The organism is Proteiniphilum sp. UBA5463, from assembly GCF_002427225.1.
In the GTDB taxonomy this organism is placed as follows: Bacteria; Bacteroidota; Bacteroidia; order Bacteroidales; family Dysgonomonadaceae; genus Proteiniphilum; species Proteiniphilum propionicum.
Genome location: NZ_DIQL01000001.1, coordinates 35,745 through 93,415, shown reverse-complemented (window position 1 = coordinate 93,415; position 57,671 = coordinate 35,745). Strand labels below are relative to the sequence as shown.

Genomic DNA, 57,671 nt, shown 5'->3' with positions numbered 1-57,671 from the left:
ATTCGGTTTGCCAGGAAGACGGGCATGTTGTTTTGAAGGTGTTTGATAAGGGCAGAAAGTACAAAATTTATGTACTGTCGCCACGTGATGAAAACCAGATAGTAAAAGGAGTCTATGGACCATATTATGCAAAATCGGATTTGCAGAATTAATAATTATACAGATGCTTCGTTTTAGAAAATAATATTCTGTGGCTCTTAGTATTTTCTTTCATAATGTCGGTGATAATGTCTAAAAAAATAAATTTAAATGATGAGAGCACCAAATGTTTATAGACTGGCCTGTTGCTGTATCCATAAAAATAATCAGAAGCGAAAGTCAAATGGAATTTATAATACACAAATAAAGGTTTTGACAGATTAGAATCACTAATTAAACAATAAATACAAATAACTATGGCAATTAACAGAAGAGAATTTTTAAGAACATCTCTAGCGGGAAGTGCTGTAATACTTGGCAGCAAGCTAAATGGAATGAATAAAACGGTGTCGGACCTGGATATGGTAAACATTACCGACGAAAATAATCCTCCTGCAAAAGGAAAATCAGTCCTGGGGCTCCGCTGCAAACATATTCCTACAGTCCGTATTGGGGTAGTAGGGCTGGGCCGGGGAGGCGCTGCAGTCAATCGGCTTAGCCTGATTGAGGGTACGGAAATAGTGGCTTTGTGCGACCTGAATCCGGAGCGAATCAAGAGCAGTCAGAAATCGCTGAAAAACAATAAGCGAAAGGAAGCTGCCATTTATACGGGAGATGAGGATTGGAAAAAAATGTGCGAACGTGACGACATTGATTTAATCTACAACGCAACGCCATGTAACAGAGATAAATATCCCGACTTCTCATCCATGTTGCCGTCGAAGTCGTCTAAATCCTCGCCACATCCGCCATCTCGTGGTGTAAAACCTCCTTTTGGTGGAAGCCATCCAATCGATGGCAATGTTTTATCACACATGAAATGTTTTAAATCACGGCCGATTTAATTCGCCCCAAACATTATTTATGGGTACTGCTTGTAAATTTTCACCTCCGAATCCGCCTAACACAAGCTCTCCCGTATACAGTAAGATCCTTTTTTATTAAATTATGTTGCTGGTTGACACTCTTTGGGGTTTCGCACCTCCAACCGCTTAGCACCCCCCCGCGGTGTTTTTCATGGTTTTGTTTAAAAAACCTATGTAAAACTTACCGGGAAAGTTGCAATTCTAAAATACCAGATAGCAATCTTTAATCCGATCTGTCATCGCCTGTTTGAATGAACAGAATAATAATTCACATTTTTTTCATACATTTGTAAAATCAAAGCAATCAATTTGCAACTTTTTTGCAAACGGTCACTAACAGATATTACAAATCTGACAAAATGAGCCTTATCTGAAATGAAGGGTTTTTTCTATAAAGTATAAAAGTGCTTTGAAGAACAAAACAATAGATATAAACTCACGCACGCTTCGCCTTCTGCAGGAAGGAGATGAAAAGGCCTTTGAACATATTTTTCATTTCTACTACAATCAGGTTTATACATTTGTACTAAACACGCTTTTCAATAAAACTTTTGCAGAAGACATTACACAAACTGTCTTCATAACGCTCTGGGAGAAAAGAGAAACAATTGATCCCGATACCAATATTGCACCTCTTCTTTATACCATTGCCAAAAATCATGTTTACAGACAAACGGAACAATTGCTGCGAAAATACAAATATGAACAAACTCAACAGGAAATTATGCCGGAAGAGAGTAATCCGGAAGAAGATGTAAATAATCTTTTTCTGGAGAAAATTCTTTCAGAATTGATTGAAAAACTTCCCACAGCACGACGTAAAATTTTCTTATTAAGCCGAAAAGAGAATCTGTCAAACAAAGATATTGCTTCCCGTTTAAATATTTCAGAAAAAACAGTTGAAACACAAATAAGACGCTCTCTTATTTTTTTAAATGAAAAACTGAAACACTACCTCAATTTGCTGATATTTTAATCTGTCGGTTGCTATAATTCCGGAAACCTTATGCGTCATTTTTAATATTATATTGTTAAATATAATTAATATTCTTGTTAAAACCGAAATCTTTGTAAGGGTTTTACCTTCCTCACGTATATAACAATAAATATGTCAGAAGAAATTACAAATTTGGTTGGGAAATTTCTCTCCAATACCCTATCGGAAGAAGAAATAGGTAAGTTGCTCCGTGCTTATCAACAAAAGCAGATAAGCGAAAAGCAATTTGGAGATTATTATGCAAGCAAATGGGAAGATGCCGGCCAGCATCCGTCCCGGCTCGCCGCAGAAAACAGGGAAAAAGCATGGGAACAGTTTAAGATGTATATGCGTCGAAATATCCAAACCCTTCCGAAACACAAAAGCAGATGGATTGCAATGGCGAGCATAGCAGCCGTAGCTATACTGTTTTTTATACTGGGCCTCTCGCTCCAACGGATCCGTAATCATTCACAACAAGAACTTGTGGTAATGGTTGAAAACGGACAAAAGGCAAGCGTTCAGCTTCCCGACGGTTCCCGGGTGCGCCTCAATTCGGCCAGCGAACTGCGTTATTCTCAGGATTTCGGAGAAAAAAACCGAATGGTAAAACTGGAAGGAGAAGCCTATTTTGAGGTACAAAGCAACCCAAACAACCCGTTCATCGTGTTAACACGTGACCATCTGCAGGTAAAGGCTGTGGGGACAAAGTTCAACATTAAGGCATATTCCAATGATGATCAAATAACCGGAACACTCATTGAAGGCAGAATTGAAGTAAGCAACTCATTGTTATCCGAAGTGCTGGCTCCTAACGAACGGATTTCATTCAATACTAAAGATGGAATGTTCAGTAAGTCCCGTATAGACAATGTAAATGAAGCCATTTTTTGGATGACCGATCAATTCGTGTTCGACAAAGAAACATTAGGAGACATTGCCAAAATACTGGAAAGAATGTACAACGTAACTATCTCTTTTACATCACCCGAAATAACAGAGATACAATATAGCGGAAAAATCAAGAACAACAGTATGGAGAATGTACTGAATCTTATCACTGTTGTTTCCCCGCTACAGTACACAATGTCCGGATCGCACATTACATTCAGTAAAAAACAGAATTAATAACTCACAAAAAATAGACGTGTATGAAATAAAACAGAAAACAACTCACCTGATTACAATAGAAAAGCCGGAGCAATGTAAGGGCATCACTCCGGTTAAAGAATGCAATATTCCGCTAACAGGATAATAACACAACAGCAACTTGCTGATGGCCGCATTCATATGGGGGACAAAATTACTCAATCATAGTGAACTTCGTGCCTTTTTATCCTTAATTATATCCTAAAACAAGCTAAAATCTAAAAAAATTTATTCAATGAACGTACAAATCAAACGAATTGGCGTGAGCTGTTTGCTCCTGCTGCTACTAAGTATCGGGCAAAGTATGGCGCAATTGAGTATTTCTGCGACAAATACGGAAATAAAAAACATACTTCGACAAATTGAGGAAAAAAGCAGTTACACTTTTTTCTATAGCGATAATTTTCTGGATTTAAACCAAAAGGCGACCATCCAAACTAAGGACGAGACAATTGAAAACATACTAAACAGGTTGTTCCGGAATACGAACATCGACTATCTGATCAACAACACACAAATAGCGCTATCCGAAAAGCGCGCGAAAGAAAATCCCGTCAACACCGCCCAACAACAAAGAGGGAAGACCATATCGGGAACAATTCGCGATAACGCCGGCGATCCGGTTATAGGGGCAACCATCGTGGAAAAAGGGAATCCTTCACACGGAACAGTTACCGATACAGACGGTAACTTTAGCCTTCCCAATACGCCTGAAAATGCTATACTCCAAATTACATATGTAGGCATGAAGCCGCAAGAAATAGCTATCAAAGGAAGGACAACAATACATGTCGCTATGGAAACGGACTCAGAACTGTTGGAGGAGTTGGTGGTTATCGGATACGGAACAATGAAGAAAAAATTGGTGACGGGTGCTACAGTTCAGGTAAAAGGTGAAAATATCGCACGATTAAACACACCCAACGTATTGGGGGCTTTACAAAGCCAGGCACCGGGGGTTAACATTACACAGGTCAGCGGATTTATCGGGGACGGTTTTAAGGTAAACATCCGCGGTATCGGTACCAATAATTATTCAACTCCTTTGTATGTAATTGATGGGGTTGTAGGCGGCAGCCTCGACGGACTAAGTCCTAACGATATCGAAAGTATTGACGTATTAAAAGATGCGGCAACCGCGGCAATTTATGGTTCAAGGGCTGCTAATGGCGTTATTCTTGTGAAGACTAAAAGTGGGCAAGCAGGAAAACATGAAATTACGTATGACGGTTATTACGGGATACAAAATCTCTATAAAATACCCACTGTCCTAAATGCCCAAGAGTTTATGAGCATTCAAAATGAAGCCCGGATCATGGATGGCCTGCCAATATATAATTGGAATAATTTAATTCCGACCAGAGATCTGGCCTCTATTCGTGACGGTTCATGGAAAGGAACGAACTGGACAAAAGAGATCCTTAATAAAAACGCCATTATTCAATCCCACAGTATCGGCATCAACAGCGGAACGGAGCGATCTGTTTCATCCTTGGGCCTTACATTCCTTCAACAAGAAGCTACAATGGGCGTACCTTACAATATTCCCATTTTAAATCGGTTCAATGCGCGAATCAACACGGAATCAATTATCCTTAAAAAAGGAGACCTTGATATATTAAAAGTGGGTGAAACGCTTAATTATCGTTTTAATCGTTCTCAAGGACAGGTCGCTCGGGATGATATATACTGGAACACGATTCACAATACATTAGTGATGAGCCCATTGATGCATGCATACAATAGTAAGGGCGAATACTATACCTTTAATGACCAGGTAGCCGATGGTTATAATTGGGATACAGCAAACAATGCGAATAAAAACCCGATTGCATACATGGATTATATGATGAATCAAAACCTCAGTAAATCTCATTTCTTGCAAACCAGCGCCTACTTGGATCTGCAACCTATCAAGGATTTAACGTTCCGGTCACAGTTCGGTTATATGCTAAGTGCATCCAGCTATAGATCATATATTCCTTCTTTTGGAAAATTAACGGCAACTCTAGAGCAGGTGCAAGACCGCGTAACCCAATCCATGGGGCAATCTCAATATTGGACATTGGACAACACGATCAATTATGTTATGACATTTGGAGAACATAATCTGGATGCGCTCTTGGGACAAGGTATGACACGCCAGATGCTAAGCGAATCAATGAGCGGCTCAAACCAGGGGTCTATCTTTTACGATTTCGACCATGCCTGGCTAAGTAATGTGCCTGGTTTAAATACAGTACAATCTCTTACCGGTACCCCTACCCTGTCAAGTGGCTCCTTATCTGCATTTGGACGATTGAATTATAACTATAACGAAACATATATGGCTTCGTTTATTTTACGAGCCGACGGCTCTTCAAATTTCGCTCCAGGGCATAGATGGGGATATTTCCCTTCCGTTTCAGCAGGTTGGGTAATAAGCAACGAAAAATTCTGGAATGAAAACATAAAAGGTGTAGATTTCCTGAAGTTACGCGTATCTTATGGTTCAAACGGTAATGACCGCGTTGCATCTTTTCAATATGTTGGATTGATAACTTCTAACAATAATAATGGCGGTTATCCTTTTGGCAATTCAATGGGAGATGCAGCCACGGGTTCATATGCTTATCGTGGGGTAAATCCAGATCTGAAATGGGAAACACAAACTATGATTAATTTGGGAGCTGATGCCAGTTTTTTCAACAACTGTATGAGATTGGAACTTGATTGGTATAATCGTATTACCAAAGACTGGTTAGTAGATCCCCCTCAGCCGGCAGATTTTGGAGTTTCCCCTGCTTTTATTAATGGCGGTGATGTTCAGAACACCGGGTTTGAAATAACCTTAGGCTGGAACGAGCAGGTAAGTAAGGATTTCTACTTCGATACAAACCTCTCGTTGAGTTATAATAAAAACAAGGTTCTAAAAATTGCAAATGCGGAGAAGATTCTTCGGGGGCCTATCAGCGTATTGTGGGAAGGATCAGACGAAAGCTATCGTTCTGAGGTAGGGAAACCATTCGGATATTTTTATGGATATAAAAGTAGCGGCATTTTTCAAAATCAGCAACAGATTGATGATTATAAAGGAGCCAAACTTCTGGGAGATAATACACAACCGGGCGATGTTATCTGGCAGGATATCGATGGAAACGGAACCATTAATGCCGATGACCGCACAGAAATAGGAAATCCGCATCCCGACTTCACACTGGGTTTTTCTTTTAACATAGACTATAAGGGAATTGAACTGAACGTGAACACTTACGGTGCATTCGGTCATCAGATATTGAAATCTTATCGTGATTATGTAGCCTCTCCAATGGCCAATTATACAACGGATATTTTCCAACGTTGGCATGGAGAAGGGACATCTAACAAATATCCGCGTGTATCAAGTTCGGTAAACTCAAACTGGAATAGGATATCCGATATTTACATAGAGAACGGCGATTATTTCAAAATAAAAAATGTATCCCTGGGATATGACTTCAAAAGAGCATTTAAAAGACTCCCTCTTAGTCAGTTAAAGATATATGTGACTGCACAAAACCTGTTTACATTCACAGGTTATACAGGAATGGATCCTGAAATTGGGTATGGAGCAGGAAATACCTATGCACAAGGAATTGATTTAGGATTTTATCCGAGTTCGAGGGTATATATGATTGGTATGAATATCAAATTTTAAAATAGAAAAACAATGAAAAAATATATCGCATTTATCCTATTATTGACCATTGGTTCCTACATAAGCTGCAGTGATTTTTTAGACAGTGAAAGCTTGACAACCAAATCAACCGATAATTTCCCGTTTACTGAAACGGAAGCTAACGAATTGATTACAGGCATATATGCCAATATGTTATTCCAGGATCCGGAAACATCCTCTTATTTCTATCTGGCGCAATTGGCGAGTGACGATTGCTTGGGCGGGAACCTGGAAGCATCGAATAACTGTGCGACCAACTTTCTGATGTACACAAACCTGAATATGCTACAACCCTTATATGCCCGGTGTTATAGGCAAATCAACCGTGCAAATGTAGCCATTGAAACATTAGATAATGTAGCAAAGTGGTCGAGTGAAACCGAACGAAACCGCTGCTTTGGTGAAGCCTATTTCCTACGCGCTTTCGCATTTAATGAACTGGTACAGGTTTTCGGCGGCGTTCCTTTACGTACAGACAGCAGAAACCCGGATAAACTACCGCGTGCATCTGTCGATGAAGTATATCAACAAATAGCTTCCGACCTGAAAAATGCCATTGAATTGATGCCGGACCGCATTTATCTGGATGGTTCGCCGATGGTGGGGCATGCTACCAAATACGCGGCAGAAGCCTTAATGGCACGTGTATTCCTTTTTTATACCGGGCGCTATGATAAAACCGAGCTTCCCGACGGAATTACCAAAGCACAGGTCATTGAATGGATAGATGATTGCGTGAACAATTCCGGTCATGATCTGGTTTCAGATCAACGCAACCTTTGGGCTTATACAAACAAAGCCTCCCAGGATAATGACCGTGAAGAATATAAATATCAATATGTGCTGAATAATAATCTGGATTGGGCCGGCTTAAGCCCCATCGAAACCCTGTTTGCCAACAAGCATAAATTAAAAGGCAACAATTGGACATATACATGGTTTAGCAATACAGTGTCGCAATTTTATTCTCCCTCGGCCGATAATTCAAAAGCAGAAGATGGAGAAGGTTACCCGTTTGGCAGAGGTTGGGGAGCCGGTCCAGTTTCGCCAGCTATGGTAAATGACTGGATAGAATGGTCGGAACAACAGTCCTATTTGAACGGAGCGACAGAAGATCCTCGCCTGACTGGTTCCATCTGGTCGTATCGTGCACTTGATCCGAATAATACAGGAAGCGTATTATTCGACCGGAGATTAACTCCGGATGAGCCTGATTACACGGTTTCGTATCGGTACTATGAACAGACCGGTTATCATCAGAAGAAATATATTAATGTTATGTCATATCAAAACATTAACGCCAATGATCCAGGAAAAAATCCGGTTTACGGAATCCGATCATTCGCTCTTCAGCTCTATCCTCAAATAACCGCTGATGTTATAAGCCAATCGCTGAACAACATCGCTGACTTAATCCATATTCGTTTTGCGGACGTATTGTTGATGCAATCAGAATTAAAAGAAGATGCCACCGGACTTAATCGCGTACGCGCCCGGTCGAATTTGGCGCCAATTGCTTATTCACTGGCAGCGATCAAAAACGAACGTCGTTGGGAATTTGCTTTCGAATCCATACGATGGTGGGATTTGTTGAGATGGTCAGGACCATCTTTGGAGGAAGCAGGAGAAGCGCTAAACAAACAAAAAGGATTTACCTTGCTTAATGCAGGCGTAGAAGTTCCAATGGTAAATTTTGACTACAAGGCTCGTTTAAAACAGACGCAAGGTTGGTGGCCTATTCCACAGACTGAAGTAGATTTATCGGGTGGTTTGTTTGAACAGAATCCCGGTTGGGAGTCCAGCGCTTTGTTTTCCAGTTGGAATAGATTACAATAACTTAAAAAATGATCAAGTATGAAAACAATAATAAGAATTTTTCTGCTGGGTATTTTATTCACTTATGGATGCGACCCGATTGAAGACATGGCACTGCGTGAACAGTTTGAAAATGCTGGAGCTCCTATAAGTCAAGCCGAATTGGATGCTGCTTTATCTGTTACACAACCTATTCCTAACACAGATGACAAAGTGGAAGGCGATCAGTATGTCGTATTGAAAAACAGTCGCCCCGATGTTGGCGGTGTATGGCACTTGGGATGGAGTACCGGTGAAAAAATTGTAGCATCCGATGACATTACCGTTATTTATGATGCTAACGGCGAATATGAAATCTATTATACCGGCATTTCCGCCAATCAGGTTGTTACGTCTAAAAAATTCAACATCAGCGTAACCAACTGTTTCGATGAATATGATCGTTTGTTATCAGGCGCAAAAGACAAAGCAGACAAAACCGCAAAAAAGACCTGGACATTTTTACAAGTAACAGGAGCCCTTTATAATGGAATGTATGGTAACTGGAAATATTATGATCCGGTTCCCGGACAGAACTCCTGGGGGACCGTAAATACCGCAACCATACCGGAACAAACCATGGTATTTGAATTTAATGCCCATAAAATGACTACTTATTTGGGATCCGGAGCGGTATCAAAGGAGGGAACCTGGGCCTATACGCATAACAAGCCCGAAGGAGTAACAGGTGAATTGATAACCACTGCTCCTGTTATAGGCACCAATATTAGCTGGAGTGTCTGGAAAGGGGCCTCCACTCCATATTGGATAACGTATATTAGCGAAGACCTATTGGTGTTATGTTTCCCACAGACTTACAGTAAGCCTGCAGATGCAGCGGACTGGGATTTTTATGGGACCTATTTTTACCTTGTACCAAAAGAGGAATAAGTAGGTTTATCAATTGCCGGTAACAGGTATTGTTCTTGTTATAGGCACATTTTTGTGATTTATTGTTTTTCTAATAGATAATTCACATTTATATTCACTTATAATAAATGCTATTGGTTATTACTGTGAATAATAGATAACTTATGAGTTATATCATATTGATTCCAAACAGAATGTTAGTAAAAAATATAACAAAAACCCTTTATGTTGTGTTTGCGCTTTTGTTGTTTACAACTTGTGAGAAAGACGATTATGAAGCGGGATTAAAAGCTCCCGATAAGGACAGCAATATGCCTGAATTAGTAGAAGGACGTATCGCACTGGCTTACGTGACATCCTGGAGTACGGTGATCCCCGATCCCCAATACCTGACAAATATCAATTACGCCTTCGCCGAACCCTATATGGAGGGCGGAGTCTATAAAGGAATCTATGTACTGGGCGACGAAAACCGTTTCCGGCAGATCGTAAATCTGAAGAAGGCTAATCCGAATCTGTCCATTTCCATATCATTAGAAAATTCACAAGGGGAAGGTTTTTCACAACTTGCCAAATCGGATGAATACCGCAAAGCTTTTGCCAATGATTGTAAAGCTTTCCTGCAAAAATGGGGCATCGATGGTATTGATATGGACTGGGAGTTTCCCGGCCTCTCATGGAGCGGTGATCCGAATGCTTATGATGCGACAGTAGATGTAGCGAACCATGTACTGTTGATGAGGCAACTGCGTGAAACCTTAGGGACCCAGTACCTGCTCACCTATGCCGGCTATTGTATGGATAAGCAACCGATTACGGGAGGATGGCGCTATATCGACATTGCAGCCGTTGCCCCTTACGTCGATTTTGTGAATATTATGACTTATGATTTGGATGCGGCCCCCCATCATCAATCCGCACTGTATGATCCGTCGGCGGCTTCTGACTGTTCCCGTGCCGTTCAGGCCTATCTGGATGCCGGCATGCCGGCCAATAAACTGGTGTTAGGCGTACCTTTCTACGGGCGCCACTCATGGACGGAAGCGATCAACTACAAAAAAATCATCGATCTCGACGCCCGATCCTATAAGATCGACAATTGGGACAATGCGGCTTCCGTTCCGTACGTCACCTACAACGGGGTTTACTATTGCGGATACGACAATGAGAAAAGTATCGGAATGAAAGGCGAGTGGGTTCTGGGTAAAGGGATGAAAGGCCTGATGTTCTGGGATTATGACGGTGACGACAATCAGGGAACTTTGCGAAAAGCCGTATGGAAGTCTGTAATGAAGAGCAAAAAATCATAACTATAATTTATTGAATATGTCAGTCAAAATACAAAATTTTAAATTACATCTGCTTTTTATATTGTTTTTGTCTATCGCGATCGGAGTTCAGGGACAAACGAAACAGGAAGGAATAGATAAAAATTTCTTTCCTTTCTCGGTATGGTACAGTGGCGGCAAAGCCAGAGCTCCAATGCTGTCTGAGATAACAACAAAGTCGGAGCAGGAATGGAGAACCGATCTCCGGCAGATAAAGGATCTCGGATTCAACACTGTTCGTACATGGGTTGAATGGGCAGCCTGTGAACCGGAACCCGGTAAATACAATTTCGCCAATTTGCACCTTCTCATGCGACTCGCCAATGAAGTGGGATTAAAAGTATTCATTCAGATATATGTGGATTCCGCTCCGGACTGGGTAGCACAAAATTATCCTTATGCGCTGTTCGAAGCGCAAAGCGGAGATAAGGTACACCCCCAATCGGCACCAGGAGCCTGTACAGATAACAAAGCCGTGGAAGATGCGGTACTCAATTTTTATTCTGAAACAGCTAAAGTAGCAACTTCATATCCCAATTTTTTTGGATGGGATCTCTGGAGTGAACCGCATATAATCAACTGGGCATCTCTCAATTATATTCCAAATGTTCAGTTCTGTTTTTGTGACGGGACACAGGCAAGATTCAGGAAGTGGCTTGAGAAAAAATACAGCTCCCTCGAAAATTTAAACAGAGCGTGGTACCGTAATTTCACAGACTGGCCGCAAGTAGAAGCTCCAAGGTTCAGTACCATTTTAAGTTATACCGACTTCATCGACTGGAAAACTTTTATATATGAAAAACTGGTTCAGGATATGCAGGCGCGTTATGACGCAATAAGGAAAGTTGACAAGACTCACCTGATTACTGCTCATGCCGTAGGTGCATCGCTCTTTCAGTCTCCCCATGTTGGCGCGGGAGCAACGGACGACTTTCTTATGGCCGGTCCGTTGGATTATTATGGGGTATCACTCTATCCCAAACACAATCATCCTCAAAATGCATGGTCGGTGACAACGCTACGTACCGTGATGGACTTCACCAGGAGTGCAAACCGTGAAAAAGGTGGTTGGTACGTTGGAGAACTGCAGGCAGGATTAGGTACTATTGCGCTTCAGGTGAGTGACCCGGTGACCTCCGGCGACCATCGCATATGGGCCTGGTCGGCTATCGCCAAAGGGGCTAAAGGAGTAAATATCTACGCCTATTACCCAATGTCGTCAGGATATGAAGCAGGAGGGTATGGCTTGATTAATCTGGATGGAACCTTAACCGAAAGAGCAATAAAGGCAGGGGAAATAGCAGAGGTGGTGAACCGAAATCAGCAACTCTTCCTGGGTGCTACTCCTGCAAAGGCTGAAATTGGCATTGTATATAATCCGCTGACCCAGATGGTAGGAGGAATGCAGCGCAACGATTTTCCGGCAGCATTGAGCCAATCACTGATTGGTTATTTCCAGACATTTGCCAATCACAATATCCCTGTAGATTTTATCCACAGAAAACATATAGAAAACCGGGATCTTTCGCAATATAAATTGATCATAATCCCCTATCCTATCATGTTCACCCGAGAGGCGGCATCCGGATTGCGTGCTTTCGTGGAAAATGGAGGATATGTATTGGCGGAAGCCCGTATCGGCTGGAACGATGATCGTGGTTATGCTTCGGAAATTATTCCTGGTCTAGGGATGCATGACATTTTCGGTGTAAGGGAAAATGAAATCAGAATGCGTGACAATATTGAGTTGACAATTTCAGATGAAAATCACCCGGCACTGCAAGGACTTGAAGAAGGAAGTAAACTCAAAGGCTCTTTATATTTGCAGTCGTTAAGTATTCTTCAAAACAAAAATGTAAATATTTTAGCTATAGACGAGAAGGGACAACCGGTTGTTGTAAGTACTCAATTTGGGAAGGGCGAATCGATGCTCGTAGGATCTTATTTAGGGATGGCCAATTTTAAGGAGGTGAGCCCTGAAAATGACAGGTTCTTTGTCAATTTACTGAAATGGGCTAAAATTAAAAGACCTTTTACAACATCTCTTGACGGTAGAACTTCTAATCAGGTGGAAGTCCGGCTGCAGGATACAAAGGACGGTCCCCTTCTTTTTATCATCAACCATAGTGCCGGTAGTGAAGAAATTGATATAGTTCTGTATATGGACTCTGACGGTGTATATACCCTGCGGGATGTAATCAATGAAACGCAAAAAGAGGTGCGAAGCTCCGGTAATACGCTGAACATCAACACCCGTATTGACAGCAAAGATGTCCATGTGATTGGAATAACTGCAAGCAATCAAATTTCAAACAAAAAGAGATAACTCATGGCTGTTATAGGGATAGATCTGGGAGGTACCAAAATTACAAGCGCCCTATTTGATGAAAATGGTAGGATACTCTGCCAGGTATTGTGCCTTCTCGAAGAACGAAAAGAGAGCGAGGTAGGCCGGCTGGTTTTGCATACCATCGATGAATTAATTGAACGACCGGAGGGACGCAGGGATGCTGTCGAAGCATTGGGTATCTGTGTCCCAGGTATAGCGGACAGTAAGACGGGACTCATATGGGCACCCAACATAAACGGTTGGGAAAACTATCCGCTTCAAAAAGAGATAGAGGAGCATTTTAATGATGATAAGGTCACAATTAATATTGCCAGCGACAGGACCTGTTACATTCTGGGAGAGAAATGGAAGGGTGCAGCAAAAAATGCCACCAATGCAATATACATCTCAATAGGTACGGGTATTGGAGTGGGAATTCTGGTTGATGGAAACATTCTACACGGACATGGAGATATTGTTGGTTCTGCCGGATGGTTTGCAATTGAGACTCCCTATAGAGAGGAATTTGAGAGATATGGTTGTTTCGAAAGTTATGCATCTGGAGATGGCATTGTACGCCAGGTAAAAAGGCTACTGGAAGATGGGACTCTGTTTAGAGAGAGTGAATTATATAAAAGAAAAATTGGGAGCCTGTCAACAAAAGATATTTTTGAAGCAGTGAATAACGAAGATCCCCTCGCATTGTTTGTTATTGAAAAAGCAATTGAAATGTGGGGTATGGCTTCCGCCAACTTAGTCAGCTTGTTAAACCCCGAAATAATCATATGGGGTGGAGGTGTTTTCGGACCAGCCATAAAATTCATAGAACGCATTTATGAGGAAGCTGCCAGATGGGCACAACCCATTGCTATGAAGCAAGTAAGATTCGAGAAATCAATTTTACAAGGTGATGCAGGACTATATGGCGCCGGTTACCTGGCACTTGCATCCATTAACAATAGCCTCAAGATGGGATAAAATAAGCAAAGCCTGCTTTATCTATGTCATGGCAAACGAAAATCTAACTTTAGTGAAAATCAATAATTTTAATTTCGTGAAATACAATAAAACATACGTATATGTAGCCGCCTGTATAGGCATGGCTTTTTTCGGGATTGCATTTATTGTCATGGGGTCCGTTCTGCCCACATTGACTGCTGAATATTCTCTTGATGAAGTAGGATCATCTTCCCTAGTTTCTCTACTGCCAGTAGGAGTACTTGCAGGTTCACTCTTGTTTGGGGTTATTGTAGATAGATTTGGATATAAATTATTGCTTATCGTAAGCACACTGTTTACATTATCTGGAATCGAAGGATTGTCGTTTTTCGAAAACCTGAATCTTTTGCGTATATGTATATTTCTTATCGGTTTAGGTGGAGGTATGCTTAACGGCTCCACAAACGCGCTTGTTTCAGATATCTCAAATGACAAAGAGCGTGGTTCAATGCTAAGTATCCTTGGCGTTTGTTATGGCATAGGGGCGTTGGGGATGCCTCTTTTACTGGGAATGTTCTCCAGAACATATTCTTATCAAATAATATTGCAAGGTACGGGATTGTGTATGATGGCTGCCGTTCTATATTTTATTTTGATTAATTTTCCAGAACCAAAAATCAGACAGGGATTTCCAGTGAAAGAAGCTGTTAAATTGATAAAAGAACCTTTGATCCTTTTTTTAAGTTTTTTCCTCTTTTTCCAAAGTGGTGCTGAGGGGCTTATCAATAACTGGACTACCAGCTATCTTGATGGCAGAGTTGCATTGAATGGTAAAGATGTGGTTCTGAGCCTGACATTCTTTGTTTCAGGAATGGCTGTCTCCCGTTTATTTCTCGGTTATTTATTGCGTATAATAAAAAATGAATATGTTCTTCCGGGAGGAATAATAACTGCCATCATCGGAATAATCATGCTCAATTACGCATGTAATTTACGATTAGCCTCAATCAGCCTTTTTATTACAGGGTTTGGCCTTGCAGCGGGATTCCCGGTTATTATAAGTTACATAGGAACGGCATACAAACATATAAGCGGGACAGCAATCGGATTTGCAATGGTAATTGCGTTGATCGGAAATACCCTGATGAATTATGCCATGGGGTTTATTTCAAAAACATTTGGCATTTCCTCTTTTACACTCGTTATAATTATTTTACTACTAATACAGTCAATTATACTTTTCACTAATTCAAAAATAATTAAAAATATCAATTAAAATTACAATTATGACACTTTCACTTGAATGGTTGGCAAATGCAAGAGGCATTATGCGAAAAATCGAAGAAACACAGCTCGAGAACATTAAAAATGCTGCAACTGCAATGGCAGATAGTATAGAAAAAAACAGATGGGTGCATACATTCGGCTGTGGACATGCCACGATACCCGTAGAGGAAATGTATCCGCGCATCGGTGGCTTTGTAGGATTTCATCCAATGGTAGAGCTACCAATGACTTTCTTCACCGGTATAACCGGACAGATGGGAATCCATCAGTTCTTGTTTCTTGAAAGAGCGGAAGGTTATGGTGACGCGATCATGAAAGCATATAACTTCAGTAATGAAGATTGTATATGGATTTTTTCACACACGGGGATTAACAATGTAAACATAGATGTGGCGCTTCATGCGAAGAAACTGGGACTGAAAGTAATTGTTTATGGATCTGCTGTAGAAGCCAAGGGCAAAGTAACCCGTCACAAAAGCGGAAAAACACTTTTCGAAATCGCCGATATTGTTGTTGATTCGTGCGTTCCGGTGGTAGATGCCTCGGTTGTTCTAAAAAATCACCAAGACAAAATAGGACCGGTATCTACTCTCGCTTTTGTCACATTAGTGTGGATGACCGTGACTAATGTTGCAGAAATTTTGGCAGACAGAGGTGTAAAATTATTCATCCATCCGTCACACAATGTTCCAGGCGACACCACGGCTCAGGAACGGTTAGATGCATGTCTTTCCGAATATAAGCGCCGAGTTTCATCGGTCTAGAGAACAATAACAAAGGAACTTTTTATCTGAAAGGCGATTTATGTAGATAATATTCAATCATTGAGCAGAATTTCAAGAAAGATTTAAATTATCCAGGTCAACGATCTGATAAATACCTTTTGTATGCCAATTTACAAAAACATTGTCCTATGTTGGTCACTTAGACTGATTTTGAAAAAGATCAGAATGACAACTACCAGGCATTGATAACCTGTCCAGCCCTTCATCATCCCAGATATCATTGATAAAGCATTTGAAAACAGGCAAGTTGCATGACCTTTGCCAGATAGAAATTACTTTTATGTAAAGAAACGAAACTGCTGACCGGTTAAAATTTAAGTAAAAAGATTGTGCTACTGATATAATGTTTCGTCGTTATGTTGTAAATTTGCTTTTCTAAACGATATGGACAGAAGAGATTTTTTAAAAAGATTATCAGGGGGGATTTTATTAGCAACTTTACCTTGTCATTATTCCTGTAAAATACTTACACGCTCTTTGCGTTTTGGTATTGTTTCCGATATCCACTATGCAGATCGGGAACCTTGGGGTACAAGATTTTATAAAGAATCTATCGCCAAGCTTCAACATGCGATTGACCTTTTTAATAAAGAAGATTTAGATTTTATTATTGAATTGGGTGATTTAAAAGACCAGAATATTCCAGGCAATAAAGAAGAAACGATAGGATTCCTGAAAAAAATTGAATCTGTTTTTAAATCATACAAGGGTCCGTCCTATCATGTTTTGGGCAATCATGATATGGATTGCATTTCAAAAGAAGATTTCCTGCAATACACATCTAATCCAGGAAATGCAGATAAAAAAACATATTATTCTTTCGATGTTCGAAATATTAGATTCATTGTACTCGATGCCAATTTCAATGAAGACGGGACTCCCTATGACAGTGGAAATTTTGACTGGACACAAGCTTATTTGCCGAAAGAACAGTTAGAATGGCTCAGCCTTGAACTTAAAAAGGATGACAAGTACGTTGTTGTTTTTATTCATCAGCTTTTGGATAGTTTTTCCGACATCTACGAATCGGTGTGCGTAAAAAATGCAAATGAAGTGATTGCTCTTTTGGAAAGTCGAAAAAATGTGTTGGCAGTATTTCAGGGCCATCATCATGAAGGGCATTACAGTTTCCGAAAAAATATTCACTATTGCACAATAAAAGGTATGATTGAAGGAGAGTTGCCCGACAACAATAGTTTCGCAATAGTTGAAATTCATCCGAATTATGACATTTCCATCTCAGGCTTTTACAGTTATGCCTGTAAAGAGATGAAACACTTTCAATTTGGCGAATAAGTTTTGATGTTCAAGAAGTCTGTAATCTGAAAAACAAATCCACTGTAATAGAATGGATCAGCTGGATCCATGGCCGGGAATCGATTAGTACGGACGCGATTATGTTGTTGATGAATCTTCCTCACTGACGATACGAACATGTGACTGGAAATATACAGAACCCAATAACGGTAGTGCATGTTACAGGCTTGCCAATACAGAACTGGGGAACAGACAGATCAGCTCTACGATATGAGCTCCGAAAAGGATGAATTTTAAAACGTTGCACATAAAAACGAACTGATACTGCGATTTATGAAGCAGATACTGTGAAATGAGGAGAACAAAGGGAATATGCAATTTCCAATTTTTTAATGTAACTTTAAAAATGAATAAGAACGTAACAATATGAATAACAATTTTTTTGCCGCAGGGATTTCCTTAGCTGCATTTGTACCAATCATTGCCCAACAAAAGCCAAATGTGGTATTTATCGTTGCAGATGATTTAGGGTATGGCGACTTGAGCTGTTTTGGCCAGGAAAAGTTTCTGACTCCCAACATAGACAGGTTGGCATTAAACGGAACCCGTTTTACACGAACCTATTCCGGTACAACAGTGAGTGCTCCCTCGCGAGCCAGCCTGATGACAGGATTGCACACCGGACACACGCCCATTCGCGGGAACAAGGAAATAAAACCTGAAGGCCAGTTTCCTCTGCCGGCAGGAACATTCACTTTATTTCACCTGTTTAAGAATGCAGGCTATACCACCGGTGCATTTGGGAAATGGGGGCTAGGACAGCCTGGTTCTACGGGAGATCCTAACAATCAGGGCGTGGACGATTTTTTTGGATATAACTGCCAGCTGCTGGCCCATAATTACTACCCCGATCACTTATGGCATAACCAACAGCATGTGAATCTTCCCGAAAATGACAACGGTCAGTTTGGTTCTTTTTCGCAAGACCTTATTCAAGGAAAAACGCTGGAGTTCATTGATAACCACAGTAAAAATCCGTTTTTCCTCTTCGTCCCGATGGTCCTTCCGCACGCCGAACTGGTTGTGCCCGAAGATTCCATCATACAGAAAATAAGAGGAAAGTTTGATGAAGAACCGTATAAGGGTACCGATTCCGGTCCCGCTTTCAGAAAAGGCGGTTATATGTCGCAGGAATATCCGCGAGCTACATATGCCGCCATGGTAATGCGCATAGATATGTACGTGGGACAGATTATCGAGAAGCTTAAAGAAACGGGAGTGTATGAGAATACTTTAATCATTTTCACAAGTGACAACGGCCCGCATTGTGAAGGTGGAGGCGATCCGGACTTTTTCAACAGCAATGGCATCTACCGGGGATATAAACGTGATCTGTATGAAGGTGGCATTCGTGTTCCAACAATTGTTTCGTGGAAGGGGAAAGTACCGGCAGGTAAGAAAAGTGATTTCGCCTTTGCATTCTGGGATTACATGCCTACATTTGCCGAGCTGCTGGAACGTGCAACACCCGGCAATACAGACGGGATAAGCGTTCTACCTGCAATATTGTGCAAAGAGGGACAGAAAGAACGTGATTATTTCTATTTTGAATTTCAGGAGATGAATGGAAAACAGGCCGTCATCAGAGGAGACTGGAAGCTTATACATCAAAATATCCGCAAAAACCCGGTATTTGAGCTGTATAACCTCGCTTCAGATCCTTCGGAGAACCATAACATCGTTTCACTCTATCCTGAAATTGCCATTGAAATGAAAGAAATAATGAAATCAGCCAGGACTGAGGACCCTAATTGGCCGCTATTTTAAAAACATTATCAGTTTGATCATAAATATAAACTTAAGACTTATGACCCACCAATCAATGAGATCAATTCTAACTTTCGGAGCCTGTATAGCATTGCCGGCAACGGCACAGGATGGAACTCGCGAACCTTTGAATGAGAGACCCAACATAGTGCTGATCTACGCAGATGATCTTGGGTACGGCGATCTGTCTTGCTACGGTGCTACACGAGTACAAACACCTAATGTAGATGCACTGGCTACAAACGGCCTGCGATTCCGCAATGCTCATTCTGCTGCAGCAACCAGCACACCATCGCGTTACGGATTATTTACGGGTGAATATCCGTGGCGAAGGAACGATACGGGAATTGCTGCAGGCGATGCGGCACTGATAATTAAGCCACATCGTTTCACATTGCCCAGGATGTTCCAGGAAGCAGGCTACACAACAGCAGCCGTTGGAAAATGGCATTTGGGAATGGGAGCCGAAAACGGCAAACAAAATTGGAACGAACGTGTTGCGCCGGGACCGGCGGAAATAGGGTTCGACTACTCCTACATCATGGCAGCAACGGGAGATCGTGTACCGTGTGTTTATATGGAAAACCAACGCGCCGTTAACCTCGACCCGAACGATCCCATATCTGTAAGCTATACTAATAACTTTAAGGACGAGCCAACCGGAAAAGAAAATCCCGAATTGGTATACAAACTTCGTCCAAGCCTCAATCACGGCCATAATATGAGTATAGTCAACGGAATTTCGCGAATAGGGTATATGAAAGGTGGAAAATCGGCGCTATGGGAAGACGAAAACATTGCCGACAGCATCACGATACATGCGGTAAGATTTATTGAAAAGAACAAAGAGAAACCGTTCTTCCTATATTTCGGGACTAACGACATACACGTACCTAGATTCCCCCACGAACGCTTCAGGGGAAAAACCGAAATGGGACACCGCGGCGATGCAATCGTTCAGTTAGACTGGTCAGTAGGAGAGATAGTACGAGCTCTGAAGGAAGCTGGCATCTTCGAAAACACACTGATCATAGTCACCAGTGACAATGGACCCGTGGTAGACGATGGTTATATGGACGAGGCCGTGGAGAAACTGATGGACCACAAGCCCTGGGGACCGTTCCGCGGCGGCAAATACAGCACCTTCGAAGCAGGAACAAGAGTCCCTTTCGTAGTGCACTGGCCGGGAAATGTGAGGGAGGGTGTCTCCGATGCGCTGGTATCGCAGATAGACATGCTAGGGACAATGGCGTCGCTGATAGGCAGGGAGAATGGAAGCAGTATCCCGGAAGACAGCCGGAATCAACTACCCGCATGGCTGGGGATTGATCCGGACGGCCGGGATTATGTTATAGGTGCAGCTTCCTCTCTGACGATTCTCACCCACGACTGGAAATACATTGAACCAAGCAACGCCAGTCCTTATAACAGGCTCACCAATACCGAGTTGGGGAACAGGCAGGCAGACCAGCTCTACGACATGCGTTCAGACAGGGGTGAGTACGATAACGTGGCGGAGAAAAACAAACTGATTTTGCGCTTTATGAAGCAGATACTGGAAGAAGAGAAAAGCAAAGGTATGGGGCTCAATCTCTGAAAATATTCATACATAAAATTATAAATTAATAGCAACAACAACTTTCAGCTGAGAACAATCCCAATGGATAGAATAATACATTTTAACCTTGGTATATAAGAAATAATGAATAGCAAGAACTGGAAAAATTATTAACCGGGTTTATGCCCACAAAAAAGAGGCTTGCATAAAACAATAGCATGTTTCATTATTTGAAAAGGGAATGTTGATGATTGTGTGGTAGCTGAAAACAGACTATTTTTGCTCGTGGATAAAAATATGATTCGACATCAATAATCAGAAAATGTACGACGAGAAACTTCTTTTGAAACAGTTGCAACAGGGTGATGAGAAGGCATTCACGTCGTTGTTCAGGAAGTATTACAGGGATTTGGTGATGTTTGCCAGTTCCTATCTTCCTGAGAAAGATTGTTGTGAAGATATAGTGCAAACAGTTTTTGTTAATGTGTGGGATAAACGAAAAGATTTGAATTACGAAGTCTCTTTAAGATCTTTTTTACTGACTTCCGTAAAAAATAGTTGCTTGGATGAGTTGCGCCATAGAAAAGTGATAACAAAGTACCAACAGAACTACGATATATTGTGGAATAGCATGGATGTGTCAACAGAACAGCATGTCCTTTATTCCGAATTGAAATCTCATCTTGATAAGGCGTTGTCACTGTTGCCAAAAAAGCAGAGAAAGGTGTTTGAAATGAGCCGCTTGCATGGAACAAGGTACAAGGATATTGCACGTCAGCTGAACATATCGGAGCGGACCGTAGAAGACAGAATAGCGAAAACAATGAAATCACTTGTCAATTACTTGAAAGATTATCTCCCTTTTCTGTTTATTTTACATTTTTTACAATCATGACAAATGTGGAATATTGATTATGGCACGTCTCTTTAATGTATAAAGGTAATTAAAAACGTAACATTAAAAATTGACTAAAGAATTTGACATATTAGTTGCAAAAGATTTTGAGGGAACCCTAAGCGACGAAGAAAAGGAAAGGCTGAGCGAGTTGTACAATCAAAACGACTCTTTCAGGCACCTTTATGTCAGCTACAAAAACATACGGTCTGTCACTCATCCTCCATTTAACCCCGATTCTATAGATCTTGGGGCAGCAGAACGTTCCGTAATACGACAGATTCACAAACACAAAAGAAATGCACATTCACAATTTCTTGTCTGGTGGCAGAAGATTGCTGCAATCCTGCTAATCCCTCTGCTTGCTGTGACTCTCTATTTGTGGATGAATAAAAGACAAGGGGAAGCTCAGGCAGAATTGATTCACGTTGTCACATCCTTACCGGGAACACGCTCAAAAGTTAATCTTCCTGATGGTTCTGAGGTCTGGCTGAATTCAGGCAGTACCCTTACATATCTACTTGATTTCAATAAAAAAGAGAGAAGAACCATTATTGAGGGAGAAGGATATTTCATTATAGATGCAAATCCAGATAAACCTTTTTACATCTCAACCAATGGGATAGAGGTAATGGTTACCGGAACGGAACTGAATGTGGAAGGATACCCGGGTGACAGCCTCAAAAGGGTAATCCTGGCCAGCGGAAGTGCAGCTGTTACAACAAAGGGTAATAAAACAATCTCTCTTAAACCCGACCAATGCTTCACACTCAATACGCTTACCGGTCAGACTGCACTCAAAACCACTGATGCAGCTCTCTACGGCAAATGGAAAGATGGTATCCTCGCCTTTAGGGATGAGACACTTGAAAACGTATTCAAACGAATAGGGCGTACATTCAACGTGAATATACGAGTAACAGACTCACGTTTGGCTGCACATAAATACAGGGCTACCTTTGAGGATGAAAGCCTTCAGCAGATTTTAGATGCCATACAACTCTCTGCACCTATCAAATATAATTATTTTAAGCAGAATAATGGAGGCCGAAATTATGAGATAATTGAGGTCTGTCATAATTGATATTTTTATTGAAGCGTCACCTTATCTCTTTTCCTGTTGATAAGCGCCATGATAGAAATCGATGGAATGTGGATTTAAGTTATTACCACTTACCTGAAATGTTAAAAATAGAATTAGAATGTGGATTTTTCCAAACAGCACGTCTTATCCTATAGCAAGTGCAAACATTAATTAATCTATTTAATTACATTAATATTTTTTAACTTATGGCGAAAGAAAAACTATTCCTGAAAAAAAATGAATCAGGGGTCAGAACGGAGAAAATGAATCCCTTCATCCTGTTGTACTTCATTTTCTTTATGATCACGGGGACAATACATATTCAGGCACAAAACAGAGTGTCGCTCAGCCTGAATAATGTAACACTGGAGCAGGCAATCAGCACAATTGAAAACCAAACCGACTATCGTTTTCTTTTCAACAAAAACCTTGTCAATGCCACACAAAAAGTGAGTGTGAGTGTGAACGGTCAGACCATTGAAGCTGCATTGGCCCAAATTCTTATGGGGACCGGTATCGGTTATATTGTTAACGACCGACAGATTGTCTTGCACCCATTGAAGATAACGCAGAACTTATCACAGAAGACTGAAGAGAACCGGATTTCCGGGAGAATTGTAGATGCAAACGGTGAACCTATTATCGGGGCAACCATTATGGTGAAAGGAACTGGCAGAGGCAATGTAACTGATTACGATGGAAACTTCATTATTAGCGCAGAACCTGATGCCGAACTGGAAATATCTTATGTGGGATTTCAAACGCAAACCGTTTCTGTTGCGGGGAAAAACACAATAGTTATTGTGCTGCGCGAAGATACACAAACACTAGAAGAATTGGTGGTTGTAGGATATGGAACACTTAAAAAAGCCAACCTCACAGGAGCAACTACATCGATAAATATGAATGATGTATTGGGAAATCGCCCAGTAGTGAATGCCTCAACAGCCCTTCGTGGAACTGTCCCTGGCCTGCAAATTGTAAATGGAACGGGAGAACCCGGTGCCGAAAATGTGATGTCTATCCGTGGAGCAACAGCGTCAATCAATGGAGGAAGCCCTCTCGTGCTTGTTAATAATGTCGAGATGGACATTAATATGCTCGATCCGAATGATATAGAAAGCGTTACTGTATTGAAGGACGCTGCATCTTCTGCTATTTACGGAGCACGTGCTGCCTTCGGGGTGATTCTAATCACCACGAAAAAAGGGCTCACCGATGATAGATTTCAAGTAGATTATTTCAACAATTTCGCGTTTTCAACCCCCCGGAATTTACCACAAAAAGCGACTCCCCTGCAAACGATAACCATGTTCAAAGATGCAGGATTGACCAACTGGAACAATAACAATATCGATAAGTGGATCGAACTACTGAATGAATATAATACAAATCCGCAAGCTTATCCCAATGGTTCTACTACTATTGATGGAGTTATATACAATCTTCGCGAATATAATTCAATAAAAGATATGATGTCATCGAGTGGGTTTCAGCAAACACATAATGTTTCAGCTACCGGGGGAAATGCAAAATCATCATACAGAATGTCTCTGGGCTATGTCAGTGAAGATGGAATTCTTATCACAGATAAAGACTCATACAACCGTTACAACATTTCAGGATATATAAATTCGCATGCTATTTCATGGTTCAGGCCTGAATTGGATATCAAATATACTTCTTCAGAACGGAAACTGCCTGATACCAACGCTCCTTACGGAATCTGGGGAAGTGCAATTGCCTTCCACAGCTATTACCCAATAGGATCGACGATGGCAGATAATGAAGAATATTTTTACAATTCACCGTCATATCTAATTCAAAAAGCATATCCAACAACAACCGGACTGGATAACATCCGCCTTGCCGGAAAAATTACTATTATACCGATGAAAGATTTGAATATTATCGGTGAATATACTATCAACAAACAATTCTCCGATAAAACCCAATTCAATCCTGTTTTCACCTACATGAGATCACAGGATAATATTATTGAAAACAGTACTACACCTGCAAACTCTAAATTCTACCACACAAACGAAAAAAGCAACTATAATGCACTTAATATTTACGGCGATTATACTTACAAGTCAAAACAACATACGATTAAATTCATGACCGGATTTAATCAGGAAAAATATTCTTGGCAGCAATTCTATGAAACGAGGGCAGAGATGATTAACCAAAACCTGCCATCGATTTCAGGCGGAACCGGAGAGGTTTTTGCTGACGATGCTTACTCGGAGTATAGTATCAGAAGCGGTTTCTATAGAATTAATTATGATTATGCCGGCAAATACTTGTTAGAAACAAATGGCAGGTACGATGGTTCTTCAAAATTCCCCAAAGTATCCCGATTCGGATTCTTCCCTTCTTTTTCCGCCGGATGGAGAATAAGCGAGGAGGGTTTCATGAAGTGGAGCCGGGAACTTATCAACAGTCTCAAAATCAGAACATCTTGGGGTAATATAGGAAACCAGAACATCAAACCATATATGTTTGTACCCGGGATGGAATCTTACGTGACAAACTGGCATATCGACAACCGAAGAGTCTATTCATTGAAAATGCCTTCTCTTGTGAGCAGTTCTTTCACATGGGAAAAGGTGCAAACACTCGATTTCGGACTCGATTTGACCATTCTTGACAACCGCCTGAATGCTGTTTATGACTGGTATCGACGTGATACGAAAGGTATGCTCGCAGATGGGGCCGAACTTCCTTCGGTCCTGGGAACCGGTGCTCCACGTGAAAACGTAGCCGATTTACGTACACAAGGCTGGGAAGCATCAGTTGAATGGCGCGATCGAATAGGCAATGTCAATTACAACCTGGGATTAAATTTATATGATTCGAATACAAAAATTACCAAGTTTGACAATGAGGCCGGACTTTTACCAACTTATGACAGCTCGGGAAAGATAACACAATACTATGTTGGGATGGACGTTAATGAACAATGGGGATATACTACCGACCGTTATTATACCGAAAATGACTTCAATACCGACGGCACTTTAAAAGAAGGTATTGCAAAAGTAGAAGGTTATACACCAAACATTGGTGATATTTTATATGTTGATTATGACGGAAATGGAGTTATAAACAGCGGTTCAAATACACTTCAAAACCCGGGTGATCGCAGAATTATCGGCAACAGAACACGTCGTTACCAATACGGTATAACCGGAGGGGTCGATTGGGAAGGTATATCGTTTTCGTTCATTCTACAGGGTATAGGTAAAAGAGATGTTTGGTATGGCAATGAACTTTTCTGGCCATGGTACGATGAGTTCAGCACACTTATGAGCAGCCAGCTCGATTATTGGACACCTCAAAACACAAATGCTTACTTTCCACGGGTATATGAAAGGGCAAAAGGAAACTCTTCCGCCAACAGATTCACTCAAACAAAATATAAACTGAATGGAGCTTACCTATCCGTAAAAAACATCACGCTTTCGTACTCTTTCCCAAAAGCAACCATAAAGAAATACAAACTAAACAATCTCTCTGTTTTCACAAGTGTAGAAGATTTATATAATTTCAACCATTTACCTAAAGGTATGGATGCAGAAGCCGGATCAAAAGCTCGAGGATGGACTTATCCTTTCCTCACAAAATGGGCTGTGGGTATGAGAATTGGACTTTAACAACAAAAAAAATGAATAAAATGAAAACAAAAATAATATCCATCTGTCTATTAATTTTATTAACTATCAGTTGCAATGATAGTTTTCTGGAGTTATATCCAAAAGACGAACAAACGGAAGCCACTGCTTTTGTTACATATGAGAATTTCAAAACATATGCCTGGGGACTCTATGAAGTCTTTCCTGGTTATTCAGATACATATTTCACAGGTGATTTAAACGGTGGATTGTTCACAATGATGACAGCAGGTGGACAGACACCGTGGTCGATGGGAAATGTGATTGTGCCCGCTTCAGACAATATTAACTGGAATTTTTCTTTTATCCGGAAAGTCAATATTATGTTGGATAATATTGACCAATCGGCGATGAATGAAACAGACCGTAAGCATTGGCGATCGGTAGGGCTGTTTTTCAGATCATACAAATATATGGATCTTCTGAGCAAGTTCGGTGATGTGCCATGGGTAGAAAACACACTGACTGAAAAATCTCCCGAATTATATCAACCCCGCGACTCTCGTGATGTGGTGGCAGCAAACATCCTCAGAGACCTGATAGAAGCCGAGCAAAACATCAAAACAAACGGTGATGGGGCAAATACAATAAATAATTTGGTTGTAAACGCATTAATTTCACGATTCGGGCTGTTTGAAGGGACATGGAGAAAATATCACGGTTTGAACGAATCTGAAAAATATCTCCAGGCCGCCATAAATGCATCACAAAAAATAATCGCGAAAGTACCTAATGTCTATAACAATTTCGATCTTTTGTTCAATTCTGAAGATTTATCAACTGTCGGAGAAGTGCTCCTTTACAAACAATATTCACCGGGTTTAACAGGACATGCACTTACAAGACGTGTACGAACAGGAGAAATGCAAGTGGAAGGAACACGCTATCTGGTTGACAGCTACCTTTGCACAGATGGACGTCCAATATCAACAAGCCCGCTATATGCAAACACAACCGAGTATGATAATTTCCGCAATCGTGACAGACGTCTATACCTAACAATTTGTCCTCCCTTTAAGACAGGTGATGCTTTCTCGGGTAATATTACATCATGGACCCGCCATGCCAATCCGGCGTTTAGTGAATATATAGATATAATCAACAATGCCTCATGGAAAGGCGGAAAATCACTACCTACATCCAACTTTCGAAACTTATATTGTACGCGTATGCCCAATTTGGCAAGCGCAAAAAATGGTGTTTTCAACTGGGGCAAAACATGGATGGGGTATTTTGTTTGGAGGTATTACAACACGACAACAGACGTATCTACCAACACCGACGTAGGAACCACGGATGCTCCCATTTTCAGGGTAGGAGAAGTAATGTTAAATTATGCTGAAGCCGCATTTGAACTAGGTCGATTTACACAAGAAGTTGCCGATGCTACAATAAATAAACTGCGCGCACGGGGTGGAACCAAGAACATGACAGTAGGCCAAATAGATGCAGGTTGGGACACAAAACGTGACTCAGACGTTGCTCCTGTCCTTTGGGAGATCCGTAGAGAACGAGTTATGGAGCTTGCTACGGAGGGTTTCCACTTCGACGATTTGCGTCGATGGAAAAAAGCGGAAAAAGTACTCAACAAACAACCCCGCGGAGCATTTATCAGTAAAGCAGATTATGGGAACAGCAGCTCTACCAAATTGCAGGATGAAAACGGAGTTACTATAACCGGCAACGATACACAAGGTTATTTATGGTATCATGGCGTCCCCAGCGGATGGTTGCCGCATTATTATCTTTACCCTTTGCCCCTGAATGATCTGGCTCTAAATAAAGAGCTAAAGCAAAATCAAGGATGGAGTAAATAAAATATTAAATCCCGGGAAACCACTTCATGTTTTTGAAAAAGTTTCCCGGGACAAGTATTTTATACCTTAATGCTAAAAACTCTATCTTTGCACTCAAAACCTAATATTATTTCTTTCAATGAACAAAATTATCTTTGCCACACTTGCTTTGTGTGTTTCATTACTTTCATTCTCTCAATCCCGCCAGATAATAAATATCAATAACGACTGGCAATTCACGCCCGGCTATGAAGTTCACAACAATATTTTTACCAAAATTACGCTGCCACACACATGGAATATGGATGCCATGAGCGGAAAAATAGATTATTACCGCGGATTCGGCAATTATCAGAAAAAAATATATGTGCCTGAAGATTGGGAGGGTAATGTGATATTTCTGCGGTTTGGGGCGGTAAATCACACCGCAACGGTGCAAATCAACGGTGAAACCGTGGGAGAACACCAGGGCGGATATTCAGCGTTTGACTTCGATATATCCGATAAACTAAATTATGGTACCGAAAACACAATCTTGGTAAGGGTTTCTAATGCCCTTGATCTGGGTATTATGCCATTGGTAGGCGATTTTAACTCCTACGGTGGAATCTATCGTGACGTGGATATTTTGCTTCTACCTAAAAATCACATATCTGTCAATCGCTTTGCGTCTAATGGAGTACGCATCATCCAGAAATGTGTAACAAAGAATAGTGCCGAACTTGTGGTACGCATAGCAGTGGAAGGAAAAGGGAGGTTGAACGTGAAGTTAAAAAATAAAGAGGGAATAACAGTTGTTTCTACACAACAAAATATAACTCAACAGAGTGGTAAACAAATAATTGAAGTGCCGTTTTCACTAAAAATGCCGCATCTGTGGAACGGTCGGAAAGACCCTTACCTCTATTCAGCTGAAATTGAATTTGGCACCGATAAGGTAATACAACCTTTCGGATTGCGCTATTTTGAAGTGGATGCACAAAACCGCTTCCGACTAAACGGTGAACTGTTGCAACTGCACGGCGTCGGACGTCACCAGGATAATGCCAATGCCGGAAATGCCATCTATAGGACGCAAATGGAAACCGATATTCAAATCATGTTGGAGATGGGCGTAAATGCTGTCCGGCTGACACATTACCCGCACGATCCCTACTTCATTGAACTTTGCGACAAAGAGGGCATAATTGTCTGGAGTGAAATTCCATTTGTGGGACCTGGCGGTTATCGCGACAAAGGTTTCGTGAATACCAGGCGCTTTCGTGAGAATGGGAAACAACAACTTGCCGAGATGATTGAGCAGCTATATAATCATCCTTCAATCCTATTTTGGGGCATTTTCAACGAATTAAAAGAAGAAGGCGATAATCCCTTAGAATACGTAAAAGAGCTGAACACACAGGCAAAAGCTGATGATCCTACACGCCTGACCGTGGCGGCGAGTAACCAAAGTGGCGATCTGAATTTTATTACCGATCTAATTGGCTTTAACCAGTATTTCGGCTGGTACGGCGGCAATCCTTCCGACGTGGGCTCCTGGGCTGTCGGGATGCACGAAAAATATCCCGGTATAAAGCTTTCCATATCTGAATACGGAGCCGGAGCAAGCCCTTTTCATCAGCAGGAAATATTGACAAAACCTGTCGCAACAAGCCGTTGGCACCCCGAAAATTGGCAAACCCATTTTCACGAAGAGCATTGGAAAGTTATTAATGAACATAACTATTTTTGGGGGACTTTCGTTTGGGTAATGTTCGATTTCTACGCCGCACATCGCACCGAAGGTGAACGCGATGGAATCAACGACAAAGGGCTGGTAAGCATTGACCGTTTTGTGAAAAAAGATGCTTTTTATTTCTACAAAGCCAACTGGAATAAAGAGAATCCTTTTGTCTACGTTTCTGAACGTAGAAATTCGAGAAGAAAAAACTCCCTGCAAACGCTGAAAGTTTATTCCAACACCGAAAGTGTTGAACTGTTTTTAGATGGAAAAAGCATTGGAAGACGCTTAAATAAAGGGTATGGAACTTTTGTCTGGGAAAATTGCCTGTTGAATAATGGGAAAAATACCATAGAAGCAGTTTCTAAAGATAAAAATGTTAGCGATAAAATTGAAATTGAAATAATATGAAACTAAAAAATATTATAATAGTAATCCCGTCGTTTCTGCCGGCAATGGCAGCGCTGCCCCAACAATCTCAAAAGCCAAACGTCCTTTTCATAATTGTTGACGACCTTCGACCCGAACTGGGATGCTACGGTTTGGATGCCATAAAAACGCCCAATATAGACAAGTTGGCAGGGAAATCAACAATATTTCAGAATGCTTACTGCAACATCCCGGTTAGCGGAGCATCACGTGCAAGCCTTTTTACCGGTATGTATCCCAAATTCCCAAAACGTTTTGTCAATTATACCACACGTGCTCAAACAGATGCCCCAGATGCCGTGCCATTTTCACAACTGTTCACCAATAACGGATATCATACCGTTTCCAACGGAAAAGTATTTCACCATATAGACGATCATGCCGATTCGTGGAGCGAACCTCCCTTCAGAACACATCCTGATGGTTATGATGTATATAATAATGAATACAACCGCTGGGAAATGTGGCTGAACGAAGAGTCAGCAAAATATATTAACCCGAAAACTTTGCGTGGCCCATATTGCGAATCGGCAGAAGTGCCTGATTCAGCATACGACGATGGGAAGTTAACCCTTAAAACCATTGAAGACCTGAAACGTCTTAAACAAACAAACAAGCCCTTCTTTTTGGGTGTAGGATTTTGGAAACCACATCTCCCGTTTAATGCTCCCAAAAAATATTGGGATATGTACGATCGCAATAAAATTCCTTTGCCCGACAATCGGTTTCGCCCCTTGGATCTCCCCGATGAGGTACAAGGATCGAGAGAAATATATGCATATGCAAGAGTTGAAGAACCGACGGATACAGTATTTTTGCGCGAATTACGCCATGGATATTATGCTTGCGTGAGTTACGTAGATGCACAAATCGGTTTAATCCTTGACGCCTTAAAAAAGCTTGATCTGGAGGAAAACACGATTATAGTGCTGTTAGGAGACCACGGATGGAACCTCGGAGAACACAATTTTATAGGTAAACATAACCTGATGAAAACATCCACACACACTCCTCTTATTGTACATGTACCTTGGTTTAAAAACGGAAAATCACTCTCTATGGTAGAATTTGTAGATATCTATCCCACATTGTGTGAACTGTGTAACCTGCCTGCACCCCAAAATCAGCTTGACGGAAAAAGCTTCGTTCCGATACTCAAAAATCCGAAAACCAAAACCAAATCATCCGTTTTTATACAATGGCAAAGTGGTTATAGCATTGTGAACAAACGCTATAGCTATGCTGAATGGGAAAAAGAAGATGGTAAAACATCAGTCATGATTTTCGACCACAAAATAGATCCAAAGGAGAACAAAAACCAGGTCAATGAATACCATTACAAAAATCTGTTGATGAAATTTTCAAAATATATAAAATTAAAAACCAGCCAGATAGTTAGTTACAAGTCTGCCCCGAACTGACTCTGGGAGGTGTGAAAACGTCAGATATTCTCACAGATTAAAAGTATGCCTTAGCCTTCAAATCAAAAAACTATCTCGGAATAAGATACGATGAACACTGGGCAACCTATACAAATGACTCATATACCGGATTCTTTATGGATGGACTTCCATACAGCGTTGATCCACGCTTTTTCGATATATATGCTTTGCCATGTGATGATGGGCATAGGTATAATACAAATACCAAAAGCTTTGATTTGGTAAAGGTTGGCGAAACTGTTCCTGAAGGAGAGAAACCCACAGTAGTTGCCACAGTGAACGTAGAATATGCGGTAAATGGCTTCAATAGCGGAGATTGGGGAGATGCTGGTGCGGCAAACGGGGTTTTGAATAATTATTACAAAAGCGCTCCATCGTTACAGAAGAAGTCAGGATAAGCAGAAAAATTCTTTTATAAATATCCGGTTGCATCGGAAACATTTTATGGGAAAAATCTGAATGATCAGTTAAGCAAGATTATTACGCAAAAGTATATTGCGCAATTGCCATGGCTACCATTGGAAGCATGGTGCGACCATCGCAGGCTCGGACTGCCATTCTTCGACAATGTGGCTGTAGATAATCCGCTTAGTAGAATGTCATGGCTTACAAAAGAAAATGTAAAGAACTCACAGAAATACAATTTCTTCCCTCAAAGGTTGAGATATCCCTCATCATTGGAAAACAGTAATCCTGAAGGTTATAAGCAGGCACTACAGCAGCTTGGAGGAGAGAACGGTATCTTTACACCATTATGGTGGTCAAAAGGTAAAAATGAGAAGTAATGGGAAAGTAATAAAATTTCAAGAATAATCTTAATTTTTCAGGTAGGGGGAAAACTTTGTTGTTTTCCCCCTACTCTGTACTTGATAGCTCGATAAAAGTTTCGAAACACAACGTAATAAATTAATTATCTTCAGACTGGCCATTTTTGAAACAACGTGGCCTTACTTTCAGATTGTCCGTCATAAAAATAAACATTAACCACAGTATTGTAAAACCGGTTACTCTGAAAATATTATTCTTTTTAATCAACCTAAGTTTTTCACCTAGATAACAACTTTTGTTTTATTTAGAAACATGCTTATTCAAAACTTGCCACATATACAATTTTATTTGTTAAACTCGCTTAGTTTTTTCATCTTTGCAGTGTTTACAATTAAATAAAGATCCTTAATAATATTCCACATAACTTTTTTATGTTGGAAATAATTGTATATAGATTTAATTGTTAATTAGTTAAATGCGCACTCGCCGAATTGTCGTTAATAAAATAAATATATAAACAAACCTCAAACATAAATTGTCAAATGAAAAGAACGTTCCTGCTTTCAATACTGCTTTTCTTATCGTTATTAGCGGTAGAAGGGAAGACCAGAAAAGCAGTATTTATAATTATTGATGGCGTGCCTGCTGACCAGATTGAGCGGCTTCAGCCACCTGCGATATATGATATTGCCTCGCAAGGAGCATATTCCAAGGCATATACAGGTGGCCAAACCGGTGGTTATTCACAAACAGCAACAATCTCTGCAATAGGTTACACTAATCTGTTGACATCAACATGGGTAAATAAACACAACGTTACAGGTAACGATAACCTAAAGCCGAATTATAATTATTGGACACTGTTTAGAATTGCCAAAGAACAGAAAAAGGACTTTAAAACTGCATTATATTCGAGCTGGACCGACAACCGTACGGTTTTAATTGGTGAGAATAAACCTGAAACAAATCACTTGAAAATTGATTTTGTGAAGGATGGATTTGAACTTGATACTATAAATTTTCCACCCAAAGATAAAGATTTGCATATTTTTGAAATCGACGAACATGTCTCTTGCCTGGCGGCAGAAGGCATTAAAAATGATGCTCCTGATTTAAGTTGGGTCTATCTCTGGTATACAGATGATGCCGGTCACATTTACGGGAACGGCCATGATTTTGATGAATATGTGATGAAAGCGGATAGGCAGGTTGCACGTGTTTGGGAAGCAGTGAAATATAGAGAAAAAAACTACGATGAAGAATGGATGATAGTGGTAACCACCGACCATGGACGTGCTGAAAACGGACATGGGCACGGCGGTCAATCGTGTCGTGAACGAACAATTTGGATTTCAACCAATGTGGCTGTAAATAAATACTTCAAAAGTGGTAATCTGGCGATAACAGACATTGCCCCATCAATCAGCCGGTTCATGAAGTTTGAAGTGCCGCAAGATGTGTTGTGGGAACAAGATGGGATACCTTTTATCGGGGATGTTGATATTTATAATCTAAAAACAATGCCATACGATAATTCAGTGTATCTCACATGGGACACCATATCAGATAATAACCCCGTTACAATTTATGTGTCAACTGAAAACAAGTTCAAAGAAGGCGGAAAAGAGAACTGGATTAAATTGGCTACTGTAAATGCAGGTATAAACAGTTATAAAGCAGAACTAAAAGACCTGCCCGCAGGTAGTTTTTATAAATTTGTAGTTGAAACGAAAAATAATCACTTAAACAGATGGATAATAAAATAAACATTGCCTATATTTGATATTATTTACAATACATTTGTTGCTTAGAAAATGCAGAGGGAAGAATAACAGCATAAACCTGCTATTTTCTTCCCTTTATTAATATTTAAGTTGCATAGGACAGCATAACGTACTAAATGCTATCAAGATAAAACTATACAGTTATGCATTTTTTTTGCAGTTTGTACATTTTCGCACAGCAGACAACACCTCAGTAGTGACGTACCTCAGCAATGTTAGGCATAATTTGGTTTGGTACAATCAATCTTCTTTGAAGTACATACTTTTATTGTTTGAATAATGCCATTAAGTGAGAATCTATAGAGATAATAATAGAAAAAAAGAATTATGAACCCCAAGAAATTATTCACCCTTGCTTTGGTTCCACTGACGGGGCTTTCAGCAAAAAACACAATTGCTCATAATAATCGTCCCAACATTATCCTATTTATGGTGGATGATATGGGATGGCAGGATACATCGTTGCCTTTCTGGAAAGAGAAAACTCCACTCAACGAGCGTTACCATACACCAAACATGGAGCGGCTGGCATCGCAAGGGATGATGTTTACCCAAGCATATGCCTGCAGCGTAAGTTCGCCTACACGTGTGAGCCTGATGACAGGAATGAATGCCGCCCGGCACCGGGTAACCAACTGGACACTCGAAAAAAACACCTCAACCGACAATCAGAGTAACATGCTTCAGTTCCCGGAGTGGAATGTGAACGGTATTTGCCAGGCTCCCGACGTACCTTACACATATGAAGTGACTTCACTGCCGCAATTGCTCAAAAACAACGGTTATCACACCATCCATTGCGGCAAAGCGCACTGGGGGGCCATCGACACACCAGGGGAAAACCCACATCACTTCGGCTTTGAGGTGAACATTGCAGGGCATGCAGGTGGTGGGATAGCAAGCTATCTGGGAGAAGAGAATTATGGAAACAGGACCGATGGTAAACCATCATCCAGACAAGCTGTTCCGGATCTGGACAAATACTGGGGAACCGAAACATTTGCCACGGAGGCATTAACTTTGGAAGCTCTGAAAGCACTCGACAAAGCCAAAAATCTTGGTCAGCCGTTCTTCCTCTATATGTCGCACTATGCAATACATATCCCTGTCAACAGGGACAAACGTTTTTATCAAAAATATATTGATGCCGGACTCTCGGAAAAAGAGGCTGCTTACGCTGCGCTTATAGAGGGGATGGACAAAAGCCTGGGAGATCTGATGAACTGGCTGGAAAAAAACGAACTTGATAAAAATACTATTGTAATTTTTATGTCTGACAACGGAGGATTCGCTACCGATACCCATTGGCGCGATGCACCTTTGTACACTCAGAACGCTCCACTGAACAGTGGGAAAGGATCGGCATACGAAGGTGGTATTCGGGAACCGATGATTGTCAAATGGCCGGGAGAAGTAAGCCCCGGCACGAAATGCGACGATTACCTTATTATTGAAGATTTTTTCCCAACTATTCTGTATATGGCTCAGGTGAGAGAGCGGAAAACTGTACAAACGGTCGATGGAGTAAGCTTCATGCCGATGCTGGAAGGCAAACCTACCAGATATGACAAACGTAACCTTTATTGGAACTACCCCAACCTTTGGGGTAACGAAGGACCAGGTATCGGCTCTACATGTACCGTTCGCAGAGGCGACTGGAAGCTGATATATTACTATGAAACCGGCAAAAAGGAACTGTTTAACATAACCAACGACATAGGCGAAACGGCCAATCGTGCTGAACAGAACCCACGATTGGTGAAAAAGCTGTCGAAAGAGCTGGGAAAGTTTCTACGCGGTGCAGATGCACAACGCCCGTCATTCAAGACTACAGGTAAGCCTTGCCCATGGCCCGATGAAGTGGACAAATAATAAAATAATGTTAACTCATAAAATTTGAATAGCTCCTCTTTAATTTTTCTAATTGACAATAAACCCGATTAAAAAATTTATCATCTCCCTGATATTATAGCTATTAACAACAACAGATATCTCGCAGCAGAACGACAGGGAAAACCTGGAAATATCACATAAAAATACAGAGAAGGCTCTTGCGAGCTATACAACATTAGAAAGGCTGAATTGCAGACTGTAAAATGGGTGACCATTCAGCCGTTTTTTGTAAATTTGAGCACCATTGCACAACAATGTAACGTTAAACATGATTATTTACCAACATAAGAAAGAGAGAATATGAAAAAAACTATTATCATTGCAATATTGGGAGTGGTTGTATGCACCTCTCTATTTCCACAAGAAAAAATTTGGAATGAAACAAAAGAGCAAAAGGCTGAAAGAATGAAGTGGTGGGTAAACGATCGCTTCGGGATGTTTATCCACTGGGGACTGTATGCTCTTCCAGCACGACATGAGTGGGTTCAGACAAATGAAAGAATTCCGTTAGAGGAGTACAAAAAGTATTTCGACAATTTTAACCCAGACCTGTATGATCCGCACGAATGGGCAAAAATGGCCAAAGAGGCAGGCATGAAATATGCGGTAATCACTGCAAAGCATCACGATGGGTTTTGCATGTTCGACTCAAAATATACCGATTACAAGGTCGTGAATACTACATACGGCAAAGATATCATCAAAGAGTGGGTAGATGCATTTAAAGAGGCGGGGCTAAAAGTGGGGTTCTACTATTCGCTTATTGACTGGCATCACCCCGATTTCACCATAGACAGAATTCACCCGTTGCGCCCAGGCTCAAATGAGGAATATGCTAAGCTGAACGAAGGCAGAGATATGAACAGGTATCGTAAGTTCCTGAAAAATCAGGTTACTGAGCTGCTAACCAATTATGGTAAAATTGATATTCTTTGGTTAGACTTTTCGTATCCGGGCGAATTTGGGAAAGGACGTGACGATTGGGATGCAGTTGAACTGGTAAAACTGGTCAGAAAGCTTCAGCCTGAAATAATTATTGACGATCGTGCCGACATTAGAGATGTGCCCGGTGGCTGGGATTTTATAACTCCAGAACAGTACAAAGTGGATAGGTGGCCAGAATTAAACGGGGAGCGTGTCCCCTGGGAAACCTGTCAAACCTTTTCTGGCAGTTGGGGGTATTTCCGCGACGAAGCAACATGGAAAGACAACAAGCAGCTGCTGGTGCTTCTGATTGAATCTGTAAGCAAAGGAGGTAACTTATTGCTGAACGTGGGGCCAACAGCACGCGGAGAGTTCGACTACAGAGCTGTAAGCGCTTTGGAGAAAATGGGCAACTGGATGCATTACAACAGCCGCTCCATCTATGGCTGTACCGAGGCCCCTGAGGCTTACACTGCCCCTGATAATACACTTTTGACCTATAACTCGGCAACCAACAGACTATATATCCACCTTTTGGATTACCCGTTACAAAATTTTAAACTTCCGGGATATAAAGGAAAAATTAAATATGCACAGTTTCTGCATGATGCTTCAGAACTAAGAATTACTGTACCGTCAGGCCATCACAAAGTTGAAGATGATGGATCGGACACAGGTGATTTAAACCTTAGTCTTCCTGTACTGAAACCAAATATTGAGATCCCTGTAATTGAGCTGATTCTGGAATAAAATAATTCACAAAACAAGCTATGGCTTATTCATTTATAATTATTTGAGCTTATTTCCTGATTTAGACTATGAGTGCAGGCAACAAGAGAGTGATATCACATTGCGATTCACTCTTTTTTTTATTGAGTCCACTTTAATAAGTCGTTTTGTGAAAATATGATATTTGATTTTCAAGTGATTATGATATCAAATCTTCTAATTTGAGACTTTTTCAAGCAGACTCAATATTATTTTGATTTATCTCGATGATATGGGTTAAGTTGATTTATCACAAATTGGTGCTACAGGATACAAGACTCCGAATATTGACAAGTGAAGGAATGAATCCTTTTTAGAAAATCGTTATTGGGAAATTTAGTGCCGGTATTCAAAAAAGCAGAAAAATCTTTGTTTTAACAGCAGTTCGGTAGATGTTTTTAATGTTAAATATCTGTTTTTCCTGCGAAATTGTTATTTTATTCAATTAAACAATTATCTTTGCAACAAATTTATTTGCATTAATGCAACAATTGTATTTGACATACACTATTACTACTACAACAATGACCATGACCCCTTGGGGGGTTATGTAAATTTTCACATCCGTAAGCAGGTATTGCTTTTATTGCGAACCATCCGGTTATCGCGTTAGAAATCAAATTTTTCCAATAAGCTGAATAAATTTACAACAGATTGATTTAAGTGCATCGCAGCATGTGCTTTTTCATTAAGTTAAATGAGTATGGGTATAAGTTTATTTACGCTATGCTATAGTGGGAAAAAGTTGAAAGATTTCAAAAAAATTCAAACTTTAGTGATCATTTTATTAATCTTTATCCGTTTACAGGAACGGGAATAATTGTAATAATCAAATGAAGGTGATGAAATTCGGGGGAACATCCGTAGGGAATCCCGGTAGTTTACAGCTGGTCAAAAACATTATAGAGAATCAAAAGGAGCCTGTCATAGTTGTCGTTTCGGCACTCAACGGCGTAACCGACCGTCTTTTACTGGCGGCAGACTTTGCTTTGAATAATAACTCAGGGTATAAATCGCTGCTTGACGAGATGGTGGACCGGCATAAAGAGATAATCGAAAAAATGGTAAATACCCCGACTGGCAAGGAGGAGGTAAAACAAAAGACACAGCAGTTGTTTGAGGAGTTGTATAACATCATGCAAGGTGTTTTTCTCATTGGCGATCTGTCTCAAAAAACATCAGATAAAATTGTGAGTTACGGAGAAAGGCTCTCATCTCTCATTATCAGCAAAGTTATTGAAGGGTCTCAACTATACGATGCCACAAAGTTCATTAAAACCCACAAACAGTTCAATAACCATATCCCAGATCTTGGACTATCCAACGAACTGATAAGAAAAACTTTCTCAGAAATGCCGCCTCCTGAGGTGGCGATAGTACCGGGCTTCATATCATCAAGCTACGATAATAATGAGATCACTAATCTTGGGCGTGGAGGATCGGATTATACTGCTGCGATTATTGCCGCAGCAATGGATGCTTCAATGTTGGAGATATGGACAGACGTAGATGGGTTTATGACAGCTGACCCAAAGATAATTAATTCTGCTTATGTGATTGAAGAGCTGTCGTTTACCGAGGCGATTGAGCTGTCGAACTTCGGTGCAAAGGTGATTTATCCGCCTACCATTTTTCCTGTTTATCACAAAAATATTCCTATTTACGTCAAAAATACTTTCCGCCCGGAATCAGAGGGAACGCTGATAAGGAACATTCTGCCAACCCGGAACGGAAAGATAATAAAGGGCATCTCATCTATAAATGACACGGCACTTATAACTATTCAAGGCCTTGGCATGGTAGGCGTCATCGGGGTAAACAAGCGGATATTCTCTGCCCTGGCCGATAACGGCATCAGTGTCTTTATCGTTTCACAGGCATCATCAGAAAACAGCACCTCTATAGGGGTGCGTTCTCAGGATGCTCCTCTTTCACAAAAGGTTCTCAGCAAAGAGTTTGCCCATGAGATTATGATGGGAAGCATAAACGAGATAATTGTAGAGTATGATCTGGCTACCATTGCCATTGTCGGTCAAAACATGAAACATGTGCCAGGTATTGCTGCAAAATTTTTCGGAGCACTGGGGAGGAACGGTATCAGCATTGTAGCTCTGGCACAAGGTGCAGGTGAGACAAATATAACATGTGTAATTTCAAGGTCAGATCTGAAAAAGTCTCTTAACGTAATTCACGACTCATTCTTTTTGTCACCCTACCAGGAGCTAAATCTATTTGTTATAGGTACCGGCACGGTAGGTGGCAAGCTGCTTGAGCAGATCAGGCAGCAGCAAAACACACTTAAGGAACAGAATAAGTTGAGAATAAATATTGTAGGTATTGCCAATGGACGAAAAGCACTATTCACTCGTGAGGGTATTCCATTGGAAGGATATTTCGACAATCTGATGTCAAACGGGGTAAAAAGCACTCCTGAACGAATTCGCGATGAAATCCTGAAAATGAATATTTTCAATTCCGTTTTCGTAGATTGTACGGCAAGTCCGGCTATCACTGATCTGTATAATGATCTGATAGCAAGAAATATCTCCGTAGTAACTGCCAACAAGATTGCCGCCTCATCAGACTATGAAAACTATAGAAACCTGAAGGAAACTGCCCGAAAAGCAGGAGTAAAGTTTCTTTTCGAAACAAATGTAGGAGCAGGACTGCCCATAATCAACACAATGAACTCCCTGATCAACTCGGGAGACAAGATAGTAAAATTGGAAGCAGTACTCTCCGGGACGCTGAACTTTATCTTCAACACTATTAGTGAAGAAATACCCTTCAGTAAAGCAATAAAGATGGCTGTTGAGGAACAGTTTGCCGAACCTGACCCCCGAATAGACCTGAGTGGACTTGATGTTATAAGGAAACTTGTTATTCTTTCACGCGAAGCAGGAGCTTGTGTAAATCAGTCCGATGTAACAAAACATCTTTTTGTGCCACAGAAGTATTTTGAAGGTACACTTGATGAGTTCTGGCAAGCCATACCCGAGCTAGATGCTTCATTTGAGTCACGCAGGAAAGAGCTTGCAAAAGAGGATAAAAAACTCAGATTCGTTGCATCATATAACAACGGAAAATGCGAGGTGGGACTTCGCGAGGTAGAAAAAGGACACCCATTCTACGATCTTGAAGGCAGCAACAACATCATCATGATCACGACCGAACGCTACAACGAATATCCGATGGTAATCAAAGGATATGGGGCAGGCGCAAGCGTAACTGCTGCAGGTGTATTTTCAGACATCATCTCTATAGCAAATATTAGATAATATGAGAAAAAGAGTTTTGAGTCCCCCGCAAATAGTCTCTTTCATTGCAGGCTGGCCAAAACATATATTAATGTTCAGTGCTTTCGCAGGAGGCTAAGTTCTTGTATGCTTAACTCCGTGATATACGAAACTGATTTACATATAAATGACTTTTTCAAGCAGGATTAATCATATTGATAATAAAATGAAACTGATAATTATACTTGCGGACGGGATGGCAGATGAACCCATAGCGGCATTGAATAATAAAACCCCGTTGCAGGCAGCCAATACCCCATACATGGATATGCTGGCACGAAAAGGCAGGAACGGACTGTTGAATACTGTTCCTGAAGGCTTCTCCCCCGGGAGCGAGATTGCCAACCTGTCGATACTGGGATACGACATACCTTCGGTTTATGAAGGGCGTGGCGTTCTTGAAGCAGCAAGCATGGGTGTGGATATCCTGCCAGGAGAGATGGTGATGAGGTGTAACCTGGTATCACTGGAAGGAGAGTTATTGAAAAACCATTCAGCAGGACATATCACCACTCCCGAAGCAGCCGAACTAATTTGTTTCCTGAATAAAAAGTTAGGAGACGAAATTTTTAGTTTTCACAGCGGGGTCTCTTACCGCCACCTTTTGAAGATGAAAGGAGGGAACAAGCATATACGCTGTACACCCCCGCACGATATTCCTGAAAAGCCATATTCCATCCACCTTATAAAGGCTGAGAGCATTGAGGCTGAACAGACTGCGCGCAAATTAAACAACCTGATCCTTGACTCTCAGCAGATTTTGGGTGATCATCCAGTGAATAAAAAAAGAGTGGCTGAGGGCAAAGACCCGGCTAACAGCATCTGGCCCTGGTCGCCCGGCTTCCACCCAAAAATGAAACCACTCAGTGAATTGTTCCCGATAAAAGGTGGTGCTGTAATTTCGGCAGTCGACCTGATACGGGGAATCGGTGTTTATGCCGGGCTGGAGGTTATAATGGTTGAGGGTGCTACAGGATTGTACAACACTAATTATGAGGGAAAGACGCAGGCTGCACTCAGTGCACTGAAAAAAAACGATCTTGTCTATCTTCACATAGAAGCCAGCGATGAGGCAGGACACGAAGGAGACGTATTGTTAAAAATAAAAACTATAGAGGACCTTGACTCGCGCGTTGTAAAGAAAATATACGAGGAGACAATAAAATGGGACGAACCGGTAATAATTGCCATACTCCCCGATCATCCTACACCCTGCGCCATTCGTACTCACACTCGCGACGCTGTGCCGTTTCTTGTTTACCACAGAGATATCTCTCCCGACAAGGTACAGGTTTTTAATGAGTTTACAGCAGGAGAGGGTGCTTTCGGACTCCTGAAAGGCAATGAATTTATACAAACTATTCTCAAATAGCAGCCCGGTAAATTTTCACTTATTATCAATATAATCAGGTAACTACACCGTACATTATAAAACGTTATTCAATGCTGATAATCAATATATTATGAGCAGTCATTGAGAAAAATTGCGGAACGTTGCCAAAAATCCAGGAAATTAAAAAAGTGAAGAAATAAAAAATCCAATAATGAACTATTACAGCACAAACAAAAAAGCGCCGCTGGCTTCCCTTAAGGAAGCGGTAGTAAAAGGGCTCGCATCTGACAAGGGCCTATATATGCCTGAAAAGATCAAGCAGCTTCCCGATACTTTCTTCAACGAGATCGGTAACGCCAGATTAAACGATATCGCTAAAACCGTTGCAGATGCTTTTTTTGGTGAAGATATTCCAAAAGATAAACTTGAATCCATTGTTAGCGATACACTTAATTTTGATATCCCCATAAAAAAGGTGGAAGAAGGAATTTATGTGTTAGAACTGTTTCACGGTCCCACCTTCGCATTCAAAGACGTAGGAGCCCGTTTCATGGCCAGGTTGCTCTCATACTTTGTGAAAGAGCAACATCAGGATGATGTAAAAGTACTGGTCGCCACTTCCGGTGATACTGGAAGTGCTGTTGCCAACGGCTTTCTTGGGGTTGATGGTATAAGGGTGTACGTATTGTATCCCTCGGGAAAGGTGAGCGATATTCAAGAAGCACAGTTCACCACACTGGGTCAGAATATTGTTGCACTCGAAGTAGATGGAACATTCGACGATTGCCAGGCACTGGTTAAATCAGCATTCATGGATAAGGGACTGAACAAGCAGATGAACCTAACCTCGGCAAACTCAATTAATGTGGCACGATTTCTTCCGCAATCTTTTTACTATTTTCATGCTTATGCCCAATTAGCAAAGCTGGGCATCTGCAACGATGTAGTTGTTTCTGTACCAAGTGGAAACCTTGGTAACCTTACAGCAGGGCTATTTGCCAGGCGCATGGGATTACCCATTAAACGCTTTATCGCCGCGAACAATAGGAATGATGTGTTTTTCAACTATTTGAATACTGGAATATACTCACCCAAACCCTCAGTTCAAACCATAGCCAATGCGATGGATGTGGGTGCACCCAGCAATTTCGACCGAATTATTGATTTGTACGGTTATTCACACAAAGCTATCCGGCAGGAAATATCCGGATATACATATTCAGACGATGATATAAGAATCACTATCCGTTCTGTTTTTGAAAGAACCGGTTATCTGCTCGACCCACATGGTGCATGCGCATATTGTGCATTAAAAGAAGGTAGGGCCAGAGGAGAAACAGGCATTTTCCTTGCCACGGCACATCCTGCAAAATTTAAAGAAACAGTTGAAGAAAGTACCGGTACTACCATTGAGATACCAGCAGGACTTGCAGCATTCATGCAGAAAAAAAAACATTCGTATCAGCTTTCTAACAACCTTGATCATTTTAAAAAGAGGCTAATCGGCCTGTCTTAAGTTTCTTTTTATTATTTTTGCTGCAAATTAATGCATTAATGAGTAGTTTTGTGTTTGAAAACCATTACTACCGGCTCTTTGCGAATGAGGCAGCTATTACATTTTACATATCTACTTATCGTTCTGTCACTTTGCCTTCATTGCTCTTCGGTAAGGAAGACGAGTGTAGTGACAAATCAGATAACCAAACCTTCTGCATCGGCAGCTCTGCTACCCGATTCAGAAGATAAAGATATTCTCTCACCTGAAACATCATTCTCTGAATCAGATAACAGGGACAGTGTGTTAGATGCGACAGCGTCGGCCGATATCTCGAAACAGAATATTGTTCCCGGCACAATTCCACAGGAACCATTATCATCCGATTCGATTCAACTGCCTGACTCTGTTGCACTCTCAATAGCTACGGATACTTTGATAGCACCAATAGCACAAGATACTGTACCTGACGGGGAACAGATGCTGAAAGCTGCTGTCCTTTATACAGCACAGGACTCAATGGTGTTCACCGCCGACAACATGGGATTTCTATATGGAAATGCCGAAATAAAATATGGTGAAATGGGTATCAAGGGGGAATTTATCACTATGGATATGGACAGCAGCATTATTTCATCTACATTTGGCATCGACTCCGTGGGGAAAGAATTCGGATATCCTGTATTTTCGGAAAGTGGTACTGAGTATGAGATGAAGAAGGTTCGATATAATTTTGATACACGTAAAGCATTTATCAATAATGTTATTACTCAACAGGGAGAGGGGCATATAGTTGCAAATGATGCGAAGATGAACGCTGATAACTCTTTCTATATGAGAAATGCAAAATATACCACCTGTGACAATCATGATCATCCACACTTTTATCTGAACCTGTCTAAAGCAAAAGTACGCCCCGAAAAAGATGTCGTTACAGGCCCGGCCTGGCTGGTGGTAGCCGATGTGCCCCTCTTTCCCATTGTGCTGCCCTTTGCATTCTTCCCATTCACGAAAACTTATTCATCAGGCATTATTATGCCGGGATACGGAGATGAGATGACCCGAGGATTCTATCTTCAGAATGGTGGTTACTATTTTGCATTGAGCGATTATATTGATCTTGCTGTAACCGGTGAGATATATACAAAGGGTTCATGGGGTATCGGTGCTCGCTCAAATTACCGTAAAAGATATAGATACTCAGGGAGTTTCAATGTATATTACCTGAATACTGTTACCGGAGAAAAAGAACTAAAGAAAGTTGTACCGGAAGCTTACTCCGTGGCAAAAGACCTGCGAATCAACTGGACCCATTCGCAGGATCCGAAAGCAAATATGTATCGCACACTCTCTGCAAGCGTAAACTTCTCTACAAGCAGAAACAACCACAGAGATCTCAGCAGGTTATACTCGCGTGAGGCATCTAACAACACCAAAAGTTCGAGTGTTAACCTCACACAACGTTTCCCTGACTCTCCATGGAGCCTTTCTGCAACAATGAGCATCAACCAGGTATCGCGAGATTCCACCATTGCAGCCACACTTCCTAATCTTTCAATCAACATGAGCCGAATCTATCCGTTCAAAAGAAAGAATTTGGTGGGTGATGAAAGATGGTTCGAAAAGATATCAATGAGCTATTCAGGAGAGTTCAGAAACTCCATAACCACCAAAGAAGACCTGTTTCTGAAGTCTAACCTGGTGAGAGACTGGACAAACGGGATGCGTCACAGCATTCCCGTGAGTGCAACGTTTACTCTGTTCGATTTTATTCAGGTATCGCCATCGTTGAATTATACAGAACGATGGTATACCGGTGCTCACAAACAAGCCTGGGATCCCATAGCCAAGAGACATGTCACAATTGATACAATTCAAGGATTTAAACGGGTTTATGACTACAGCACTTCACTAAGCTTACAGACAAAGTTGTACGGTATGTTCACTCCATGGTCGATATTCGGAGATAAGATACAGGCCATTCGCCACGCATTCTCACCCAGTATCAGTCTGAACTACAGGCCGGACTTCGGCGATCCGAAATACAATTTCTTCGAGACATACACCTATAAGAATGAGTATGGCGAGGATGTAGAATATACCTATTCTCCCTACTCAACAATGATGTTCGGAACTGCTCCGAAAGGGAAGAGCGGGAGCATAGGATTCGATTTCAAAAACAATATTGAGATGAAGATCAGATCAGACAAAGACTCAACAGGAGTGCGCAAAGTCAGCCTTATTGATGATCTGGGAATCAATTTTAATTACAATATGATGGCCGACTCCATGAAGTGGAGTATGATAAACTCAAATATCCGGTTGAAATTCTCAAAATCATACACTCTCAGCCTAAATGCAACATGGGACCCATACCTGTATGCACTTGATCAAAACGGGACCCCCCGCCAGATAGACAAACTAAGGATAGTCAACGGCAAAGGATTTGGGAAGCTTATGAGTACAGGCACATCTTTCTCATACTCACTGAATCAGGATACATTCAAAAAATTATTCAGCCGCAGCAGTGAAGAGGGCGATAAGGATAAAGGCGCTAAAAACCCGGAAAACAATCTGCCAGACGATGGCACAATGGGGGCAAACCCTTATGAAGAAGCCGAAAAAAGAAGCTCGTTCGACCGTTCTGAAGACAAAACAGGGGAGTTCGATAGCGATGGCTATCTGATAAATAATGTAAACTGGAACATCTCATTCAATTATTCTTTGAGGTATGGTTATGGAGAGTTCAATAAAGAAAGAATGGAGTACAGTGGCAAGCTAACTCATAATTTCGGCATGAGCGGTTCACTCCAGCCTACAAAAAACTGGAACTTCACTTTCAATACCGACTACAATTTCGACCTTAAAAAATTCACTAACATCAATTGTACGCTCACCCGGAATCTGCACTGCTGGACCATGTCGGCCAGCTTCATACCAATAGGGCCATATAAATCGTACAACTTTGTGATTCGAGCCAACTCTTCTATGCTACAGGATTTGAAATACGAACAGCGAAGCTCGCCTTATGACAGGGGAATGGACTGGTATTGATCTATTTATTACCCCACAACTTCTTCATCAGCTCATACATCTTTGCTTCAGCCGCATTCGACTGAGGATCCCAGAACTTACTCCCTTTCAACTCTTTGGGAAGGTAATCCTGCCTTACGAAATGATTATCATAGTCGTGTGAATATTTATATTCCCTGCCATAATCAAGCTCTTTCATCAATGAGGTGGGAGCGTTGCGTAAATGCAGCGGAACAGGCAGATTACCGGTCTGTTCGGCTTTAGCAATGGCATTGTCAATTGCCAGATAAGCGGAATTACTTTTGGGCGATGCTGCCAGGTAGATGGTTGTTTCTGCCAATACAATCCTGCCTTCGGGCCAACCGATCTTTTGCAGTGTTTCGAAACAGGCATTTGCCAGGAGCAACGCGTTTGGGTTAGCCAGGCCTATATCTTCGGCGGCAGAAATAACAAGCCTTCGCGCAATGAATTTGGGATCTTCTCCTCCTGCCACCATTCTTGCTAGCCAATAAATTGCCGCATCGGGATCACTTCCACGGATCGATTTGATAAAGGCAGAGATTATATCGTAATGCATCTCACCTCCTTTGTCGTAAGCAGCCGGATTCTCCTGCAGCCGCTCGGTGACCATCTTGTCGGTAATCACAATATCATCTTCGTTATTGTAGGCGACTGTCAGATCTAGTATATTCAGCAGTTTGCGGGCATCACCTCCCGAAAATCTAAACAGGGCTCCAGACTCTTTCACTTCAATTTTTTTCTCTTTCAGGATAAGATCTTCCTTTAGTGCACGCTGCAGCAGCACCTCCAGGTCTTTCTTCTCAAGGGATTTCAGCACGTACACCTGGCAGCGCGACAGGAGCGGCCTGATTACTTCGAATGAAGGGTTTTCGGTAGTGGCCCCTATAAGTGTTACCGTACCGGTCTCTACGGCATTCAGAAGGGAATCCTGCTGCGACTTACTGAACCGGTGTATTTCATCTATGAAGAGTATTGGTGCGGCATTGTTGAAAAAACTATTGCTCTTTGCTTTTCCAATCACCTCACGCACATCCTTCACCCCTGAATTTATAGCACTCAGCTTGTAAAAAGGTGCGTTCACAGTATTGGCGATTATATGGGCAAGGGTCGTCTTCCCTACTCCCGGTGGTCCCCAGAATATGATAGACGGTATCCTGCCGGAGTCTATCATCCGGCGCAATACAGCACCCTTACCGACCAAATGCTTTTGTCCGATAAACTCATCAAGATTTTGCGGCCGCAACCGTTCAGCTAAGGGTACACTCATAATTTTTCCAGAATTAGCAAATGAATGATTGCAAAGTTATGATTTTCCAGTAAATATAAAAAATAGACATATTACAGCACTCCTCTCCGATAATTTTTTTGCAGTAGAGCCTAGACAGATATTGACACTCAATGCATTAAAAATAATAATTTTTGATATTCACAATTTTAGGAGTGAGCTCAAACATGTTATGGTCTAACACTATCACTGAAAAGCGGTTGCTGGTTGATATGTTTGACAGTAAAACATGCAGGTATCGTTGCTTTCTCAGCAAACAAAAATTACGGTGACAAGCACAACAGGATATGCCAGGCGAACTCGTTTTATCTCCTCTCTTTGAGATAGAAAACTATTCTTTTTGCTTTCACCAGCTCATCGTGGGTAATCCGGTGGTTTTTCCACCGTTTGCCATCGACCTCTATTCTGTCAATTAAGATAGCCTTGTCTGAAGGCCGCACACTCTCTATTTCAATCGTGTGACTGTTGTAACGATATGCATCAAGTGTTATTGTCAGCTTGTCGAAAACAGGTGTTGTAAACGTATACGAGGGGTCTGTTGCATTATCGGGATAAAGACCCATCATGGTAAATACAGCCCAGGCCGACATGGTGCCGGTATCATCGTTGCCGGGAAGCCCGTCAGGTGAGTTTTTGAAATGTTTCGCAAGCAGCTCCCGGGTAATCACCTGCGTTCGCCACTCCTCCCCCTTCAGATAACTGAAAAGATAAGGATAGCTGATGTTAGGCTCGTTAGTAGGGTCGTAATGCCCATCGTCAAATACCTCCTGCAGCTTTTTTACAAACTTCCGTTTGCCGCCATGCATTTTTATCAACCCCTCCACATCGTGGGGCACCATAAATGAGTAGTTCCAGGAGCTCCCCTCGTGGAAACCGTGTACAGGCTCAAAATTCTCGCCCTGCTTGGGGTTGAAAGGCGACAGGAATTCACCGTCGGGCAGAATAGGTCGAAACACCCCATACTCCGTAGAATAGTATTTCCTGTAATTTAGCGACTGGCTGTAAAACCGATTTGCATCATCATCTTTTCCCAGAGCTTTTGCAAATTTTGACAAGGCATTATCGGCGATATAGTATTCCAGTGCGTGTGACACTGAATTATCAAACTCCTCCCTTAACGGAATATATCCCCTGGCAATATAGTCGTCAATATCTGGACGGATAAAATTATCTTTTCCCGGAGTAGCAGCAGATTTATACATAGCATTATAGGCAGCCTCTACATCAAAGTCGCGAAGACCTTTCATCCAGCTATCCACCAACACCGGGATGGCGGGATCACCCTCCATGGTGAGCGTTTCGCGGCTGTAAAGCTCCCATCTTGGCAGCCAACCTCCCTCTTTATACATGTTTACCATGGAGCGGACCATATTCAGCTGCTTTTCGGGGTAAAGCAGTGTTAAGAGCTGGTGTACATTCCTGTAGGTATCCCAGAGTGAGAAAACTGTGTATCGGGCTGAATCTGTTTTGCGGATTTCGTTACCTTCCATTTCGGGGTATTCACCATTCACATCATTCAACACATTCGGGTGAATGAGAGCATGATAGAGACTGGTATAGAAAATAACCTGCTGGTCTTTGGAACCTCCTTCAGGTATAACTTTCGACAAAGCATCGTTCCATGCCTTGCGCGCATCACGCTTAACTTTTTCAAAATCGAAACCGGGCTGTTCTGTTTCCAGGTTCAAACGTGCATTTTTGGTACTCACAAAAGAGACTCCTATCTGAACTTCAACCGACTCTCCCCCCGTCATATCATACATAAAAAATGCGCCGATATCATCACCGGCAATATCTCGGTCATACCGGGTATATAGCTTTCTTTTTCCACTGGTCTCATCCCACTGTGCTTCAACTCCCATCTCACGCTGCATCTTCCAATAACCGGCAGCTTTGGGGTTTTTGTTTACCCGCATAACAAAATAGATGGGAAACACCGCTTGAGGGTTATAACAAAACGAACCCAAAAGTTTCATACCTTCAACTTCGGTATCGCTCACTCGGCGCATCCAAGCTCCGGACTCATTGGTAAGTCCCTCACCCAGGTTCAGAATTATATTTGCCTCTCCTTCGGGAAAGGTGAAACGGGCAATGCTGCTTCGGGAAGTAGCCGATACCTCCGCTTTGATATTATACTTTGTGAGTATGTTGGAGTAATAACCAGGAGTAGCAGTCTCACTGGTATATTCACTCCCATATTCCGTGTAGTTTACGTTTAAATCTCCCGAGGTAGCCATCAACAAGAGTGAACCTGCTTCAGGGCAACCTACTCCGCTCAGATTCACATGTGAAAAACCTGTTAAAAAACGGTTCACATTTGAATAGGGTGTAGACCACCACTGCTTGTCCTTATCAAACTTGTTCTTATTAGATCCCATCACATTAAACGGCGATACCGACATCATGCCGTTCGGCAGCACCGGACCGGGATTTGTGGTTCCGTAATTTGTTGTCCCGATAAAGGGGTTCACCAAATCAGCCGGTTCACCGGGATATGCAAAAAGAGAGAAAAAGGCACACGCAATGAAAATCAGTCTCTGAAAACAGTTCATAATTTGCAGTTATAGTATTTGTAAAAAAACATCTGTAAACGTTCCTTACACTTTCAATTTATGGACTATCGCCTCTACTGCAGCACTCATCCCTTGTGCATTTTTACCTCCGGCAGTAGCAAAATGAGGTTGTCCCCCACCACCTCCCCGAATATGTTTTGCTGCTTCCTGCACCATCTTTCCGGCATGGAATCCTTTCTCTACCAGATCGTCACTAAGCATAACCGTAAGGCTGGGTTTCCCGCTTGAGACAGTGGCACCCACAAAAAGCATCTTCTCCGGGAACTGCCCTTTAAGCTGATATGCGATATCTTTCATAACTTCTGCAGAGCCCATCGGCAATATAATTTTAAAGAGAATCACACCATTGACCTCCTGCTTCTTATCGATAATCATCTGCTTTAGCTGCTCGGTTTTCTCTTTCACATACTCCTGGAGCTGCTTCTTCATATCCTCGTTATCTGAGAGCATCCGATGTATCCCCTGCATCACATCAGGCACATTATTAAGAAGATTCTTGATTTCGTACAACGCATCTTCCTTTGCATACAGATAATCTTCACAAACCTTGGCGGTTAACGCTTCTATACGGCGGACCCCTGCGGAAATAGCGCTTTCGCTGATAATTCGGAATGTTCCTATACGGCCTGTAGAGGATATATGAGTACCACCACACAGCTCAATAGAGGAACCGAAGCGAACAGTGCGTACATCGTCGCCATATTTTTCTCCGAACAGAGCTATTGCTCCCTGAGCCTTTGCCTCTTCAATGGGAACATGGCGATGCTCTTCTATGGGGAAGTTTTTCCTAATCCTGGCTGTCACCTCTTCCTCCACCTTACGGATCTCCCCGGGTGTCATTTTTTGAAAATGGGAGAAGTCGAACCGCAACAGTTCTGGTGACACATATGACCCTTTTTGTTCCACATGTGCGCCCAACACCTCACGCAATGCCTCATGCATCAGGTGTGTAGCAGAGTGATTGCACTCTGTTGCTGTCCTTTTATCCATATCAATTTTGGCTGTAAATGTACCTTCCAGGTTATCTGGCAGTTTATGAGTGAGATGCACCGCCAAATTATTTTCACGTTTGGTGTCGAATATCTCTATTTTCTCACCTTCATCCGAAATCAGCCAGCCTTTGTCGCCAACCTGCCCTCCCATCTCAGCATAGAAAGGAGAACGTGAGAGCACAATCTGATAGAAACTGTTTTTTTTCTGCTTCACTTCCCGGTAACGAAGAATTTGGGTTATACATTCCGTTTCATCATACCCCACAAACTCCGGATCACCATCCTGCACTTTTGTCCAGTCGCCCGTCTCCACTGCAGCCGCTTTGCGTGCTCTATCCTTCTGTTTTTGCATCTCTGCATTAAAGCCGGTCACATCAACCGTCATCCCATGCTCACGCAGGATCAGTCCGGTCAGATCAAGCGGGAATCCGAAGGTATCGTAAAGCTTAAAAGCAATCTCGCCACTCAACTCCCCACACTCTTCATCGGGCATATTTTTCTCAAGTAGTTTTATTCCGGTCTCCAGGGTACGCAGGAACGACTCCTCTTCCTCCTTCATCACCTTCTTGATAAGCGTTTGCTGAGCTATCAGCTCGGGATAAGCATCGCCCATAACTTCTATTAGGACAGGGATAAGATTAAACATAAACGGTTCATGCATCCCCAGGAAAGTGTACCCATAACGGACTGCACGACGCAGAATACGACGGATTACATACCCTGCTTTGGCGTTAGAAGGAAGCTGGCCATCGGTAATGGAGAAAGCAATCGTACGCAGGTGGTCTGCGATAACACGCATAGCGATATCGGTTTTTTCATCCTCTCCATATTGTCTTCCACTTATATCACCTATCTTTCGGATGACTGGCTGAAAAAGATCGGTGTCGTAGTTCGACAATTTACCCTGTACTGCCATACACAATCGTTCAAATCCCATACCGGTATCTATAACTTTCGCGGGTAAAGGTTCCAGCGAACCGTCTGCTTTACGGTTATATTGCATAAATACCAGGTTCCATATCTCGATCACTTGCGGATGACTTCTGTTCACGAGAGTAAGCCCGTCAACCTTCGCGCGTTCACTGTCGGGGCGGATGTCGATGTGTATCTCGGAGCATGGGCCGCAAGGGCCTGTATCACCCATCTCCCAAAAATTATCATGCTTGTTCCCGTTTATAATCCGCCCTTTAGGCAGGTATCGCTCCCAGTATGAAGCCGCCTCATCGTCACGCTCAAGATTCTCTTCGGCAGCGCCTTCAAAAACAGTGGCATACAGCCTATCCTTATCAAGCTTAAGTACTTCGGTAAGATACTCCCATGCCCATTCAATAGCCTCCCTCTTGAAATAGTCGCCAAAAGACCAGTTACCAAGCATCTCGAACATGGTATGGTGGTATGTGTCGTGTCCGACTTCTTCCAAATCGTTATGTTTACCGCTCACGCGCAGACATTTTTGGGAATCGGCAACCCTCGGATATTTTGCAGGCGTATTGCCAAGGATAATATCTTTGAACTGGTTCATTCCGGCGTTGGTAAACATTAATGTGGGGTCGTTTTTAATTACCATGGGAGCCGAAGGAACAATATGGTGTTCTTTCGATTGAAAAAAATCTTTGAACGACTGTCTAATCTCTTTGGAAGTCATCATACAAGTTATATGTTACACGTTAAAAACCAAGGATAGAAGTAATATGCCACGGATTAACCGATCTGGAGCGTAAGGTTTCTTTGCACCTTCTCCTAACCCTTGCTATGTTTTTTATTTCAAAACAAAATGCAAAGATACTATTTTCTTAGGTTTTTTGGAACAGGTTTTTTGGAACAGGAGTATTTCCTTTTACGAGGGACCCTTAAAAATTAATTCGGTTTAACAATACTCGCAACAGATGTTTTGCCAGGCCCAATAAATCTTTAAAAAAATACCAATATATTTATCGGCATTGGGTAGTAATTTTTCCAAATTACTCCAATAGATCTGATAATCTGCCAATAATTCATCAACCAGTACTCTTTTCAGATGCCGCTCGTAAAAATTTGCTTCAATTAATTTTTCTATTTTATCACTCAAAATTTTCTTTTAATGATTTGGCATCGTGCAAGAACTAACAATGACTGGCTTTAATATGTGTGCTTAAACAGACAAGACACTTGCAATGAAATATGTAAACAAGAAAAAGTATAAATTGAAACAAACAATAAACATTATTCGTCCAGTTTGTAATCAATGAAATCTCCGGTAGTCTCGATCAGACGGTTGAAGTCGTCTGGAAAACGTTCTCCACCATTGGCATTAATAGAAATGAATTTGCTTTGACCGTTTTGAACCAATTCAATGATATATAAAATTGAATTTTGTAAATTATTATTTTTCTCAAATCCGTAAGATTCTCTCATATCATTAATACCGCTTTTACTTACCAATTCCCTAAGTTCTATATACTCCTCTGTTGTTAGATTGCCCTGTCTGACTACTGGACGGCTAACCCCTTCGTATTTATCAAAAAAATAATTATTCTGTTCAATTTTATAGGTGGAATCGGAATTCATCTGAAATTCTACCTTATAATTCCCGATACTCTCCATGGTGAACTTGTAAGTGAAATCCATTAACTCCGGGTTGCTTCTTTTACACCCTGCAAACATAAAGATTGCAATAGCAACGATTGATAATTTGTATCTGATCATAAACCTTAAAATCAATATAAAAGGGAGGATATCCTCCCTTTTAGTTCAGTTATATAAAATTATTTATTTCCATGGATCGGGTTGTACCAAATATGGTTCGCCGTTTTCATCATTTCCCATGGTTTGAATTTGAGTTTGAGGTATTGGGAACATAGTTTTACTTGCATCCAGTGTAACAGCAGCACTGAATTTGGTGAACAAATATCCCTTCTCAAAATCGATATATTCTTTAATTTGCTGCGACATATATTCGCCACCCCATCGTGCCAGATCAAACCAGCGTTGTCCTTCCATGGCCAGTTCCAATTTCCGTTCCATCCGAACTGCTTTTATACATAATTCTTTATTGGTGAACACAGCATGCGTGGAAGGATACTCTTTGACAAGGTAATTTGCCGCAGGATTACCATTTGGCAGTTTGATTATGTTCACGGGAAGAGCGGCCCGTTTACGAATTTGGTTGACCATATTCATGGCTTCCGCTGTATTTCCGTCATTCGCCAAACATTCGGCATAAAGCAATATCATATCCCTTAAACTCAGGTATTGCAAGTTTATGGCCGACCCCGGTGCCCAACCGGCACTTAATCCTCCACCGGCCAATCCCGCGTCTAATTCTTTTTTTGAATAAACGTGTTTCTTAGGCATAAAGAATCCGCCGTTCCCCATATCTCTCACCCAGTTGCTTTTGGGAAACCCCCAGTCTTTATAGGGGATACCGAAACGTCCAATGGCAAAATCGAGACGTGGGTCAACAAGGGCATTGGTATTGACAGATAGTGGCGCTTCTTTTTCAGTAGACGGGTTTTTTACCGATACATACGGCTCGCTCCTGTAAGAATTATCTAATAAAGGTAATCCGTCCGTACCCACTTTAAAAGAATTAGCCAATTCATAAGAAGGTTGGTAAAAGCCACAACATCCACCGGGAGAATCGGCACCACCATGGGGATAGCATAAAGACATTCCTGTATTGGCATTGTTATAGTCGTTAGAAAATTGAACCGCAAAAATAGACTCTTTACCGTTATCGCGATAACTATCAAAATTGGCGTTCATATCATCTTCCAACCCATATTTCAGGGCATTGGATGTTTGGCCGTTATCTATTACATCTTTCAGAATGGGTTTTGCTAAAGCCATGTCGCCTTTTTGCATCAGGATTTTAGCCTTTAACGCTTTGGCTGCCCACAAATTTGCTCTTCCAGGCAAATCCTGTTTTTCCGGCAAATTAGTTATAGCAACATCTATGTCGGCCAATACTTTCGGGTAAATGTCAACATCATTATGTATTTTGGGATCATTTTCCTTGACGGTTTCATCCACCCATGGAATGAAAGGGCCAAACACTTTTATGCCCTCAAAATAGAACAACGTTCGGAGAAAATACAGTTCCCCTTTCCGGGTTTTCACAAAAATTTCCGGCAACTCTTCTTCCACTTCTTCTATGGTTTGCAAAGCAATGTTCACCCGTTTTGCGCCTTTATACACCCATATCCATTTTTGATTAATATAGTTATTGTTCGATTGCACACTATATTTCTCCATATCGTTTAAAACGGACTGGTCATTGGCATCGGAGCCTTTGTTGGCGTCGCCGCCATACATGCCTCCAAACGTCCAGTTAAAAGGGCTAGCACCCCAGCCATCTTCAGTAAGATTGGCATAAGCTGTTGTAGTAAGTAAATCGACACCTGTCTTATTCATCAAAGCAGCCTGATCTATACTCCCTTGAGGCGTTTTATAAAGAAAACTTTCTCCACAAGAAGCCAGCATAATAAAAATTGTGGCAATAAATGATATCAGAATATTATTATTTTTCATACTGTTTAATAATTTAAAGTAATTTAAAAAGCGAAATTTACGCCAAAAATTAATCGCATTGTTGTGGGCCAGCCTCCACCATCAATTCCACGGCTCAAGTCGGCACGATTACCCACTCCGGTTTCCCTGTTCGTAATTTCAGGATCCAATCCGGTGTATTTTGTAAAGGTCAACAAGTTCTCAGCTTGTAGATATATACGTAGGTTGGAAATAGTTGCCTTTTGTAACCATGACTTAGGCAATGTATACCCAACCACTAAATTTTTCAACCTTAAAAATGAACCGTCTTCAATGTAGTAAGAATTAAGCACTTTTCCTGTCCAACCATCCTTTGAGTCTAATATGGGCAATTGGGCTTTTGAATTGTCGGCACCTTTTTTCCAGGAAAGATCGCGCATTCGAGTGGAGCGGTTCCCTCCAAACAGGGGAAAATCAGTAAAAAATTTGGTGTTATTGAGAATATCGTTTCCTAGGGTTGAATACCAAAACATAGTCAAATCCCAATTTTTATACGTAAAAGAAGCATTTAAGCCGGCAATTAGATCGGGATGCGGACTACCGATGACTGTACGGTCGTTCATATCGATCTTACCATCGGGTTCTCCATTTTCGCCTCCACCCAAATCGGCATACTTGTACTTTCCCACATACTCCTGCGGACCCGGTTTATCGGGATCCAACAAATCTTTTTGGGTGGTATTATAGGGAACCGGAGAATTCATGACGTCTTGTTCATTTTCATAAAAGCCTATAATCTTAAAGCCATAAAATTCCGATATGGGACGCCCTTTAATCGTACGTGTTTCACCCACATCAAAGCGGTCACCATATCCCCATAAAGCAAAATCATCGGAGTTGGAAAGGCGCAATACCGTATTTTTATAGGTTGATAAATTCAATCCGAGGTCCCAGGAAAAATCACCTTTTTTATCCCGATAATTAAATGTAAAATCGGCACCCACGTTTTTCATATCTCCGTAGTTGATGTACGGTTTTCCAATTTCATCGTTTGCTAAAGCCGAATAAGCAGCTTCTATCAACATGTCGGAAGTTTGTTTGTGATATAAATCCAATGATGTGGAGAATTTTCCATT

At 41.5% G+C, this 57,671-nt stretch carries 34 protein-coding genes and 2 pseudogenes (1 of these 36 only partly in view); 30 read left to right on the top strand and 6 right to left on the bottom strand.

What is annotated here, in order from left to right; all coding sequences use genetic code 11:
- From B3B27_RS00310 to B3B27_RS00165, 30 genes and pseudogenes are all read left to right on the top strand, one after another.
- Positions 1–152 carry the end of a hypothetical protein gene (locus B3B27_RS00310; RefSeq protein ID WP_286846468.1) on the top strand. The gene continues 1,114 nt to the left of window position 1, outside the view, so 152 of the gene's 1,266 nt are visible here — the last part of the coding sequence; the start codon falls outside the window, past its left edge; it ends in the stop codon at positions 150–152.
- A 243-nt stretch (positions 153–395) separates the two neighbouring features.
- Positions 396–983, top strand: coding sequence for a hypothetical protein (locus B3B27_RS00305; RefSeq protein ID WP_286845288.1), 588 nt, complete (start codon positions 396–398; stop codon positions 981–983).
- 430 nt (positions 984–1,413) lie between these two features.
- Complete coding sequence (locus tag B3B27_RS00300) at positions 1,414–1,980, top strand: RNA polymerase sigma-70 factor (RefSeq protein WP_286832899.1); 567 nt, start codon at positions 1,414–1,416, stop codon at positions 1,978–1,980.
- A gap of 132 nt (positions 1,981–2,112) precedes the next feature.
- The gene (locus B3B27_RS00295) at positions 2,113–3,108 is read left to right on the top strand and encodes a FecR family protein (RefSeq protein ID WP_286846467.1); all 996 of its coding nucleotides are present in this window, start codon (positions 2,113–2,115) and stop codon (positions 3,106–3,108) included.
- 256 nt (positions 3,109–3,364) lie between these two features.
- On the top strand, positions 3,365–6,805 hold the full coding sequence (locus B3B27_RS00290; protein WP_286846466.1) for a TonB-dependent receptor: 3,441 nt from the start codon (positions 3,365–3,367) through the stop codon (positions 6,803–6,805).
- Between the two features lie 12 nt (positions 6,806–6,817).
- Positions 6,818–8,662 (top strand): RagB/SusD family nutrient uptake outer membrane protein, encoded by a 1,845-nt coding sequence (locus tag B3B27_RS00285; RefSeq protein ID WP_286845284.1) that lies wholly within the window; start codon positions 6,818–6,820, stop codon positions 8,660–8,662.
- A gap of 18 nt (positions 8,663–8,680) precedes the next feature.
- A complete protein-coding gene (locus B3B27_RS00280) occupies positions 8,681–9,571 on the top strand; it encodes a hypothetical protein (RefSeq protein ID WP_286832905.1) in 891 nt (296 codons plus the stop codon).
- Positions 9,572–9,744: 173 nt separating this feature from the next.
- Positions 9,745–10,860 carry a glycoside hydrolase family 18 protein gene (locus B3B27_RS00275; protein ID WP_286832907.1) on the top strand — a complete coding sequence of 372 codons (1,116 nt, stop codon included), beginning with the start codon at positions 9,745–9,747 and terminating at the stop codon, positions 10,858–10,860.
- Between the two features lie 16 nt (positions 10,861–10,876).
- Complete coding sequence (locus B3B27_RS00270; protein WP_238868284.1) at positions 10,877–13,204, top strand: beta-galactosidase; 2,328 nt, start codon at positions 10,877–10,879, stop codon at positions 13,202–13,204.
- A gap of 3 nt (positions 13,205–13,207) precedes the next feature.
- Positions 13,208–14,185, top strand: a complete 978-nt coding sequence (locus B3B27_RS00265) for an ROK family protein (RefSeq protein ID WP_286846464.1) — start codon at positions 13,208–13,210, stop codon at positions 14,183–14,185.
- On the top strand, positions 14,118–15,422 hold the full coding sequence (locus tag B3B27_RS00260) for an MFS transporter (RefSeq protein ID WP_286846046.1): 1,305 nt from the start codon (positions 14,118–14,120) through the stop codon (positions 15,420–15,422). The genes B3B27_RS00265 and B3B27_RS00260 overlap by 68 nt, the downstream gene beginning before the upstream one ends.
- Positions 15,423–15,432: 10 nt before the next feature.
- A complete protein-coding gene (locus B3B27_RS00255; protein WP_238868288.1) occupies positions 15,433–16,197 on the top strand; it encodes a sugar isomerase domain-containing protein in 765 nt (254 codons plus the stop codon).
- Positions 16,198–16,602: 405 nt separating this feature from the next.
- Entirely contained in the window at positions 16,603–17,514 is a 912-nt protein-coding gene (locus B3B27_RS00250; protein WP_286846462.1) for a metallophosphoesterase, read from the top strand.
- Positions 17,515–17,901: 387 nt separating this feature from the next.
- Positions 17,902–19,302 (top strand): arylsulfatase, encoded by a 1,401-nt coding sequence (locus tag B3B27_RS00245; protein WP_238868291.1) that lies wholly within the window; start codon positions 17,902–17,904, stop codon positions 19,300–19,302.
- A gap of 55 nt (positions 19,303–19,357) precedes the next feature.
- The gene (locus tag B3B27_RS00240; protein ID WP_286846459.1) at positions 19,358–20,899 is read left to right on the top strand and encodes a sulfatase family protein; all 1,542 of its coding nucleotides are present in this window, start codon (positions 19,358–19,360) and stop codon (positions 20,897–20,899) included.
- Positions 20,900–21,182: 283 nt separating this feature from the next.
- On the top strand, positions 21,183–21,755 hold the full coding sequence (locus tag B3B27_RS00235) for an RNA polymerase sigma-70 factor (protein WP_286846457.1): 573 nt from the start codon (positions 21,183–21,185) through the stop codon (positions 21,753–21,755).
- 70 nt (positions 21,756–21,825) lie between these two features.
- Positions 21,826–22,839 (top strand): FecR family protein, encoded by a 1,014-nt coding sequence (locus tag B3B27_RS00230; protein WP_238868294.1) that lies wholly within the window; start codon positions 21,826–21,828, stop codon positions 22,837–22,839.
- Between the two features lie 263 nt (positions 22,840–23,102).
- Positions 23,103–26,498 carry a TonB-dependent receptor gene (locus B3B27_RS00225; RefSeq protein ID WP_414703307.1) on the top strand — a complete coding sequence of 1,132 codons (3,396 nt, stop codon included), beginning with the start codon at positions 23,103–23,105 and terminating at the stop codon, positions 26,496–26,498.
- A gap of 20 nt (positions 26,499–26,518) precedes the next feature.
- Positions 26,519–28,333 carry a RagB/SusD family nutrient uptake outer membrane protein gene (locus B3B27_RS00220; protein WP_286832916.1) on the top strand — a complete coding sequence of 605 codons (1,815 nt, stop codon included), beginning with the start codon at positions 26,519–26,521 and terminating at the stop codon, positions 28,331–28,333.
- A gap of 118 nt (positions 28,334–28,451) precedes the next feature.
- The gene (locus tag B3B27_RS00215) at positions 28,452–30,443 is read left to right on the top strand and encodes a glycoside hydrolase family 2 protein (RefSeq protein WP_286846453.1); all 1,992 of its coding nucleotides are present in this window, start codon (positions 28,452–28,454) and stop codon (positions 30,441–30,443) included.
- Positions 30,444–30,487: 44 nt separating this feature from the next.
- Positions 30,488–31,882, top strand: coding sequence for a sulfatase (locus B3B27_RS00210; RefSeq protein ID WP_238869392.1), 1,395 nt, complete (start codon positions 30,488–30,490; stop codon positions 31,880–31,882).
- A gap of 137 nt (positions 31,883–32,019) precedes the next feature.
- On the top strand, positions 32,020–32,301 hold the full coding sequence (locus tag B3B27_RS00205; protein WP_286846043.1) for a hypothetical protein: 282 nt from the start codon (positions 32,020–32,022) through the stop codon (positions 32,299–32,301).
- 15 nt (positions 32,302–32,316) lie between these two features.
- A pseudogene (locus B3B27_RS00200) lies at positions 32,317–32,688 on the top strand (SusD/RagB family nutrient-binding outer membrane lipoprotein); the annotation flags it as partial.
- 525 nt (positions 32,689–33,213) lie between these two features.
- Positions 33,214–34,437: an alkaline phosphatase family protein gene (locus B3B27_RS00195; RefSeq protein WP_238868299.1), complete on the top strand. Its 1,224-nt coding sequence runs from the start codon at positions 33,214–33,216 to the stop codon at positions 34,435–34,437.
- A gap of 345 nt (positions 34,438–34,782) precedes the next feature.
- The gene (locus B3B27_RS00190; RefSeq protein WP_286846450.1) at positions 34,783–36,327 is read left to right on the top strand and encodes a sulfatase; all 1,545 of its coding nucleotides are present in this window, start codon (positions 34,783–34,785) and stop codon (positions 36,325–36,327) included.
- A gap of 321 nt (positions 36,328–36,648) precedes the next feature.
- Complete coding sequence (locus B3B27_RS00185) at positions 36,649–38,022, top strand: alpha-L-fucosidase (RefSeq protein WP_238868301.1); 1,374 nt, start codon at positions 36,649–36,651, stop codon at positions 38,020–38,022.
- An 851-nt stretch (positions 38,023–38,873) separates the two neighbouring features.
- Positions 38,874–41,318, top strand: a complete 2,445-nt coding sequence (gene thrA / locus B3B27_RS00180; protein WP_238868302.1) for a bifunctional aspartate kinase/homoserine dehydrogenase I — start codon at positions 38,874–38,876, stop codon at positions 41,316–41,318.
- Between the two features lie 184 nt (positions 41,319–41,502).
- Entirely contained in the window at positions 41,503–42,708 is a 1,206-nt protein-coding gene (locus tag B3B27_RS00175) for a cofactor-independent phosphoglycerate mutase (protein WP_238868303.1), read from the top strand.
- 172 nt (positions 42,709–42,880) lie between these two features.
- Positions 42,881–44,185 carry a threonine synthase gene (gene thrC / locus B3B27_RS00170; RefSeq protein WP_238868304.1) on the top strand — a complete coding sequence of 435 codons (1,305 nt, stop codon included), beginning with the start codon at positions 42,881–42,883 and terminating at the stop codon, positions 44,183–44,185.
- Between the two features lie 84 nt (positions 44,186–44,269).
- A complete protein-coding gene (locus B3B27_RS00165) occupies positions 44,270–47,218 on the top strand; it encodes a putative LPS assembly protein LptD (RefSeq protein WP_286846448.1) in 2,949 nt (982 codons plus the stop codon).
- 1 nt (position 47,219) lies between these two features.
- Here B3B27_RS00165 and B3B27_RS00160 read toward each other — a convergent pair whose 3' ends face one another.
- The 6 genes and pseudogenes from B3B27_RS00160 to B3B27_RS00135 form a co-directional block, all read right to left on the bottom strand.
- Complete coding sequence (locus B3B27_RS00160) at positions 47,220–48,485, bottom strand: replication-associated recombination protein A (RefSeq protein ID WP_238868306.1); 1,266 nt, start codon at positions 48,483–48,485, stop codon at positions 47,220–47,222.
- A 323-nt stretch (positions 48,486–48,808) separates the two neighbouring features.
- Entirely contained in the window at positions 48,809–51,055 is a 2,247-nt protein-coding gene (locus B3B27_RS00155; protein ID WP_286832431.1) for a GH92 family glycosyl hydrolase, read from the bottom strand.
- A gap of 45 nt (positions 51,056–51,100) precedes the next feature.
- Positions 51,101–53,716 (bottom strand): alanine--tRNA ligase, encoded by a 2,616-nt coding sequence (gene alaS, locus B3B27_RS00150; RefSeq protein ID WP_238868308.1) that lies wholly within the window; start codon positions 53,714–53,716, stop codon positions 51,101–51,103.
- Between the two features lie 554 nt (positions 53,717–54,270).
- Positions 54,271–54,753 carry a hypothetical protein gene (locus tag B3B27_RS00145; protein ID WP_238868309.1) on the bottom strand — a complete coding sequence of 161 codons (483 nt, stop codon included), beginning with the start codon at positions 54,751–54,753 and terminating at the stop codon, positions 54,271–54,273.
- 63 nt (positions 54,754–54,816) lie between these two features.
- Positions 54,817–56,577, bottom strand: a complete 1,761-nt coding sequence (locus B3B27_RS00140) for a RagB/SusD family nutrient uptake outer membrane protein (RefSeq protein WP_286846446.1) — start codon at positions 56,575–56,577, stop codon at positions 54,817–54,819.
- Positions 56,578–56,600: 23 nt separating this feature from the next.
- Positions 56,601–57,671 (bottom strand): annotated as a pseudogene (locus tag B3B27_RS00135) (TonB-dependent receptor); the annotation flags it as partial.

Coding starts and splice junctions, on each gene's coding strand:
- B3B27_RS00225 (WP_414703307.1), top strand. CDS start 23,103: ATGAATCCCTTCATCCTGTTGTACTTCATTTTCTTTATGATCACGGGG.
- B3B27_RS00155 (WP_286832431.1), bottom strand. CDS start 51,055: ATGAACTGTTTTCAGAGACTGATTTTCATTGCGTGTGCCTTTTTCTCT.
- B3B27_RS00275 (WP_286832907.1), top strand. CDS start 9,745: ATGTTAGTAAAAAATATAACAAAAACCCTTTATGTTGTGTTTGCGCTT.
- B3B27_RS00175 (WP_238868303.1), top strand. CDS start 41,503: ATGAAACTGATAATTATACTTGCGGACGGGATGGCAGATGAACCCATA.
- B3B27_RS00160 (WP_238868306.1), bottom strand. CDS start 48,485: ATGAGTGTACCCTTAGCTGAACGGTTGCGGCCGCAAAATCTTGATGAG.
- B3B27_RS00260 (WP_286846046.1), top strand. CDS start 14,118: ATGCAGGACTATATGGCGCCGGTTACCTGGCACTTGCATCCATTAACA.
- B3B27_RS00205 (WP_286846043.1), top strand. CDS start 32,020: ATGGATGGACTTCCATACAGCGTTGATCCACGCTTTTTCGATATATAT.
- B3B27_RS00220 (WP_286832916.1), top strand. CDS start 26,519: ATGAAAACAAAAATAATATCCATCTGTCTATTAATTTTATTAACTATC.
- B3B27_RS00255 (WP_238868288.1), top strand. CDS start 15,433: ATGACACTTTCACTTGAATGGTTGGCAAATGCAAGAGGCATTATGCGA.
- B3B27_RS00215 (WP_286846453.1), top strand. CDS start 28,452: ATGAACAAAATTATCTTTGCCACACTTGCTTTGTGTGTTTCATTACTT.
- B3B27_RS00270 (WP_238868284.1), top strand. CDS start 10,877: ATGTCAGTCAAAATACAAAATTTTAAATTACATCTGCTTTTTATATTG.
- B3B27_RS00285 (WP_286845284.1), top strand. CDS start 6,818: ATGAAAAAATATATCGCATTTATCCTATTATTGACCATTGGTTCCTAC.
- alaS (WP_238868308.1), bottom strand. CDS start 53,716: ATGATGACTTCCAAAGAGATTAGACAGTCGTTCAAAGATTTTTTTCAA.
- B3B27_RS00305 (WP_286845288.1), top strand. CDS start 396: ATGGCAATTAACAGAAGAGAATTTTTAAGAACATCTCTAGCGGGAAGT.
- B3B27_RS00245 (WP_238868291.1), top strand. CDS start 17,902: ATGAATAACAATTTTTTTGCCGCAGGGATTTCCTTAGCTGCATTTGTA.
- B3B27_RS00195 (WP_238868299.1), top strand. CDS start 33,214: ATGAAAAGAACGTTCCTGCTTTCAATACTGCTTTTCTTATCGTTATTA.
- B3B27_RS00140 (WP_286846446.1), bottom strand. CDS start 56,577: ATGAAAAATAATAATATTCTGATATCATTTATTGCCACAATTTTTATT.
- thrA (WP_238868302.1), top strand. CDS start 38,874: ATGAAGGTGATGAAATTCGGGGGAACATCCGTAGGGAATCCCGGTAGT.
- B3B27_RS00185 (WP_238868301.1), top strand. CDS start 36,649: ATGAAAAAAACTATTATCATTGCAATATTGGGAGTGGTTGTATGCACC.
- B3B27_RS00145 (WP_238868309.1), bottom strand. CDS start 54,753: ATGATCAGATACAAATTATCAATCGTTGCTATTGCAATCTTTATGTTT.
- B3B27_RS00265 (WP_286846464.1), top strand. CDS start 13,208: ATGGCTGTTATAGGGATAGATCTGGGAGGTACCAAAATTACAAGCGCC.
- B3B27_RS00240 (WP_286846459.1), top strand. CDS start 19,358: ATGAGATCAATTCTAACTTTCGGAGCCTGTATAGCATTGCCGGCAACG.
- B3B27_RS00290 (WP_286846466.1), top strand. CDS start 3,365: ATGAACGTACAAATCAAACGAATTGGCGTGAGCTGTTTGCTCCTGCTG.
- B3B27_RS00250 (WP_286846462.1), top strand. CDS start 16,603: ATGGACAGAAGAGATTTTTTAAAAAGATTATCAGGGGGGATTTTATTA.
- B3B27_RS00165 (WP_286846448.1), top strand. CDS start 44,270: ATGAGGCAGCTATTACATTTTACATATCTACTTATCGTTCTGTCACTT.
- B3B27_RS00210 (WP_238869392.1), top strand. CDS start 30,488: ATGGCAGCGCTGCCCCAACAATCTCAAAAGCCAAACGTCCTTTTCATA.
- thrC (WP_238868304.1), top strand. CDS start 42,881: ATGAACTATTACAGCACAAACAAAAAAGCGCCGCTGGCTTCCCTTAAG.
- B3B27_RS00235 (WP_286846457.1), top strand. CDS start 21,183: ATGTACGACGAGAAACTTCTTTTGAAACAGTTGCAACAGGGTGATGAG.
- B3B27_RS00190 (WP_286846450.1), top strand. CDS start 34,783: ATGAACCCCAAGAAATTATTCACCCTTGCTTTGGTTCCACTGACGGGG.
- B3B27_RS00295 (WP_286846467.1), top strand. CDS start 2,113: ATGTCAGAAGAAATTACAAATTTGGTTGGGAAATTTCTCTCCAATACC.
- B3B27_RS00280 (WP_286832905.1), top strand. CDS start 8,681: ATGAAAACAATAATAAGAATTTTTCTGCTGGGTATTTTATTCACTTAT.